This is a genomic window from Methylocystis sp. Sn-Cys, from assembly GCF_016745395.1.
GTDB classification, from domain to species: domain Bacteria; phylum Pseudomonadota; class Alphaproteobacteria; order Rhizobiales; family Beijerinckiaceae; genus Methylocystis; species Methylocystis iwaonis.
Map to the genome: position 1 here is coordinate 1 of NZ_JAERVJ010000010.1, position 55,172 is coordinate 55,172.

The following is a 55,172-nucleotide window of genomic DNA, read 5'->3' on the forward strand; positions in this document are numbered from 1 at the left end:
CCCATCAGGATAGCATTCAACTGTCTATCGAATAGTCCAAACAACCCCAGTGGATAGGGAAAGCACTACCCTACTGTCCGGATTCGGGCGCATGGCGGATTTTTCTGAGACGGTGCAATATCCACATAAAACCAGAGCATTATGAGACATCATCGTCGCTTTTCGGGCGTCTTTCGGGGTCAGGATGCTGCGATGCGGCAATACCGACCATCGAGGGTAGGCCGTTCAGCCTTCGCTCCAGGGCCTGACTCCGTCGCAATTGACCCTTTGCAACGCTTCCGCGATCGGCGCTCCATCGAGCACGAGATCGGGCGCGATCTCGACAAGGGGCGTCAAAACGAAGCCGCGGCCGAATAACTCCTTGTGCGGCAACGTCAGTTCTGGATCGTCGAGCGTGTGGTCGCCCAAAAACAGGATGTCGACGTCGATCAGCCGCGGCCCCCAACGTCGGCTCGGCTCGCGCCCCATGTCGGCCTCGATCGTCTTCACGGCGGCGAGAAGCTCGTAAGGCGACAAATCTGTCTCGCCAATCGCGCAGGCGTTGGCGAAATCCCCCTGGTCGGTGACGCCCCATGGCGGCGTGCGGTAGATCCGCGATGCCGCCGTCAATCGCGCAATCCCGCGCGTTTCCAGAAGATCCAACGCTTTGCGAATATTGGCCGGCTTGTCGCCGATATTGCTGCCGAGCCCAAACCCCACCCTCATGCGTCACCCCTTCGCCGCAGCGCCGCGCAATGTCGAAAAAACCTCGAAGGCCGCGCGGTGCTCGGCGACGTCGTGGACTCTGAAAATCTGCGCGCCGCCGACCGCCGCCATCAGATTGGCGGCAATCGTGCCGACGAGGCGCCCCTCGACCCCGCCGTCCGGCAAGTCCTTGAAGATCGATTTGCGCGAGACGCCGATCAGCAAGGGAAATCCGAGCGCCAGAAGCTCGGGCACAGCCCGCAGGGCTTCAAAGTTCTGCTGCCGGCTCTTGCCGAAGCCGATGCCGGGATCGAGCGCAATATGCCGCTCGGAGACGCCCGCGCGCCGCGCGATCTCGAGCGAACGCTCGAAGAAGCGCAGCATATCCGAAACGATGTCGATCTCGGGCTCGGTCGCGTCGCGGTTGTGCATGACCACCGCCCCAGCCCCAGCCTCGGCGATCGCCGGCGCCATGTCGGGATCGCGCTGCAATCCCCAAATGTCATTGACGATGGCGACGCCGACCGACAGCGCCCGGCGGGCGGTCGCGGCCTTATAGGTGTCGATCGAGACCGGCGCCCCCGCTTCCCGCACCAAGGCGGCGAGCAGCGGCTCCAGCCGGGCCCATTCATCTTCGGCGGCCACAGGCGTGTGGCCCGGACGCGTCGATTCGGCGCCGACGTCGACGATGTCCGCGCCCTCGGCCGCGAGCCTTCTCGCCTGGGCGAGGGCTGCGTCCCGCGAGGCGAATAGCCCGCCGTCGGAAAAGGAATCGGGCGTCACATTGACGATCCCCATGATGACCGGGCGCCGGCCAATGGGCGCGAAAAAGCGGTCCCGGGCGGCGGCGATCGCCTCCCGGTCGAAAGAAAGGGCCTCAGTCATATTTGATATAGGCGAAGCGCTGGTCCGTCTCGGGCGTCCCTTCGAGGGGCCCGCCCTCCTGACCGGGGCGCCAGCCGACGACCTCCTCGATCTTTTTTGCCAGCGCAAAATCCTTGTCGGTCACGCCCTTCGCTGTATGGGTCATGAGCTTGACCTCGACCCAGGCGTAGGAGGCGGCGATGTCGGGGTGGTGCCAGGCGGCCTCGGCGAGATGGCCGATCGTATTGATCACCATCAGCGTGCCCTTCCAGCTATGAGTCTTGTATTTGCGGCGAATCCAGCCGTTTTCGTAGCGCCAGTGCGGCAGTTCCTTGCCAAGACGCTCGACGATCTCGTTCTCGGGCAGCGCCCGTTCTTCCTCGCTCATGCCGCCTCCCCTTGCCGCCGATCGCTTTTGCGGCGGCGCAACTTCTTTCGCCTGAGCCAGATATAGCCTAAACGAGCGTGAAGTCTTGCTCGATCGACACAAGGAACGACATGGCGGCCACAGTGAGCGTCGCGGCCACCGCCCGGCTACATCTCGGTTTTCTCGACATGAACGGCGGGCTCGGGCGCAAATTCGGGGGGCTCGGCCTCTCCCTCGACGCGCCCGCCACGCGGCTGACCCTCGCCCGCGCCGAAGAGAATAGCGTCGAAGGGCCGGAGAGCGCGCGCGGCGCGCAGTTGCTGGCGCGGGCGCAGGCGGCGCTTGCGCCGGGCGCCGCCCATGCGCTGACGATCCACGAGGCCATTCCCGCCCATTCCGGCTTCGGCTCGGGCACCCAGCTCGCGCTGGCGATCGCGGCCGCCTTGCGCCGTCTGGAGGATTTGCCGCATGATTCGGCGGCCGACGCCGCGCTCATGTCGCGCGGCGCGCGCTCGGGGCTGGGCGCGGGCCTTTTCGTCACCGGCGGCGTCGTGGTCGACGGCGGGCGTGGGCCGGGGACGCTGACGCCGCCGGTCATCGCCAGGAGCGCGTTTCCCGAAGCGTGGCGCGTGCTGCTCATTTGCGACCCGACTTGCGTGGGCCTGCATGGCGCGGACGAACGCGAGGCCTTTGTGGCGCTGCCGCCATCCAGCGCGGCGGAAAGCGGCGAGCTGTGCCGCCTCGTGCTGATGCAGGCGCTGCCGGCGCTCGCCGAGCGGGACTTGGCGGCCTTCGGGGCCGCTGTGGCGCGGATACAGGAGATCGTCGGCGATTACTTCGCCCCCAAACAGGGCGGCCGGCGCTTCACCAGCGCCAAGGTCGAAGCGGCGGTCGGGCGGTTGTCGCGTGAAGGCGCGACCGGCGGCGGCCAGACCTCATGGGGCCCGACGGGCTTCGCCTTCGTCGAGAGCGAGGCGGCGGCGCGGGAGATGGTCGCGCGGATCGAGGCGGAAGCGCGCGCCGAAGGGCTCGCGATCTCGATCCATAAGGGGCTCAACAGCGGGGCGAGGATCGACGCGGTTTATGCGCAGGTGGCGTCGCGATAGCAGCATAATCCAACGAAACCCTTGCCCGGATCGTTGACGCGCCGCGATCGAGGGAATTAATTGGATTCATGGCTCTGCTCTCGCCACCGCGGCATCTTTCTCTCAGTGCAATTTGCGCCGTCGTGATCGCATGCCTGCTCGCGATCCAGAATCTGAGCTATGCGGCGCCCGCCGATTTCGGCGGGGACGCGATAAGCCATTTCGACAGGTGCTCGCAGACCCCGCTAGGCGACGACGGCCAGGCGCCATCGCGCCACCACCAGACGCATTGTTGGGCGCAATGTTGCCAGGGCGGCGGGCGCAATGGCGTTCTCGCCTTTATCGCCCGTTTGAGCGTCGCGGCGATTCTTGTCGCAGCTCCGGTCGAAAGCGCGCGCAGCGAAACGCCGCCCTTTCGCAACGATCCGCCGCGTCGACAAAGCGGCTGGGCGAGTTCCTGGTCGTCCCGCGCGCCCCCGGATTTTCTCTAACAGGCGCATATCGTTTTCATCATCCGCGCGGACCTCGCCGGACCTTTCATTATTCTGCTCGATGGCTTCGAACGTCGCCGTTTGCGAGGGCATAGCGACCCAGTCATCGGTCTCTGAACCGTGGACATATCCAATGTCCTTTTCTGATTCCCTTCGCGAACAGATCGCGCGCCAATCTCGGGACGTACTTCGATTCCTCACGCGCAGGGTGGGAGCGGAGGACGCCGCCGATCTCGCGCAGGAGGCGGTGCTCCGCGTTTTGCGCCATGCCGAAAGCGGAGCGGTCGCAAATCCGGCTTCGCTGCTGCACATCACGGCCGCCAATTTGGCGAAAGACCTCGCCCGGCGACGACGAACCGAAAGCAAATATGTCGTGGCTGGCCTGACCGTCGATGATCTCGTGGGGCCGACCGCCTCCCCGATCGCCCGACTCGAAGCCGAACAATCGACCTCGCGATTTTTCGAGGCTTTAGACGCCTTGCCGCCGCGGCGCCGCGAGGTTTTCATCATGCGCAGGTTCGAGAATTTGCATCAGGAGGAAATTGCGCGGCGGCTTGGCATATCGCGCAATATGGTCGAGAAGCACTTGCGCGCGGCCTTCAAGGAGTTGAAGGAGGCGTTGAAATAGAAATGCTAGAAACAGTTTATGGCTGAGCGCAAGTCCGACGATCCCCAGGCCTCGGAACGCCTCGACGCGGCGATCGGCTGGTGGGTTCGCGTCGACGGGGGAGATTTGTCTGCCTCCGAGCTTACGGCATTCCGCGCATGGCTCGCCAGCGATCCGAGGAACGAAGCCGCCTTCGAGGAGGCCTGCGATTTCTGGGGCTCATGGCAGGCGTTGCCCCGGCACGCGGTAAGAAACTACCTTTCAACTCAGCCACCGCGCCGCCGGCGCAAGCGGCTTTGGCTGGCCGGCGCGATCGCGACGGCGGCGATCAGCCTCTTTTTCTCGTTCGACGAGCTTTGGATCTGGCGTCAGGCGGATTTCCGCACGGGCGTCGGAGAGCTACGGGCCATCACTCTGCCGGACGGATCGCGCGCGCATTTGAACGCCGCCTCGGCCTTGGCGTTGAATTATGCCGGCGACCAGCGACGCGTGATATTGATGCGGGGCGAAGCCTGGTTTGAAGTCGAGAAAGACCCAAGCCGCCCCTTTACCGTCGAGGCCGCCGGCGGGGCGATCACGGCGCGGGGGACAGCCTTCGACGTCGCGATCAATAAGACGCGCATAGAAGTCACGGCCACGGAAAATAGCGTCGAGGTGACGGCAGAAGGCGCCTCGGTCCTCGTCAACCCTGGCCGACAGACCGCTTATGGCCCGAGCCTTCCGGCCATTCCGCCTTATGAGGTGGATTCGGAGAGCGTCACATCCTGGCGGCGTGGCAAGCTCATTTTCAAGGACAAGCCGCTGGGCGAGGTTATCGCCGCGCTGAGCCGCTTCCATCACGGCCTTATCGTCGTCGCCAATTCGGAAATCAGAGATCGACGCGTGACGGGCGTGTTCCGCTCAAATCAACCGCTCGACGCCGTGCGCGCCATCGAAACCTATCTCGGCATCAAATCCATCCATGTTTCGGATTATTTGATCCTTCTGCATTCGTGATAAAAATATCACACCGAGCTTATTCTCTGCTTCTCGCTATCCTGTTTTTCGAACCTCCGCGTCTTGGGGACGGGCGAAACGCCCACACCGCTGAAACGAGGAGGCCAAAATGGCGGGAAGAAAAAAATTCAGCATCTGGAGAGGAAACCCGACAAGGGCCGCGACGGCGATCGGCCTGTTCATCACCGCCTCTTCCGCCTTCGGCATCGACAGTACGCCGGCGCGCGCGCATGTCTCGCCGCAAGCCTATGAAATTCCTGCCGGCTCCGTCGCCGATGCGCTCAATGTGCTGGCGGACGAGAGCGGCGCGCAGCTCCTTTATGACGCCGCCCTCACGCGTCACTTGAAGACCGCCGGCGTCTCCGGCCAGCACACGCTCGACGGCGCCTTGCGCAAGCTGCTGATCGGCACAGGGCTGACGTTCGAAATCGATCAGGGCGGCCGATCGGTTTCCATCGTGCTCGCCGAAGCAGACACAGGAAGGCGCAGCGACGCGAGCGGCGTGCACGCACACCCGCTGCCGCCGATCGAGATCGGCGCCGCGCGCCGCGCGCGCACCACAGCCGCCCGTCCGACGACGGCGGTTGCGACGCCTCACCCGCCCGCGCCTGCAGGGCGCAACATCAGCCAGCCTGCCGGCGTCTCGACGGTCATCGACGATGTCGTAGCACAAAGCGCGACGACGAATGATACCGCGAGTCTTCTTCGTGATGTGCCGGGCGCTTTTGTCTACAACGCGGGCGGCGTCTCCAGCCTGCCGGTCCTCGACGGGCTCGCCGACGACCGCTTGCATGTCACCGTCGCCGGCATGCCCATTCTGGCGGCTTGCGCCAATCACATGAACCCGCCGCTTTCCTACATCGACCCGTCCAATGTCGGGAAAATCCAGGTCTATCCCGGCGTCGTCCCCGTCAGCGTCGGCGGTGACAGCATCGGCGGAACCATCCGCGTCGATCCACGGGCGCCGATATACGCGGCCCCCGGCCAGCAGGTGCTCGTCACGGGCGAGGCCGGCGCTTTCTATCGCAGCAACGGGAACGCCCTCGGCGGTCATCTCTCCGCGACTGTGGCGACCGATAATTTCAGCGTGACCTACAACGGCTCCTACGCACAATCGCAGAATTATAAGGCCGCCGCGGATTTCCATCCCGCATGGTCGGCTTTTCTCACGCCTCCCTCGACCTTCCCGATCACCCGGCTCGGCGCCTACACGCCCTGGCTGACCGGCAATGAGGTTGGCGGAAGCGCTTACCAAACCCAGAATCACGACATCGGCTTTGCATGGCGGCACGAAAACCATCAGCTACGACTCAATCTCGGTTTCCAGCATATTCCATATCAATGGTACCCCAACCAGCGCATGGATATGACGGAAAACCGCAGCATCCAGGGCAATCTTCGCTACGACGGCCAATATGAGTGGGGCCTACTCGACGCGCAGGTTTATCATCAGACCGTCCGCCACATCATGGACTTCGGCGAGGATAAGCAGTTCTTCTACGGCACCGTGAACACCATCGTCGCGCCAGGCATGCCGATGGACACCAAGGCGCAAAACACCGGCGCGAAAATCAACGCCAGCATCAATGTGACGGAGCGGGATATTTTGCGCGTTGGCGCAGAATATCAGCAGTACCGCTACAATGAATGGTGGCCGCCGTCCCCCGCCGTTCTCCCCCGGGGATTCACAATGGGCGGCATGGCCCCTGATACTTTCATAAACATCAATAACGGGCAGAGAGACCGTTTTGACGTGTATGCAGAGCTAGAGTCGCATTGGAATCGGGAGTGGACGACCCAATTCGGCTTTCGCAGCGACACCGTCCTGATGAACGCAGGGCCGGTGCACGGCTACAATACCGCCTACGACTCCAAGCCGATATTCCCCGCCACCCGTTTCAATCTTGCCGACCGCTCGCGCACCGATCAGAACTGGAACGCAACGGCGCAGGCCACCTACACGCCGAGCGCAACGCAGAGCTATTCGCTCGGTTACTCATTGAAGAGCCGCTCGCCCAATCTCTTCGAACGCTACACTTGGTCCAACGGCCTGATGGCGATGGAAATGATCGGGTGGTTCGGCGACGGAAACTTCTATATCGGCAATCTGAACCTGAAGCCGGAAGTCGCCAACACGATCAGCGCGACGGCGGACTGGCATGACGCCAATGGGAGCATGAACCTGACGTTCACGCCCTATTTCACCTACATCTCGAATTACATCGACGTTCAAAGGTGCCCGTTCTCAGTGTGCGGAACGTCGCCAATGAACAATCCGTACAACACCTATGGGTTTACGTCGCTGCAATTCGTGAATCAAAACGCCCGCATCTTCGGCGCTGATCTTTCCGGCCGCGCGGTGTTGGCGAAAGACACGCCCCTCGGCGACTTCACGGCGAAAGGCATCCTTGCTTACGTCAATGGCCAGAACATAACGACCGGCGGCAATCTCTATCAAATGATGCCAGTCAATGCGAAACTGTCACTCGAACAAAAAATGGGCGGCTGGACGAATGCGATCGAGGGGCAGTTCGTCGGCGCTAAGAAAAACATCGAGCAGGTCCGGAACGAATTGAAGACCGGGGCCTATGCCTTGTTCAATCTGCGCTCGAGCTATGAATGGGGCAAGCTCCGCGTCGATGTCGGCATCGATAACCTCTTCAACACGTTCTATTATTTGCCGCTCGGCGGCGCCTATATCGGCGCCGGCGCGACAATGTCGGGGCCTTTGCCGATCGCGCCGCCCTGGGGCATCGCCGTCCCGGGGATGGGGCGGTCGTTTTATGTGGCGACGAATTTGAAGTTCTGAGTTCGCTGTGAATGTCGCATGAGAAAGAGCCCGGCGCCCAAGCGCCGGGCTCTCTTCATTTCCTCGGGTGACCACTAAGGAAGTGGCGTCGGTCGCGTGAAGACCCAGTCCTGATCTTTCACGGTTGAGTGGCAGGCCACGCATTCTTGGGCGAAACCGGCCTTGTCATAAGGCTTTTGCTGCAAACCAACCCATTCGCCCCAGCCCCAGCCGGCGGTGGCTGCGTATCTGGAGTCGTCCTTGATCATAAAGGCGGCGCTGCTGAAGGCGTCGGGGACTGTCGCCGCGGGAAATTGCCCGCTTTGCTTCTGTTTCCAGACGAGCTTGGCGAGAATGGCGCCGTTTGGCCAGGGGTTTATCTTTCCGGCGCGCGCCGCTTCGACAGCGATGTCATTGCCCAAAATGGCGCGCAGGCTTTGGTCATCCGAGCGCTGGGAAACGCCAATCATCCGGAAATTTTTATAAGCTGGGGGCAGCGCGATGCGCCCGCCGCCTGGCGCATTCGTCTCCTCGCCGTGCGATGAGGAAGCGAGCGCAAAAACCGGGACAAGCGGCAAAAGCCATTTTCTCATAGGGTTGGCTCCTCGATCGGAATCCGGGCAGAAAATATGAAGCGAGGCCCTTTCGGCCTCGGCTTCGTGATTATCTATCTCAACGACACAATCTAACGCTAACGTAAGAAAGTTGGCAATATGGCTATACGCCTCCCCCCTCGCGACCGGAGGGATGTCATGAAAATCGGCGAGCTGGCCGAACGGCTCGACACGACGCCCAGAACGATCCGGCTTTACGAGGAGCTAGGGGTGATTGCGCCGGAGCGCACGCCCGGCGGCACCCGATTGTACCGCGAGAAGGATGCGAAGCGCCTCGAGGTCGCGTTGCGCCTGGCGCGGCTGGGAACAGAGCTCTGCGACATAGAGCGGCTTGCCCGAGTTCGCGAGGGCTGCGCGAGCGGCGCGGAGGCCGCAGTGAGCGTTTCCACGCTGCTCGGCGAGCTAAAGGAGTGGATAGATGAGACGTTGAACGATTTGAACGCTTTGAAGCTCGATCTTGAAACGGCGAACGCTCTCATCCGGCAATGTTCCAAGTGCCGGAACAAACCTAACAGAAGCGCCTGTCCCGAGTGCCCCATGGATCGCAATGTCGAGTCGACCGATCTCGGCCGACTTATCTGGGACCCGGACTGCCCATAAAGGCCTAAACGCCCGACCTTTGCCCTCGCCTGCGCGAAATCTCGCGCAACAGCCCCGGAACCGGCTGGAAGGTAAAGCGCACCTCGTGCCGCCCTTCCGGAATCGGCACCGCGCGGAATAGCACATTGGCGCGCAGAATCTCCGCCGCCTCGCCGTCGAGCGTCGCGAACCACCAGGGATGCCAGACGTCGTTGAGAATGAGCCAGCCGCCGCCGGGCGGGGCGTTGGTCTCGACCACGATCTCCGTATTGCCGTAAGAAACGAGCCGCGCCCGCGCGGCGTCGGGCGGCAGACCCTTACGCGTATGGCAGAGCGGCGGCTCTTCGAGCAGCACCGTTTCGCGATAGTCGGCTTCCGGCCATTCGCCCGTCGCGACCATGCGCGCGAAATCGACATGCATGGCGCAGGTCGCGACCATCACGCGCGGATAGGCGCTTTTGTTCTCGTAGAGATGGACCTTGCCGATCTGCGTCAGCTCTTGCAGGTCGCCCGGCTTGTAATGCTTGTCGATCGCCTCGATCGGCACGCCCGTCGCGACATAACGCAGGCCCAACATGTCGGAGAGCGGCGAGCGATAGGCGGGAGAGAGCTTGGAGAACTCGCGCTGCTCCGGCAGCGCCACATGGTCGCCGGCGCCGGTCGCGTCCTCGAAGATCTTTAGACGGATCGGATTGTAGCCGAGATCGTGGTCGAGCCCATGGACGAGCGAGGCGTTGGGCCAGTGGAAGTCGATCGCCGCAAGCTCGACGCGGTCACGGCGATCCGGCGCTGCGTTCTCTTTCAGCTTCTCCTCGAGGAAAGCGATCACCGGGTCTTTCGAATCTGTGCGAAGGACGTCGAATTGCTCCGGAGGCAAAGCGGTCGACTCATTGGGGCCGTTGCTGACCGCGAGATCGGCCGTCGCGAGCGCTGCGACGGCGGCCAGCAGCGCGAAGCCCCGCAGCCGCCCGGCGCCCACCGCGATGACCAACGCCGTCGCGCCCGCCACGAAAGCGGCGCTGATGGCGAGCGGCGCAAGGGCTTGCGCGAGATGCTCCCTTTTGGCGGCATAAGCGATGGCGAGCGCGAAAAGCCCCGCCAGGGCGCCGATGAGCAGAGGCGGACGCGGCGCCGCCACACGACGCTCGATGAGCGTGAAGGCATAGCCGGCGAGGAGCGCGAAGGCGAAGCCGAAGAGGAAAGTGGCGTCGGCCGGCCGGCGCCAGAGATCGACGCCGGGGATATGGTAGAAAAAGGCGAAAGCGGGCGTGTAGCGGCCGAGCGCATAGAGCGAGAAGAAGAGAAGAGCGCCGGCGAAGAAGCGCGCTTCCCTTTCCGCAAAGAAGCCGCGCCCCAGCGCAGCGAGCGCGGCGACGAGGGGAATCGCCCCCGCATAGACGTTGGTCATATTGCGGGCGAGGAAAAGGTCCGGCTCGCCGACTGGCGGTCCCCAAAAGGCGGCAAGCGGCCCATCCGTCCCGAACATATTGGCCGAAAGAAGCGTGAAAAAGGACGCGGGCGGCAGCGAGCCTTTATAGGCGCCGTCGAGATCGATTTCGGGCCGATTGGAGTTAGCGGCGAGCTCCAGCGTGAAGGCGAGCGGCACAAAAATGATCGCCGCGCCGACGACGGCGCCGGCGAGAAGCGGCGCAATGGCGGAAGCGACGGGGGCGTCGTCGGTTGCGATCCGGTAAAGCGCATAAGCCGCTAGCATCAGCACGCTCAAATACGCCACCTGATCGCGCCCGAGCACCATGAAGGCCGCGACCGCGCCGGCCGCCGCGCCATAGGCCGCCGAGCGGCGATCGAGCGCGCGCGCGAACAGCCATAATGTCACCGGCAGCCATGAGAAGCTCATGATCTGGCCCGTGTGCTGGATGCGCCAGGCCGCCGAGCCGCCGAAAGCGAAAGCGAGCGCCGCGATCAAAGCGCCCGCCGCACTCCAGCCGCGATCGCGGAAATAGGCCACCAGCGCGAGGCCGCCCATCGCCAGCATGCCGAAGACGATGGCGTCTTCCAGCACAAAGGACGGCTCTGGGACGAGCGCGGCGGCGAGAAGGAAAAACGGCGCGAAGATCAGCGACTGAGGATCGGCGATCTGCGGCATGCCGGCAAAGACATTGGGCGTCCAGAACGGCGACTGGCCCGAATGCAGCGCATGCGCCAGGAAGACGAATTGCGGCTGGAAATGCGCCTTCGCGTCCCATGGGATGGTGACGCGGCCGGAGAGCCAGGGGCAGGCGAGCGCCAACGCAGTGGCGAGAAAGAGAAGCGCGGCGAGGCCATAAGGCTCGCGGGTCTCGGCCTGTTCGATTTTCTTGTGCGGCGCAATCGTGCTCATGCTCGGCTTCTTAACGCTTAAGCGCCACGACGCAAAATACCACAGCCTCTCTCCGCCCCCTCTTGCTGGCGCCATGTTTGCGACGGCGCGATGGGGGAAATTTACGGATGGATGGCCGCCGATATGGATATTTTTCGCGAGGTGGAGGGCGTCGATTTCGGGACCCTGCCGGGGCCGGTAGACACATTGCTGCAGCAGGGCGTCGTCGCTTATCGCAGCGACAAAGCGCGCGCGGATCGCTTGTTTCGACAAGCGCTGGATCTCGCGCCAGAAGCGCTCGCCGCCTATTTCTGCCTGTATAAAATCCACACATACATGGGCAATCTCGAAACCGCCAAAGCCGCCGCGCTGGACGGCATGCGGGAGGCGGCGCGCCAGGCCGGCTGGCCGGACGATCCCAAGCTCTGGCCGGCGGGCCAATCCCATACGGACGGTCCGGCGCGATTTGCGCTCTTCACGCTGAAGGCCTTGACCTTCATCGAGCTGAAACGCGGCGATCGGAGCACGGCGGACGCGCAGCTCAGGATTCTCTCGATCGTCGATCCAGCGGGAAGCGTCGGCTGGCCGGTCATCGCAGCGCTCGCGGAAGGAGCTGCCAGCGCGAGCGGGATGCATTCTCCCCGATTGTCGTAAATGCGACGGGCGCAGCGAGACGCTTTCGCCTATATGATGGTTGGGCTCCCGCAACCATCATATAGAGGCCTTTCGCTTGCACGCTCCGTCGACCCGCGCTGAAACGGCCTCGCTGGACACGCTTTCAGCTCCGCTGCTGCGCGTCGTCAATCTGCGCAAATCCTACGCGACGCCGCAAGGCGCGCTGCCCGTGCTGCGCGGCGTCGGCCTCTCGCTCGCAGCGGGCGAGACGCTCGCGCTGATGGGAGAGTCGGGTAGCGGAAAAAGCACGCTGCTGCATCTGATCGGCGCGCTCGATGACGCCGATGGCGGTGAAATCATCCTTGATGGCGTCAACATCACGGGGCTGCCGGAACAGGCGCGCGCCGCGCTGCGCCGCGAGACGATCGGCGTCGTCTTTCAGCAGTTCAATCTTATTGCGAGCCTCACGGTCGCCGAGAACCTCGCCTTTCAAGCCCGGCTTGCTGGGCGCCTCGATCCACACTGGCAGGCGCGGCTCACGCATCGCCTCGGCCTCGACGCTCTCGTCTCGCGCTATCCCGAGCAGCTTTCGGGCGGACAGCAGCAGCGCGTCGCCGTCGGACGGGCGCTGGCGGCGCGGCCGCAGCTTCTGCTGGCCGACGAGCCGACCGGCAATCTCGACGAAGCGGCCGGCGACGCCGTTCTGGCGTTGACGCTGGAGCTCGTCGCCGAGACGGGCTGCGCTTTTCTCATGGTCACCCATAGCGCTCGTCTCGCCGCGCTTTTGTCGCGCCGGGAGCGGCTCGTCGCCGGAGCGCTCGCGACATCATGAGGCAGACGTTCTTCGCGCTGGCGGCTTTGCTCAGCCATTGGCGTCGCCACCCCACCAATCTCGCCATGCTCGTGCTCGGTCTCGCCATCGCCACCGCGCTGTGGAGCGGCGTGCAGGCGCTCAACGCCCAGGCGCGCAGGAGCTATGACAACGCGGCGGCCGTGTTCACCGGCGGCGGCGCGCAGAATATCGTCTCGACGAGAGGCGGGCTTTTTCCGCAGTCGCTCTTCGTGACGTTGCGGCGCGCCGGGGTGAAGGTTTCGCCCGCGCTGGAAGGAACGGCTCGGGTCGGCGCGCGGAATATTCGACTGATCGGCATAGAGCCCGTCACGCTTCCCGCCGCGACGACGCTCGCGCCATTGCGCGAGAGCAAGGAGGCGACGAATATTCTCACCGGCGAGGGCCGGAGTTTCGCCGCCCCGCAAACCTTGCGCGATCTGCACATCTCGGAGGGCGCGCGGATCGTGACGGAGCGCGGCTTTACGCTGCCGCCCGTCTACGCCATCGGCGCCGCCCCGCCCGGCGCCGTCATCGTGGACATCGGCGTCGCGCAAAAGGCGCTCGACAAGCCGTCCCGCCTCTCGCGATTGATCCTGCCGCCTCAAACCCGGCTCGACGCCACGCGGCTGACGGCGGTTGCGGGCGATGAGCTGCGGCTCGTCGAGCCGGACGAGGAGAGCGATCTCTCGCGCCTCACCGATAGTTTCCATCTCAATCTCACCGCCTTTGGCCTGCTGGCTTTTCTCGTCGGCTTCTTCATCGTCAACGCCTCCTTCGGGCTGGCATTCGAGCAGCGCCTGCCGATGGTGCGCACCTTGCGCGCGCTCGGCGTCTCGATTCGCGCGCTCGTCGCCGCATTGTTTTGCGAGCTTGCGGCCTTCACGCTTCTGGCGGGCGGGCTCGGCGTCGTCGGCGGCTATTTCATCGCGGCCGCGCTGCTGCCGGATGTCGCCGCGAGCCTCGAAGGGCTTTATGGCGCGCAGCTTCCGGGACAGTTGGCGCTCGACGCGCGCTGGTGGCTTTCGGGTCTCGGCATGGCCGGCGCCGGCGCGCTGCTCGCGGCGGGAAGCGGCTTATCGAAGACTCTTCGGCTGCCCGTGCTTTCAGTGGCGCGGCCGATGGCTTGGCGCGATGCGCACCACCGCTATCTGCGCCGACAGGCTGCGCTTGCGGCGCTCGCGCTCGTCGGCGCGACGCTCGCCTATTCTTTCGCCGAAGGGCTGGCGATGGGCTTCGCCGTCATCGCGCTCGCGCTGCTCGCCGCAGCCCTCTTCCTGCCCGTGGCGCTCGCGGCGATCTTATGGGTCGGGGAAAGCCTTGCGCAGCGCCCGCTGGCGCGCTGGTTCTTTGCGGATGGCCGGCAGGAGATCCCCGGTCTCTCGCTCGCTTTGACGGCGCTGCTTCTTGCGCTCGCGACCAATATCGGCGTCGGCGGCATGGTCGAAGGCTTCCGCCAGACCTTCACGGGCTGGCTGGATCAACGTCTGGTCGCCGAGGTCTATTTCGAAGCCGCAACGCCCTCTGACGCGCGCGAGATCGAAGCCTGGGCGAAGGAGCAGCCGGAGATCGCCGCCATTCTACCTGTCTGGCGCACGAAGACGCGCATTTCCGACTGGCCCGTCGAAATCATCGGCTTGGCGCCGCATCAGACCTATTCCGCGCATTTCACCCTGCTCGAAGGCGGCGAGGACGCCTGGCGCGCGCTGCACGACGAAGACGCCGCGCTCATCAGCGAACAGCTCGCGCGGCGCCTGAAAATCGGCCTCGGCGCCATGCTCGACATTCCAACGCCGCAAAACTTATGGCGCGCGAAGGTCGTCGGCATTTTCCCCGACTACGGCAATCCGAAAGGGCAATTGCGGATCGACCATGCGAGGCTCGCCGAGCATTTCTCGGACGCTTCCGGCGTGCATTATTCACTGCGCGTGGCGCCGGCGAATGTCGCGCCCTTGATGGAGAAGATGCAAAGCCGCTTCGGACCAAAGCTCGCGCGCCTCATCGACAATGCCGGGATCAAGAAAATCTCGACCAATATTTTCGAGCGGACCTTCACCGTCACCACGGCGCTCGACACGCTCACCCTTATCGTCGCGGCCATCGCGCTCTTTGCCAGCCTGCTGACGCTCAGCAATCTGCGACTCGCGCATATTGCGCCGGTGTGGGCGATTGGCGTCACGCGCCGTCGGCTCGCCGGGCTCGAGCTGTTGCGCATGCTGCTGTTTGCGTCGGGCGCGGCGCTGATCGCAATTCCCCTTGGCCTCTTCATGACCTGGAGCCTCGTCGCCATCGTCAATGTCGCCGCCTTCGGCTGGCGCCTGCCGATGCATGTCTTTCCGTTGCAATGGGGCGCGGTCTTTGTCGTCGCGCTCCTCACTGCGCTTTTTGCAGCGACGATCCCCGCCCTGCGTCTGGCGCGCTGCGCGCCGGTCGATCTGTTGAAGGTGTTCGCCAATGAACGGTAGGACTTCACCGACCAACAATGGCGACGGTTGGTTGCAAGCCACGGTGTCATTCCCGACGCTCGCGCAAGCGAGCGATCGGGAATCCAGAGCAAAGCCGCCAATGTGGCTCTGGATTCCCGATCGGGCCTCCGGCCCGTCGGGAATGACGCCCCCCGGTTTAGGCCGCTCGACCGCGACGCGTAAGATCCTGGCCCTCCTCTTCGCTTTCTTGCCCGCCTCCGCGATGGCGCAAAGCTATAGCGGGCTCGGCGACGCGGCGCCGGGCTTCGATATGCCCAAGCGCGGAACGCCGATTGTTTTCCCCAAAGACCATGGCGCGCATCCGCGCTTTCGCACCGAATGGTGGTATCTCACGGCCAATCTGCATGGCGCCGACGGGGCCGCCTATGGCATGCAGTGGACGCTCTTTCGCTTCGGACTCGAGCCGCCGCGCCAACAGAACGAAGGTTGGGACGACCGCAATGTCTGGATGGCCCATGCCGCCGTCACCAGCGCGAACGAGCACCTTTTCGCCGAGACCAGATCCCGCGGCGGCGTTGGAACGGCGGGCGTCGAGGCCGACCCGTTCAAGGCCTATATCGACGACTGGTCTTTCGAGGCCGAGGGCGTCGACTTCGGCAAGGCGCGCGCCTTTGCGCGGGGGCCCGAGTTTTCCTATTCGCTCGATCTCACACGCGGCGGGCCTTTCGTATTGCAAGGCGACGCCGGTTTCAGCCAAAAGGCTGAAACCGGCCAAGCCTCGCATTATTACAGCCAGCCCTTCTTCTCGGTCGGCGGAACGCTGAAACTACACGGACGCGACATCGCAGTCACCGGGCGCGCCTGGATGGACCGCGAGTGGAGCAGCCAGACGCTCGCGCCGGATCAAAAAGGCTGGGACTGGTTCTCCTTGCATCTCACCAATGGCGACGCGCTCATGCTCTTCCGCTTCCGTGGCCCGCGCGACTATGTCTCTGGCAATTGGATCTCGGCAGACGGCGCCACGAAGCAGCTTGCAGCCGACGATATTTCGCTCACGCCGCTGGCGCAGACGGCGATCGGCGCCCACAGCCTGCCGACGCGCTGGCGCGTGCAAGTAAAGAGCCGCGGCCTCGACATAGAAACAACGCCGCTCAACCCCAAAAGCTGGATGGGAGGGAATTGGGCTTACTGGGAAGGGCCCATCTCATTCCAGGGCTCACAAGCCGGCGAGGGCTATCTGGAGATGACGGGGTACTGAGCCTTGCTGTCCCTCAATTCGCTCTCGGCGAAATCGTCGCGACAAATCGCTCGATCGTCTCGAAAAAAGTCGACGGATCGTTTTTGATCGTGGAAGCTCCCATCCGCGCCAGAGTCGCTGCGCGGCGAGGAGAATCCGGGCCCCTATAATCGCGCACCGCTTGAAGCCACCCAAGGCCGTCGAGCGGATCAAGAAAATCGGGCGCATCGCCCCCCAGCTCTCGAAAGACGTCGAGATCGGAAGCGATGACCGGAACGCCCGCGGTCAGCGCTTCGGCCACCGGAAGGCCGAAGCCTTCGCCAAAGGAGGGCATGAGCAGCGCGCGGGCGCCCGCCATCAAACGACGCAGCCCCGGCGTCGAGAGGCCCCCTGCTTCGATGACATTCGCGCGCAACGATGGGCAGCGGGTCATCATGTCGACGACATTCTCATTGAGCCAGCCCCGCTTGCCGACAATGATGAGCTTGGGCGCCGCGCCGCTCTTGGCGAGCTCGCGCCAGACATTGAGCAGCAAGAGGTGATTCTTGCGCGGCTCGATGGTGCCGCAGACGATGAAATAATCCCGCCCGCCCAGCGCCTCGGGCGGCGCCGAGGGCGTCTCGAAAACGGGTGAGACCGGCAAGGGCGCCACGCAGGCCGGAATATCGGCACGGCCATTCTCGGCTGCAAAAGCCGCGAATCTTTCGGCTACGGCGCAGGAGGCCGAAACCACGCCGGCCGCCAATCGCGCGATGTTGCGGTTGCGGCGCGGATGCAGCGTAGCCTCGACAGGACGAAAAAACTCCGGGTGATGGACAGGAAGCAAATCATGGATAAAGGCCACCGGCTTCACATCCGGGCGCGCCTGCAGCCATCGCACATACCACTGGCGGTCGAGCAAAAACTGCGTGGCGTTGAAATAGACGGCGCCGTCGGGCGCCTCGCTGATCGGCCGGCCGAGATGAAACGCCCAGTCGCGCAAGGCGCGCCAGTTGCGCGACACCCGCTCGACGCCCGGCTTGCGGTCGTGGCGAATCGCGCCCGGCCCAGCACCCTCTCCCGCCAAAGCCGCAACGACGGAATGGTAAACAGCGTCCTCGTCCGCGTCGGCCGCCTCGCGCCAATAGGCTTCAATCGCCTCAATGGTTGCGAGCGCTTTTTGCGTGCCGGAAAGGCGCGGCCCCAAGGCGGTGCAAACCAGCGGCGTCGCGCCCTTTGCGAGAAAATGGCGGGCAAGCGCGAAATCGACGCGATCAATTCCATTGGGCGAGGGATTGAGCGCACGCGTCACGAGCCGGGTCACGTCATAGATGACTGGGGCCGCCGCCGCGTCTGTCAGCGGCACGTCAGAGCGCCCGTGCGGCATTTCCAAGCTTCCAGCACGTCGTTGGCTTCGCGAACCGCTCGCTGCGTCTCTTTGTCCAGACATTCGCGATAGCGGAAGACCGTCTTGATGAAGGCCTGCACCTGCGCGTCGCAGGCGTCCTCGGCGACAGGCGCGTCGATGCAGAGGGGCCGCGAAGGCGGCGCGCAAAAATCGAAGCCGCTCGGCTTCTCCCCTGCGACGCAAGCGCCCGTAAGGACAAGAAAAATGAGGAAAATCTGCGCGGCGGTCGCGAGCGACCGCCTCATGCGCTCTTGCGACCGGAACGGCGCGGGGCGGCGCGAAACCAGGCGACGGCGTCCTCCACGGCGCATTGCACCGGCCGGGTCGTATAACCGAGCTCACGGCGGGCTTTTCGATCGTCGAAAAACATGCGCGTTCGGGACATCTTCAGGCTATCGCAATGGAGAAAAGGCTCGTACCCCAAGAGGCGCGCGCCCCATTCATTGGCATAGGCCAGCGGCATCAGAGGGGTCGCCGGCAGTTTGAACTGTGGGCCACGCCGGCCCGTGACACGGGAAATTTCAGTCAACAAGTCGCACAAAGTCAAGTTTTCACCGCCCAGGATATAACGCTCGCCGATTTCGCCTCGCTCCATGGCGGCGAGGTGGCCCGCCGCGACGTCATCCACATGCGCGATATTGAGCCCGGTCTCGACATAGGCGGGCATCGCCCCGCGCATGGCCTCGGACACAATTCGGCCGGTCGGCGTGGGCTTGACGTCGCCCGGCCCCAGAGGCGCCGAGGGGCAGACGATAACGGCCGGCAGCCCCTCTTTCTCGACCATCCGTTCGACGAGATGTTCCGAGAGAATTTTACTTTGTTTATAAGCGCCGATCGCCTTTTCCGGGGAGAGCCGGTCGTTCTCGGTGCAGACGCAGCCATTGGCGGCGGCGAGCGTTGCGACGCTGCTCGTGTGGACGACGCGCTCGACGCCTGCGCGCATCGCTTCGCGCATCACGATCTCGGCGCCCTGGACATTGACCCGGAACACCGATGTCGGATCCGGGGCCCAAATGCGATAATCGGCCGCCAGGTGAAAAACGCGGCCGACGCCGCGCATCGCCGCGCGGACGCTCTCCTCGTCGGTGACGTCGCCCTCGAAAACCTCACATGCGTCGGGGATGTTTTCGCGAATGCTCGAGGTCCGAGCCAGGGCTCTCACCGGAAGGCCCTTTGAAATCAAGAGCCGGACGACCGCGCCCCCAATGAAGCCGCTCGCGCCCGTGACCAGCACAAGACTATTATTAGACATGTTTCCCCAGCGCCAAAGCATTATCGCAGCCCAATGGCGCTATTAAAACACCACCAAAGTCTCTGCGCTTCGGCATTCTATAAATAGGGCGTGTGGTTTTCGAGCGTTGCAGTGAAAAAAAGAGGATTTGCTAAAAAGCAGAGCATTGATCGAAAGGTCAATGACCGCCGCTGCTCGATCTCGAATTCCCAATTATTCGAGGCCCGACCGGTTCGGCGTCGTTCCCCATGCTCGCGCATCGAGCGGTCGGGCAAAACCAGCGCATTTGTGGCTCTGGATTTTCTTTGCCCGAGGGAATGACAGGGCCCCAATGCGCTTCTCGAACGGAATTGGCGTTACTGGGCTGTCTGTTCCGCCAAATCGACTTCGGGAATATCGAACAAGGGCTCCTGCAGAACAGCGGCGGGGGATGACGCTTTCTGAGCAGCGCGCTCCTCCTTCTGCAGGCGATTCAAGTCGCTGCGCACGATCCAGACGAAACCGCAGAAAGTGCAGGCCGAGAGAAAGCCGATGACGACGTCTAGGCCGACGAAGGAATAGATCCGGCCGGTGGAAACAACAGGTCCGACCCAGGCGGCGATGAGCGCCCATGCGGCGACAAGAATACGGAATTCCGTCGCGCCCATCCCGCCATAGGACAAGCGGTGGACGCTCTCGGTAACCACGCGCAGATAGGTGTAGGAGCTCATCAGAAGATAGAGCGACAGGACCAGAAGCGCGGATGGAATCGTGAAGAAGGGAGAGAAGCCGAGGCCGATGACAATCAGCGTCTGCGCGATGAGATCTGCGGAATGATCGATAAAATACCCGTAATGATGGCGCTCGATCTGCCGATAGCGGGCAAGCGTCCCATCGAGCGAATCACCGAACCAGTTGAGCGCCAGCCCCGCAACCACGGCGACGAGAAACCATTTCGTCCACCAGCAAGCGATAAAGCCCGCCGAGGTCAAAACCGCCCCGACCAATCCCAGCGCCGTCAAATGGTCCGGCGTCGTCCAGCCGGGCAAGCGACGAACCAGCGCCGCAAGCGCCGCGCGTTCGGCCCGAGCTAGCAAACTATCATTTATCCTAACGTTGGCCACGGCTCCCTCCTGGAACAACGTGTCGCAATGAGCCGCCGTTACGTCCATGTCGCTCATTGAAAAGTTGTACGATCCGAAATGTGAGACGCCGCCAAGGAGCGTCATATAAGGCGTCGCCCATGATATTGGCCCTCACAACTGTTCAAGGTCAAGAATAGATTCGCCTCATCTCGACCCTTATCCTACAAAACCTCTAGCTTATCAATGGCCGATACGGCTGACCGCCATCCCCTGGACTGCCGGTTGCGCGACCATCTGGACGAGCTGCACCACCTTGCCGATCTCGGCCAAAGGCGCGTTGGAGATGTAGATGATGTCCTTGTCGCGGACTGCGAATCGGCGCGCCGCGAAGAGCGCGGTCGGGTCCTTCATGTTCAAATGATAGGCGACCGGGATTTGCGGCTGCTGCAAAAGCTGCGGAGAAACATTCGGGAACTCGCGGACGAGCGTCGTCGGCTCGTAGCGCAGAACAAACAGGCCGTCTGGATCCGCGCGGTTGTCGTTCAGGCCGCCCGACTTGCCGATCGCCTCCTCCAGCGTAATGCCGCGCGCGTCGAAGGGGATTACGGCGTTCGCGCCAGCGGCGCCCGCGACAGTAAATGTCTGCGGCCGGCTTTCAACTGTCAGTATATCTCCCGGACGCACATAGATATTCTCGCTCGGGTTCGCCAAAAGCGCCTGGAGCGGCGCGCGCGCGGTCCGGCTGCCGCGCGTGACGCTGATGAAGGTTTCGTGGACAGGCGACCGGTAACCGCCGGCCTGGGCGACAACGTCGAGAATTCGATCGCCGCGCAGATTGAGCGGGACGCGGGCGCCATTCGCCACTTCTCCCGTCACAGTCACCGTGTTGGTGACGTTCCGCGTAACATTCACGAGCGCCTGCGGCTCGATCGCCTTTCCGCGCAGACGCTCGACAATGGCGGTCTCGACCTGCTGCTGCGTGCGCCCGGCGACCTGGATGCGTCCCGCATAAGGCACTGTCACGGAGCCGTCGTGCCCAACGATTTGCTCGGGAATGAGGGAGGAGCGGGAGCCCGGGCTGACGCCGCCGGCCGACTCGCCGGCTGAGAACAGCCCGCCGGAAGCCGCCTCCCATACGGTGATCTGCAGAGCGTCGCCCATGCCGATGACCTGCGACGCGGAGGGGCGATAATCGCCGAAGAAGCCGCGCAGAGTGGGCGGCGCCCGACGCGCGAGAATATCCAGTGTGTGCCGGTCGACTTCCACCCAGGCAAAAGGCGCTTCGCCATCCTGCGCCATCGCCGAAACGCCCTTCACCATCTCGTCGCGCGACGGCCCGCTCGCCGGCGTGATTCCGCATGCGGCGAGCGCGCCGCACATGGCGAGAAGAGAAATGTGCTTGAGTAGATCGAGACGAAAAGTTGTCAAAGCCACTCCAACCGCGTCGAGGCTCTCCAAAGGAGGGGAGCCCAAAACTAACAGAAAGCGTACCACCGAACCAAGAACCGGACAGGTTTATTAAACTCCGCCCATCGCGATTCCCTTGTGATGTGGCGCTTATGTCACAGCTAATTATTAAGGTTTACTGACACCACGCCAAGGATCGTCTGGTAAGGTTGCGGCAACCTTAATACTGTCCAGCCGCGCCTATTCTTTGGCCGAACATGCGAGGACTTTGTGGCGAAACATTAGTCGTCGCGCCCGGATGCCGCCGTGATTTTCCGGCCATCGAAGAAAAGCTTCGCGAGCAAGCCGATAATTGCAAATCCGGCAAGCGACAAGACCGCGACGTCGATGGCGGGCTGCTTATCCCCAAGGCTCTGCGGCACGCCCAGGAGGACGGCGGCGAAGGGCCAAAAAGCCAGTAAAATCCGAAATTCCGTCACGCCGATCCCGATATAGGCCATTTGCTCGACATGGCGGGTCGCCGCGCGAATATAGGCGTAGGCCGCGAAGAGCAGGTAGCAGATCACCACGACGGTCGCCGCGCGCACAGTGAAAAAAGGCGAAAAGCCATAAGCGATCAAAACCGAGAGATGGGAAAATATCTCGCCGAGATGATGCGCCATGCCCTCCGCGGCAGCTTCCTGCTGGCGTTTGCGCGCGAGCGGCAGATCGACAGAGAGGCCGAACCAATTAATCGCCATAGCAATGGGGACGATCCATATGGCGTGCGGGAAATGATTGCACGCAATCAGGGCGATCGACGCGACCAGGGCGCCGCACGCGCCCACGCCCGAAAGCTGAATCGCTTCGACACGCGCCGGCAATGATTCGACGATATTGTCGATCAGGCGGAGCTCCGCGCCTCGAAGGAAGCTTTGCGTGCGCTGCGCGGGATTTCCAAAAATCGATGTGAAGAAGTCGCCCATTCCCCACCGCCTGGGCCGCACCTTTGCGCCATTATCCCCCATAAATTATACTTTTCGAATTGGCAACGAGCCACAATCTTGGCGGGAGGCGGTTCGCGGCGTTCGACGTCTCGGCGAGGCCGTCGCGGCGGATCACCGGCGCGAGCGACGAGGGGCTGCGCTCGATGGACGAATTCTGACAAGCCCCTCTGAAATTGGACAAAACGGGTTCCGAAATGTCCGAGAAGGTTTTGATTTCGCGCAGCGAGGGCGCCCTTTGGCTCGCCTTCAACAGGCCGGAAAAAAAGAATGCGCTCGACCGCGAAAGCTACCTGGCGCTCATCGGAGCGCTCGACGAGGCGCGCTGCGACGCGGCCGTCCGCGCGGTCGTTTTCTCAGGGATAGGGGCGGACTTCACTGCCGGGAACGATCTCGGGGACTTCCGCGACTTTATGGAAAAACCGGAAGATTTCCCGGCGCTTGCATTCGTGCGAACGCTCGCGGTCTTTGAAAAGCCCATGGTCGCGGCCGTTGCGGGCGACGCCGTCGGCGTCGGCGCGACCATGCTTTTCCATTGCGACCTGGTCTATGCGACCCCGCAGGCGCGGCTTCGCATGCCTTTCATCGATCTTGGCCTCGTGCCGGAGGCCGGGGCGAGCCTCCTGGTTCCCCGGCGATTCGGCATGGCGCGGGCGTCTCAATATCTCTTGGCTGGAGAGGCATTCTCAGGCGAGGACGCCTTCCGGCTCGGCTTGGTCAACGCCTTGGCCGAACCGGAGGCGGTGCTCGAAACGGCGATGGCCGCGGCGAAGAAGCTTGCGCAAAAGCCGCCCGCAGCCCTCCTCGCGGCGCGGCGGCTGATGCGCGGCGATCCGGCGGAAATTTTGGCCCGAATCGACGAAGAAGCCGCCCTTTTCGCGCAGGCGCTCGCCTCCCCCACGACGCGCGAGAGACTCTCGGCCTTCTTTGCGCGCGGCAGATAGCGTCCTTCAGCTTTCGATATTGGCGTAATTGACCAGGCGGGAGGCGCGCAGAAGGATGACACGCATCTTTTCGCCGCCGCGCGCGCAGGTCGTCTGGAGGCGCTCCATATCTTGCGGCCCTCCGTCGCGGAGCTGCCGCCGGACAGCGGCGACGCTCGCCAGCGCGATGACGTCGAGCTCAGCCACAAAGGTCTCGAAACGACGCCGAAAATTCGGGCTCAGCTCCTCATAGGCCGCCAGCGCCGAATGCCGGCCGGGAAGCGGCGAGCGGCGGAAATATTCCTGATAGCTGACCGGACGCCAGGCGCAGAGATCCTCGAATAGTTCCGGCATGATCGGAATCTGCTCGAGAATCATGACGAGTTCGTTGAACAGGTTGAGGTAGTCGTTGGCGAGCCCGGAGATGGGGTTGACCAGCGTCTTCGACTGCAACTGCTCGACCGCCCTCGGGCGCGCTTCGCTCGGCTCGATAAGTTGCACGTCCAAGTTCATCTGGTTCTCGCCAATGCACTCGCTATGAGCTTGAACTGAATATGATAAAAATTCCTTGCCCAGTCCTGCCCATTTGTGGCCAAGGCCTCTCGGCGCCCCCGTGGCGGCTTGGGCCGCGAAGATGTGAGTAGAAGGAAGATGTGCGGACGCTATGCGCTCACCTCCGCGCCCGAGGCGATCAGGAAGCTGTTCGGCTATCCCGAAACGCCCAATTTCCCGCCACGTTACAACATCGCGCCGACCCAGCCGATCGCGATCGTCGCGAGCGCGCGCCAGGATGGGCGTCCGGCGCCGCGCTTCATGCTGGCGCGCTGGGGCTTCCTGCCGGGATTTGTCAAAGACCCCCGTGATTTTCCGTTAATTTTCAACGCGAGATCCGAGACGGTTCTTGAAAAAGCGAGTTTTCGCGCCGCCATGAAGCGGCGGCGCTGCCTTGTCCCCGCCGACGCTTATTATGAATGGCTGAAGCTCGGCGCGGGGCGAAAAATTGTGCGCAAGCCCTATCTCTTCCGTCGCGCCGACGGGGCTCCAATGGGCATGGCCGGCTTGTGGGAGACCTACGCCGGCGCGGATGGCTCCGAGATCGACACGGCCTGTATTCTCACCACAGCGGCCAATGCGGCGACAATCGCCGTGCATGAGCGGATGCCCGCGGTTCTCGAGCCGAAGGACTTCGCCGCCTGGCTGGATTGCGACGACGTCAGCGACGAAAGGGCCGCTGCGCTGCTGAGGCCGGCGGCGGATAGCGCGCTCGAATTTTTCGAGATCGCCCCCGCGATCAATAAGGCGACGGAAGACGGGCCACATTTGCAGGAGCCGCTCAGCCGCACGCTTTTTGGCTGATCATACGCGATCTGCTCGATTGGTTCGTTGTCATTCCCGACGCTCGCAACGCGAGCGATCGGGAATCCAGAGCAAAACCAGCGCTTTTGTGGCTCTGGATTCCCGGTCGGGCTTTCAGCCCGCCGGGAATGACACGTCCCCATGCGCGCTATCCAAACGGAAAAGGTATCAGATCAGCTTGCCGGGATTGAGCACGCCCCTTGGATCAAGCGTCTTCTTCAAGGCGCGCATCAGGTCGAGCGCGACGGGGTCTTTCACGCGCGCGAGAAGATTGCGCTTCAATCGCCCGATTCCGTGCTCGGCCGATATGGACCCGCCATAGTCATGCACGAGCCCATGGACGATCTCGTTCATTTCGTCCCAGCGCGCGAGAAAAGCCGCCTTGTCGGCTCCGACCGGCTGCGAGACATTATAGTGAAGATTGCCGTCGCCCATATGGCCGAAGGGAACCGGTCGCGCCTGCGGGAAAGCGGCGGCGATTCGCGCGCCGGCTTCGGCGACGAAGGTGGGGATGCGCTCGATGGGCACGGAAATGTCGTGCTTGATCGAGCCGCCCTCGCGCTTTTGCGCTTCGGAGAGACTCTCCCGCAGCCGCCAGAGGCTTTCAGCCTGGTCGAGCGACTGCGCGATGGTGGCGTCGTGGGCGAGGCCCGCCTCCAGCGCCTGCGCAAGCGACAGCGCCGCTGTCCGTTCGGCCTCTCCCTCGGCAAAGCCGGCGATTTCCAGAAGCGCATACCAGGGATGGGGCGATAGAAGCGGATCGCGCGTGCCGGGGATATGCCGCAAGACAAGCTCGAGCCCCACGCGGGGAATCAGCTCGAAGGCATGCAGGCCTGGCCCGGCGTGGCCCTTCAAGAAGTTGAGCAGCGCCAGCGCCTTGGCCGGGTCGTCGAGGCCGAGAAAAGCGACGGCGCGCGAGCGCGGGCGCGGGAAGAGCTTCAGCGTCGCGGCGGTGATGACGCCGAGCGTGCCTTCGGACCCCACGAAAAGCTGGGTGAGATTATAGCCGGTGTTATCCTTGCGCAGCTTGCCGAGCGTCGAGAGAATCCGCCCGTCGGCGAGCGCGACCTCCAGCCCGAACACAAGGTCCCGCGCCGCGCCATAGGCGAGCACATGCACGCCGCCGGCGTTTGTCGAAAGATTGCCGCCGATCGTGCAGCTTCCCTCGGACGCCAGCGACAAGGGAAAATAACGGTCGACGGACTGAGCGATTTCCTGCGCCCGCGCGAGCGTCACGCCGGCTTCGAGCGTCATGGCGTCGGAGGATGGATCGACCTCGCGCACGCGATCCAGTCTTTGCAAGGAAAGGACGATCTGCCGGCCGCTCAAGTCCGGCGTCTGCCCGCCGACAAGGCCCGTATTGCCGCCTTGGGGAACAATCCCCAAGCCAAGCTCATTGCAGAGCGCCAGGACACGGGCGACTTCGCCAGCATCTTTCGGTCTGATGACGCAAAGAGCATCGCCGTGATAAAGGTCACGAGGTTCGGACAGATAGGCGTCCATATCCGCCGCATCCGTCATCACGGCGGAAGCTCCGACGATCGCCTTCAGGCGATCGCAGAGATCGGGCGCGTCGAACGAATCACTCTGAGACAGAGAAGCGCCCTCGGGTTGAGCCGGGCCTTAGTAGTAATTGCGGCGCCGGCGGGCCATGGCGTCTTTCTTGCGGGCGTAGACGTAAGCGCGCGCCGCAGCGGGCGCACTCGCGAGGACGACACTGCATAATGCTGCGGCGATCAGCGCATTCATCATGATTATCTCCTTCCAGTTCCCGGAAATCACTCGATTTCCGCCTACACCCAGGAACACCAGCAAATCCTATGCCTGATTCTTTTCCTCGGCAACCGGCTCCGCTTCTGATCCTATCCGATGAGTCGTTTTTCCCGTCCCCTCGAGACATTCTCGTCACAGGAATGTTACGTAAAAATTAAGGCTTTCACCCTAGAAGAGCCCGTTTTGCCCGCTTTTGCCCGTCCCGCCGCGAGAAAACCGCGACAATTTCGACATGGGGGGCGTGGCGGAACTGATCAATGGGCGTGACGGGGGACAGTGAGTACCCGCCGTTGAGCAAAATTGCGGCGTCCCGCGCGAAACTTTGGGCGCCGCAGGAGACGGCGACCACCGTTTTCACCGCCGATTTGGCAATTTCGCGCGCCTGCGCCTGTGCGCCCGCGCGGGGCGGATCGAAAACCACGACATCGAAGGGCGTAAGCTCCTGCACGGAAAGCGGGCGCTCGAAGAGATCCCGCGCCGCGCCGTCGAGCGGCTTGAGCCCCTCCGAGTTGCGGGCGCTCGCAAACATGGCCTCGACGGCGTCAGCGGCGGAATCAAAGGCAGAGACCCGCGCGCTTTGCGCCAGACGCAACGCAAAGGCGCCGACGCCGCAGAAGAGATCGGCGACGCGCTTGGCGCCCTTGGCCGCTGCTAACACGCGCGTGGCGATTGCTTCTTCGCCCGCTGCCGTCGCCTGAAGAAAGCATCCCGGCGGAATGGGAACGCGCGCGGGGCCGATTTGCACGACGGGCGAACGACGTAAAGCCACCAGCCTGCCGTGGTTGGAAAGCCGCGCGAGATCATGCGCCTCGGCCGCCTTGATGAGCGCGCTCGTCTCATGTTCCTCCAGCGGGCCGGCGCCACGCAAATCGACATCCATGCCGTCGAGCGTCGCAGTGAAGGAAAGATCGAGCGGCTTGCCGCGCGCGGCGAGGATTTGCGCGATCGCCCGCGCCGCCGGCAGCGCGCCCGCAAGCTCGGGAACGAGCAGCGGGCAGCCTTCGATCTCGACGGTCTCGTGAGAACGCGCCGCCATGAAGCCGACGCGCGCATGGCCTTTCTCCATGCGCGCATGGAAAGTGACGCGCCGGCGTCCGGCGCCATGCGCATCGACCAGCGGCGCAACCTCGCAAGAAAGACCGGCGTTGCGCAGCGCCGTCACAACAAGGCCGCGCTTCCATTCGGCGTAGGCGGCGGGCGCCAAGGCCTGCACCGCGCAACCGCCACAATGGGCGTAATGCGGACAGAAGGGCGCGATGCGATCGGGCGAAGGATCGATGACTTCGATGAGCCGCGCGTGATCGCCCTCGACCTCGGCGACCACTGTTTCGCCGGGCAGCGCATAGGGCACGAAAACGCGCGCGTCGCCATCGCGGGCGACGCCCTCGCCGCGAAGGCCGAGACGTTCGATGTAAAGGTTTTTCATGGTGTGGCCGCGTGGATGAGGAATTCGCGATTGCCGTCGGCGCCTTCGATGGGCGAAGCGACGATGCCGAGGACGCGCCATCCGAGCGACTCGATCTCGCGCCTCGCCTTGTCGCAGACATCGGCGTGAATCTTCTCGTCGCGCACGACGCCCTTCTTCACCGCTGCGCGTCCCGCCTCGAACTGCGGCTTGATGAGCGCGACAAGATCGCATTGGCTTGCGGCGAGAGTAAGCACATTGGGCAGCAGCGCCGAAAGCGAAATGAAGCTGGCGTCCATGACGATCATGGACGGCGCTTCGTGAAGCTGCGACAACGTCAATGTGCGCGCGTCCTGCCCTTCCATCGAGGTGACGCGTGCGTCGCTGCGCAGCTTCTCATGCAGTTGGTCATGCCCGACATCGACCGCCGCGACATGCCGCGCGCCGCGTGACAGCAGGACATCCGTAAAGCCGCCGGTCGAGGCGCCGACATCGAGGCAGTAGCGGCCTTGTGGATCGACGCCGAAAGCGTCGAGCGCATGGGCGAGCTTCACGCCGCCGCGCGACACCCAAGGGTAAGGCGCAGCGGCGCTGATCTTCGCGCCCTCCGCAATCGGCGCCGAGGGCTTGGCGACGACGCGCCCATCGACGGTTACGAGCCCGGCTTCGATCGCCTCGCGCGCTTTGGCGCGGCTTTCGAAGTAGCCCCATTCGTGAAGCGCCGCATCGGCGCGTTTCGTCGCCATCACAAAAATCCGTTAGTTGCTTCGTCATTGCGAGCGGAGCGAAGCAATCCAGAGTCGCTGTAGCTGCCCTGGATTGCTTCGTCGCTGCGCTCCTAGCAATGACTGCAAGTGGCTCACTCCCCGGTCTGCAACAGCGTGCCGGCGCGGCGCGCGCTTTTCAGCAAGCGGCCGAAGGCGACGGCGGCGAGTGAGAACATCACGACGTCGATCGCAAAGCCCTGCGCCAGCAAATCCCAGCGAATGACATGCTCGATCAGCACGGCGCGCAGCCCCTCGAAGACATAAGTCGGCGGCAGCATCCATGAGACCGGCTGCAGCCAGAAGGGCAAGGTCGAGACCGGGTAATAGACCGCCCCGAGCGGCTGCACGAAAAACATCAGCGACCATACGAGATTTTCCGCGCCCAATCCGTAGCGCAGCAAAATCCCCGACACCAAAAGTCCGATGCTCCAGGCGAAGAACATCAGCACCACGAAGAATGCGCCGAAAGCGACGCCGAGCGCCCAAAGATTGAAGCCAAAGAACAGGATCGCCATCAGCGTCACCGGCACAACGCCGACGAAGAGACGCAGGATGCTCATGATGATGAGCGAGACGATGAACTCCGGCGGCCGCAGCGGGCTCATGAGAATATTGGGGAGATTGCGCGACCACATCTCCTCGATGAAGGAGAAGGAAAAGCCCTGCTGGCCGCGCAGCAGAATGTCCCACAGCAGGATCGCGCCGATGAGCGTGCCCGCAGCCTGCGCCGCCCCGCCCGGCGCCTGAAGCGCGCCCGCCTTCACGAGATAGGTTTGCAGAAAGCCCCAGGTGAGCATCTGCACCAGTGGCCAATAGATGATGTCGAGAATGCGCGTATAGGAGGCGCGCAGCAGATAGCTGTAGCGCAGGAGCATGGCGCCGACGCGCTTGATCGAGAAAGCGTCGCGCATCACGCCGCCCCCGCGCGCCCACGCGCGACGTCGAGAAACACCTCTTCGAGATTGTCGCGTCCATAGCGCGCCAAAAGATCTGCGGGAGAGCCGTCATCGAAAATGACGCCCTCCTTCAGCATCAGCACGCGATCGCAGAGTCGCTCCACCTCGCTCATATTGTGCGAGGCGAGCAGGATCGCGCAATTATGCGTGGCGCGATGCGCCTCGAGCCGCGCGCGCACCCAATCGGCCGTATCGGGATCGAGCGAAGCGGTGGGCTCGTCGAGCAGCAGCAATTGCGGATCGTTGATCAGCGCCTTGGCGATGGCGACGCGGGTCTTTTGGCCGGCCGAGAGGCGCCCGGTCTGGCGGTCGAGGAATTCGCCCAGCGCCAGGGCCTCGGCAAGCTCCTCGATCTTCGCGTCGACATCGGCCACGTCATAAAGCAGGCCGAAGACGCGCAAATTCTGCCGCACGGTGAGACGATGCGGCAGATCGACGTAGGGGCTCTCGAAATTCATGCGGCCGAGCACTTGGTAGCGCTCGCGCAGCAGATCATGGCCGAAGATGCGGATCGCGCCGGCGGTGGGCTCGATCAGCCCCATGACCATGCCGATCGTCGTCGTCTTGCCGGCGCCATTGCCGCCAAGCAGCGCCGTGACCGAGCCCGGCGGCAGCGAAAATTCGAGCGGCCCGACGACGCTACGCTTGCCATAGGTCTTGCAGAGGCCGTGAACCGAAAGCGCCGGCTCGAGCGATGAGGGGGACATGGGAGAGGTTATGGCCCGCCAGCGCGGCCCGGGCAAGGCCGCCGGGGTGCCGCTTGGAGGCCGGCGTCATTGCGAGGAGCGTAGCGCCATTGCGGCTCTGGATTGCTTCGCTTCGCTCGCAATGACGGCGCGTCACTTCTGGCAGACAGGGCAGTAGAAGCTCGACCGGCCCGACTGCACGACCCGCTCGATCGTCCCCTTACAACCCTGCGTCGGGCAGGCGGCGCCTTCGCGGTCGTAGACCCGGAAGGAATGCTGGAAATAGCCAAGCGACCCATCCGCCTGCCGATGGTCGCGCAATGACGAGCCGCCCGCGGCCAGCGCCGCTTCGAGCACGCTTTTGATGGTCCGCGGCAGGCGCGCGAGCGCGGCCGTGGGCTTGCCGGCGGCCGTCACCAGCTTGCCCCCCTCGCGCAAGGGCGAAATCCCTGCCCCATGCAACGCTTCGCAAACGTAAATATTGCCGAGCCCGGCGATGAGCCGCTGATCCAGCAACAAGGCCTTGGCCGGCGCCGCGCGGCCGCGGAAGACGCGCGCCAGAAAGGCCGCGTCGAGCGCTTCCCCCAGCGGCTCGACGCCCAGGTCCTTGAAGAGCTTATGAGCGCCAAGCTCACCAGTCGGAACGAGCAGCATGAAGCCGAAACGGCGCGGATCGTTGTAGGTCACGCGCGCGCCGGTCTCCATGTGGAAGACGACGTGGTCATGCACGGCGCTCTTGTCGCGCGGATGGTGGAAGAACCCTGGAATATCCCCATCGACGCGGAAGGAGCCGCTCATGCCCAGATGCATGACGAGCGTCTCGGCCCCTTCGAGATCGGCGAGAAGATATTTGGCGCGGCGCCGAAGATCGAGAATGCGCCTGCCCGTGAGGCGCGCGGCGAAATCGGGCGGAAAAGGAAAGCGCAAATCCTTGCGCCGCTGCTCGACGCGCGAGATGCGCGCGCCGGCGAGCGCGGGCGAAAGTCCGCGCCGGACAGTTTCGACTTCGGGCAGTTCGGGCATTCTATCTACGATCGCGCTTCGGGGCGGCGCCCTTGGAAACGCAATAGCAAATCGCCCGCCACGCGCGCCAGCCTAAGTCGGCAGCACCGTCACCGGCGTTCCGATCGCCGCGCGCGTATAAAGATGCACGATGTCCTGGTTGATCATACGGACGCAGCCGGACGAGACATTCGAGCCGACCGTCTCCGGCTCCAGCGTGCCATGGATGCGATAACCGAGATCCCGCCCCTCGCCGAAGAGATACATGGCGCGCGCCCCCAAGGGGCTCAGCGGCCCGCCGCGCACGCCGAGGCCGCGCGACGTGGGCTCCAGACGCGCCCTGATCTCGGGGTCGCGGGCGATCATCTCGCGCGGCGGCACCCAGTCGGGCCAGTCTCTTTTCATATTGATCCGCGCAGGACCGGCCCATCCGAACCCTTCGCGGCCGACGCCGACGCCGTAGCGGGTGGCGCGGCCGGGCGCCTCGACGAAATAGAGGTGATAGGCGCCCGGATCGACGACGACCGAGCCGACCGGCTCCTCCCAGGGATAGTCCACCGTCTGGCGCAGGAACCGCGGGTCAATGTTCTGGTAGTTCACGGCCGGCACGGCGAAGCGCTCGCCGGGGTAAGGCCCATAGGTTGCGGCGTAATTGGGCCGCGAGAGGGTGCGGGTCAGCTCCCGGCCGGGGGCGGAGGCGCCGCCCTCGGCAAAGGGGCGCGGCGCAAAGCAGCCGGCGAGGCCGGAGGCGCCGAGCGATAGAATCGAGAAAGAAAAAATACGCCGGGAGAACATGGGACGCATTACGACAGCCTCGACGCGCGGGCGCTTGGTTACCGAGGGCCCGATCGCGATTCACCATAAACGAAGCTGGTAAATAAAATGGGTTGCAGCGGGAGAGGGACCGCGAGCCTTCAGGCTCGCTTCAGGAAGATGCGCGCCGGAAGGCGCGCGGTCCGGCTCCGCCGCCGCCCATAGCCATCCCGCCCGCAAGCGGCTATACCCACCCCCGATCTTCCAATGTCAGGCGAGCGTTAAATGACCGATTCCCATTCCGACCGAGACGGTTCGACCCATTTCGGCTATTCCGAGGTGCCGCTGTCCGAGAAGCAGGGCCTCGTGGACGACGTCTTTCATAAGGTCGCCCGCCGCTACGACGTGATGAACGATCTGATGTCCGGCGGCCTGCACCGGCTCTGGAAGGATACCTTCGCCGGCAAGATCAACGCGCGCAACCGCAAGGGCTTCAAGCATCTGGACGTCGCCGGCGGCACCGGCGACATCGCCTTCCGCATCGCCCGCCAGGCGGCCCCCGACGCCGAGATCACCGTGCTCGACATCAATGGCGACATGCTCGAAGTCGGCCGCGACCGCGCCCGCGAGAAGGGCATCGACGCAAACCTGGAATTCGTCCAGGCCAACGCCGAATCCCTCCCCTTCCCGGACGCGCATTTCGACGCCTATACGATCGCCTTCGGCATCCGCAACGTGCCGCGCATCCAGGTCGCGCTGGAAGAGGCCTATCGCGTGCTCAAGCCCGGCGGCCGCTTCCTGTGCCTGGAATTCTCGCAGGTGAATGTGCCGGGGCTCGACAAAATCTACGAGGCCTATTCGTTCAACGTCATCCCTATGGTGGGCAAGCTCGTCGCCGGCGAGAGCGAACCCTATCGCTACCTCGTCGAGTCGATCCGTCAGTTCCCCGCCGCCGACGAATTCGAGCGCATGATCCGCAAGGCGGGTTTCCGGCGCACGGGCTATGAGCGACTGACCGGCGGCGTGGTCGCGATCCATTCCGGCTGGAAGTATTAAGGCGGCGGATGCTCCTTCAAACAGGCAATTTTCTGCGACTGGCGCGCGCCGGCTATATTCTGGCGCGCGAAGGGGTCTTCACGTCGCTCGACCTCAATCTTCTGCCGCCCGCCGCCGCGCCGCTCGTGCGCATCGCCAATCTCTTCGCCGTGGGCAAGGGCGAGAACGCCGGGGCCGCGCTGGTGCGCGCGCTCTCCCAGATCGGCCCATCCTATGTGAAGCTCGGCCAATTCCTCGCGACCCGCCCGGATGTCGTCGGCGGGGAGATCGCCGACGCGCTCACGGCGCTGCAGGATCGCATGGCGCCCTTCGGCCGCGCGAAGGCGATCGACATCGTCGAAAGATCGCTCGGCAGGAAGGTCGACGAAATTTTTCTAAGCTTCGGCGAGCCGGTCGCCGCGGCTTCCGTGGCGCAGGTGCATATGGCCACCGCGCTCTACGACGGAAAGCCGCGCAAGGTCGCCGTCAAAGTGCTGCGTCCGGGCGTCGAGGGCCAGTTCGCCCGCGACCTGCGCGACATGTATATGGTCGCGCGCGTCGCCGAACGCTGGTCGTCGGAAGGCCGCCGGCTGCGCATGATCGAAGTCGTCGATACGCTCGCGCGCACGGTGAAGCTGGAAACGGACTTCCGGCTGGAGGCCGCCGCCGCTTCCGAATTCGCTGAAAATGTCGCGAATGATCCCGACATCAAAGTGCCGCATGTCGATTGGGATCGCACGGCGCGCGAAGTGCTGACGCTCGAATGGATCGACGGCGCGCCGCTCTCCGATCTCGAGCGCGTCGCCGCCGAAGGCCACGACCTCAAGGCGCTCGGCGCCCATGTGCTGCAGTCCTTCCTGCGCCACGCCATGCGCGACGGCTTCTTCCACGCCGACATGCATCAGGGCAATCTCTTCGTCGACAAGCAGGGCCGCCTCGTCGCCATCGATTTCGGCATCATGGGCCGGCTCGGCGAGAAGGAGCGGCGCTTCCTCGCGGAAATTCTCTACGGCTTCATCACGCGCGACTATCGGCGCGTCGCCGAGGTGCATTTCGAGGCTGGCTATGTGCCGGCGAAACATTCGATCGAGGAGTTCTCGCAGGCGCTGCGCGCCATCGGCGAGCCGCTGCATACGGTCAACGCCTCGGATATTTCCATGGCGCGGCTCTTGACCCTGCTCTTCGAGGTCACGGCGCTCTTCGACATGCGCACGCGCACGGAGCTGGTGCTCTTGCAGAAGACCATGGTCGTCGCGGAAGGCGTCGCGCGCACGCTCGATCCCAAGCTCGATATTTGGAAGACCTGCGACCCCGTCGTGCGCGGCTGGATCGAGGAAAATCTCGGGCCGAAGGCGAAGATCGAAGACGCCGGCAAAAGCATCGCGGAACTGGCGCGTCTCGCGACGCATCTGCCGAAGACCCTCGCCGACGCCGAAATGGCGATCGAGCGCATCTCACGCATGGCCGACCAGGGCGTCGACCTCTCGGCGCATTCCATAGAAGCGATGGCCGAGACCCGGCGGCATGCGAGCAACAGGCTGCTCCTCGGCCTCACGGCGCTGACGCTGCTGGCCGCCTGGCTGTTCGGCTAGATGGACGGCGAGCCCCTTCAGGCTCGCATTTTTTAAGCGAGCCTGAAAGGCTCGCGGTCCATTGTTTTCAATGCCGCCGCCCGTTGGTCCAGGCGTCGACGAGCCGCGACGCCACCATCAGCCCGAGACCGGCGCCGACAAGCAGCGGCAGGTTTCGCGGCGCCGCGCGCAAAGCCGAGACGGCCGCCGTCTTGGCCGCAGTCGGCGCCACGTTTCGCGCCATATCATAGAGCGCCTGCGAGACATTGGATGACTGCAGCGCGCGCTGGATTGCGGTGATCGGCGAGGCTTCGGTGAGCGCCGCGAGCTCCGCGCTCGCGCGCGCCTGCTGAACCGCCTCCCGCCGCCGCGCGTAACCGTAGACGACGAGGGCGATCACCAAAAACGCCCCTGCAATTGCAAGATTGCCGAAAAGCGGCCCAAGCGCCTCATTCGCCCAATAGGCGACGGCCGCCAGGGCGAAGCCGAAAGCGATGAGCAGCGGAACCGCCGCCATCGCATTTCCGGAGAGGCGCGTGATCGTGGCGCCGACGGCGTTCTCGGCCCGTTTTATCATCGGCTCGAACATGACACGTCACCGCGATTGGATGAAAGATTACGCGCCGGGCCGGCTTATTTGCCCAATCTCCAGAAGGCGCCGAAGATGAAGCCGGCGAAGGCGGCGAGCATCACGGTCGTCGTCGGCTGCGAACGCGCAGACGTCTCGATCGCGGAGCGGAAATTGCCGAGCACCTCGCCCGTGCGCTGCGCCGCCTGTCCGCTGCGCTCGGTGACGGCGTTGAGCGCCGCATTGGCTCGGCCCATGCCCTGCTGAACGGCGCGCCCCATCTGCTCGGCGGCGGTCGACGCCTGTTCGGCGATTGCGCCTGTCATTTCGCCGTGCCCATTGTGTTGGCGCTGTTGCACATTGCGTTCCTCGGCCATTGCCGCCTCCGACAGTTCGAGCAAGTGGCGAGATAACGCGAGCCCGCGAGAGATGTTCCGGACAGCGGCAGGCGCGGGAGCGCCTTTGACCGCAGCGGCTTCAGGCGCCCCGAACCAGCGCCAAAAACTCCTCACGCGTGCGCGGATCGTCGCGAATGACGCCGAGCAGCTTGCTCGTCGTGAGCTGAGAGCCCGGCGTGTTCACGCCGCGCAGCGTCATGCAATTATGTTCGGCCTCGATCACGACGCCGACGCCCGCAGGTTTGAGAATGTCCTGGATGGCGGATGCGATCTCGGCCGTGAGCTTTTCCTGAATCTGCAGGCGGCGCGCGAAGCCGTGCACAACGCGCGCGAGCTTCGAAATGCCGACCACGCGGTTCGTCGGCAGATAGCCGACATGCGCGCGGCCCAGAACCGGCAGCATATGATGCTCGCAGAAGCTCACGACGCGTATATTTTTGAGAACCACGAGCTCGTCGTAGCCGCCGACCTCCTCGAAGGTGCGCTGCAGATAGTCGCGCGGGTCGATGTCATAGCCGGAGAACAGCTCCTTATAGGAGCGCGCAACCCGCGCCGGCGTCTCGATCAGCCCCTCGCGATCGGGATCGTCGCCCGCCCATTCGATGAGAACGCGCACGGCCGCTTCTGCATCCGCCTGGGTCGGCTTGGCCATTGGTTCAACTCTCCGGACCGCTTGCCGGGGGCGCGCTTTCCCAAAGAAAAACCGCCCCGTCGCCTTCACCTTGCGACGGAGCGGCTGATTTAGCAACCGGATACGGGGTTACTTATGGAATCACGCTGCGCGTGACGCCGCTGATCGTGGAGCCCACGGAGTTGAGCGTGCGCTTCATAAAGCCGAGGGGGCCGCCCTCGCTCTGAGGCGGCGCCGGCGGCGGCGGAGCGGGTTCCGGCGCAGCGGCGGCGACCGGCGCGGCCGACGCCACGGGCGCGCGCTCGGCCGGCGCCGGGCGCGGCTTTGCGTGCTTGGCTGCGGCGGCGGCCGAAGCAGGCTTTGGCTTTGCGATCTTGGCGGGCGCGGGCGGCTTGGGCGCCGGTTGAGCCGCTGGCGCCGCCGGCTCCGGCGGGGTGAACCGATTTGCGGGCGGCAGCGCGGCTGTTCTGGGCGCGGAAGGCGGCGTCAATCTCGCGGCGCCGGCGCCAGTCGACGAAAGCGCAGCCCCTGCCGCAGCGGCGGCGACGGGCGCGACAGCCTCGGGCGCCGCCGAAACCGCCTCTACCCGCCTCGGGGCGGGCGCTGGCGGCGGAGCCGCGGGCTCAGGAAGCGCCGCAGCGGCCGCTTCGGGCGCAGGGGCCGTTGCAGGCTGGAGCTGTCCGTGAGCCGGCGCCTCCACCGCCTGCGGCGGCGTCAATTCCGCCTTGTCGGTCGTTGGCGTTTCGATGACGGGAGTGAGGTCCTTCGCCGGTTCGGCGGCAGGCGGCTCGAGCGCCGCCTCACTGGCGCCGGGCGCCAGGGCCTCGGGTTCAGCCGGCAAGCTCAGATCGGCGACCGGGTCTTCCGCCGGGCGCCACTTGGTCAGCGTCCAGCCGAGGCTCGCCACGCCGATCGCGATAACCGCCAAGGAAACATAGACAAGCTTTCGGCGGCCGCCGCTCCCCGCATTTTCTGCGACCGTCGCCTCGCCTTCTCCAGAGGACGCAACGGACCAGCCCTCTGGCCCGCTGAGCGCAGGCGCGATCGGCGGCGGCGCAAAATGATTGGCGAGCGGGCGCGCGATCGGGGCGTCGGCGGCAAAAAGGCGCGGCGCCTCCAATGCGGCGCCCTCCGGCGTCGCGGCGTTTGCTTCGGGCGCAAGGCTGACGGCAGGCGCCGCGGAAGCGCCGACCGGCTCGCTCTCGCGCTGCAAGAGTTGCTTGAACTCGGCGAAAGCCGCCATGAGTTCCTTGTCGTCGGCCTGTTGGGTCATGGCTACTCACTTAGCTGACGTCGAGCGCCGCCCCGTTCGCGGCGCGATTCCAAAAGCCGATCTCGGCGCTGACCAAATCCTGGCGCGGGCCAATCCGGCTCATTCGTTTTCCGAATCGAAACCATAAATTGTGGCGGTTATTCGCCTGTTAAGCCGAGCTGCCGCCGGAACGTCGCCGCGGCGCATGCGTTTTGGGCGCATCGGCGGCGTCCCAAGAGCCCGCCAAGCGATCAGGAGACCCGACATGGATTGGAACCGCATTGAAGGCAACTGGAAGCAATTCAAGGGCAAGATCAAGGAACAATGGGGGCAGCTCACCGACGACGAAATCGATAAGATGGAAGGCAGCCGCGAAGTGTTCGAAGGCAAGATCCAGGAAAAATATGGCATTGGCAAGGATCAGGCGAAGCGCAACGTCGACGATTGGCTGAAGACCTTGCACTGAAGCAAAAGGCGGCCGAACAACCGGCCGCCTTTCTTTTTTCTTATTTCGTTCCGTATTTCTTCCAGTAATCATGCGCCGTCTCGGCCGCGCAAACCGCTTCCAACGAGCGATACATCGTGCCGGACTGGTTGCGATATTTTTTTGCGCAGGCGTCTTTTTTCCGGCTGTAGCTTTTCTGCTGGGCGGGTTTCAGGCTCGATAGAAAAGGCTTTTTCGCACGTCTGCGTCACCATTGCGCTCCGCTGAATGTCAGCGGTCGACCCCCAAAGACAGGCCTCAAAAAGCTTGTGAGCCTCACCGCAATTCTTCGCTGCGGCGACCTTGGCCTCCTGCGCCTCGAGATCGGAACAGTCATCCGCGACGGCAGGGAGGGCCCAGAACACCGCCAGGAGACAAATCGACATGAGGTTCGTTTTGCGCATTCAAGTCTTCCTAATTGGCTGTTCGCGTCTGACCCAGGGCGCGAGGCGCGACGACAAAGCGCAGTCCTATCTGGAACGAATGTAAGCTATCCAAATTGACGCGCCCGACGCGCTCTTCCTACTATCGAGCTAGGCAGTTTACGACGCGAGCGGCGATGCTTCCCCATTATTCCAAAGGCCGGACCCTGATTTTTGCGCTTGCCGCGCTCGCTTGGCTCGCCCCTAGCGGCGCCATGGCGCTCGATTCCGACGAGGCGGGCCTGACGCCTGTCGAGCGCTTGGGAAAACGCGTTTTCGAGGATAAGACCCTCTCCCGCCCCGCGGGCGTCTCCTGCGCCTCCTGCCATGATGCGGCGACGGCCTTCCAGGGCTCGAACGGCTCGCCGGTCCCAGCTGTCGCGCGCGGCTCGCAGCCCAATTCGCTGGGCAAACGCAACACCCCGACGATCCTCTACGCCTCTCTCACGCCGCCCTTCGGCTTCATCGATGACAAGGACGACGAGACCGGCAAAATCGAGAAAGTCCCTGCGGGGGGCCAATTCCTCGACGGGCGCGCCAACGACCTGCTGGCGCAGTTCGAAGGCCCCCTGCTCGATCCGCTGGAGATGAACGCGCCCTCCAAGCGTTTCGCCGTGGAGACGATCCGTGACGGAGCTTACGCATCCCTCGTCAGGGAAGTCTACGGCGAGAAGATCTTCGACAATCCCGACGCGGCGTTCGAGAAGCTGGCGCAGGCCGTCGTCGCCTATGAGTCGAGCGCGCGTTTCCATCCCTTCGCCTCGAAGTTCGATGACTATCTGCGCGGCAAGGCCGAACTGACGCCGATCGAGAAGAAAGGCTTCGCGCTTTTCAAAGACCCCAAGAAAGGCAATTGCCTCGCCTGTCACGTGGGCAAGGAAGACTCGCGCGACCCGAAAGATTGGCTTTTCACCGACTTCACTTACGACGCGCTGGGCGCGCCGAAGAACCCGGCGATCGCGGCCACGGCGAATGCGCCCGATCTCGGCCTGTGCAAGCGCCCGGGCCTCGAGAAGCTGGCGCCTGCGGGCTTCGATGTCGACAGCGTCTGCGGGGCCTTCAAAGTGCCGACCCTGCGAAACGTCGCCGTGACCGGGCCCTATTTGCACAATGGCGCATTCACGAAGCTGCGCGACGTCGTCGCCTTCTATGCGACGCGCGACACCGATCCGGCGCGCTGGTACGCCAAGGCGGAGAAGTTCAACGATCTGCCGGCCGACTATCGCGCCAATGTGAATACGAAGGAAGCGCCTTACGACCGTAAGGAAGGGCAGAAGCCGCGTCTCTCCGAGAAAGATATCGACGCGATCGTCGCTTTCCTTGAAACGCTGACCGACAAGCCTCAGGCGGCGACCAAGCCATAGCGCGCAAGCGCGGCGCGCAATTGCGCGTCGGGCTTCGCCCCGCTGGTGAAAACCGCGCTTGCTTGCCCGGTCGCGGCGAAGGTCTCCTCATAGCCCTCGGCGCGCAGCAATTGATCCACGCGCCGCGCAATGGCCGGCGCAGGGTCGATCCAGTCGACGGGCCAGGGCGCGAGGCGGCGAAAATCTTCGATCAGTAGCGGATAATGGGTGCAGGCGAGCACGACGGCGTCGGTGCGCGCGCCGCCCTCCTCCTTGAAGCAGGGGGCAATTTCAGCGCCGATATCCTCGTCGCAGACGCCCTGCCCTTGCATCCTTGCTTCGGCAAGCCGCGCCAGCATGGCCGAGCCGACGAGCGTCACGCGGCAATGCCCGGCAAATTGCGCGATGAGATTTTGCGTGTAATCCCGCGCCACCGTGCCGGGCGTGCCGAGCACTGAAATCAGATGCGAGCGCGAGCGCTCCGCCGCCGGCTTGATGGCCGGGACCGTGCCGACGAAGGCGATGTCCGGCCAGTGGTCCCGCAGAGCCGGCAGCACGATGGTCGAGGCCGTATTGCAGGCGATGACGACCATATCCGGCGCGTGTTTGGAGATCAGCTCCTGCATCACCTGCGCGACGCGTTTTACGAGGTCGGGCTCTTTCCAACCGCCATAGGGGAAACCCGCATCGTCAGCACAATAGACGTAATCCGCGCCGGGCCGCAGCTTGATGATCTCGGAGAAGACGGTGAGGCCGCCGAGGCCGGAGTCGAAGACGAGGATTTTTGGACGTCGGGTCATGAGCGGGCTTCGAGCGGATAAGGAAAGGCGCGATCTGATCCTTAGTTTACCAATGCATTCGCGGCTATTGCGCCCTTCTGCGAAAAGATCGATATTTTGACCAACCAGATTGACCGGTTGAAAGCCTGCGAGATGCGTGAAATCCAAGCCTCCGAGGCCAAAGCGCGGCTAGGGGAACTTCTTACAGCCGTCGAGCGCGGCGAAACAATCCTGATCACGCGGCATGGACGAAGCATCGCGCGGCTTGTGCCGGAGGCGGACGTTCGCAGCGGCGAAATCGAGCGCGCGGTGGACGACCTCTTGAACTTCCACGCCCGCCTCTCAAAGAAAGCGCCCCTTACGGAATTGCTCGGAGCACGACACGCGGGTCATAAATATTGACCCGTTTCGTTATCGACGCATCAATCCTTGCGGCCGCGGGCCTCGCGGATGAACGGCATCCGCGCGCCGACCATGCAATTGAGCGACTGCGCAAGTCGGCCGCGCTGGCGCCGAGCCTACTCTTCTTTGAAATCCGCAACGTCCTGCTCGTCAACGAGCGTCGCAAAAGGCTAAGCGAAGAAGATAGCGCCGCTTTTCTACAGGTCATTCGGCGCCTCCCGATCGACGTAGACGGGGCTTGCGACGAGACGCGGCTCCTGTTGCTCGCCCGCAAGCACAGGCTCACGGCCTATGACGCCGCCTATCTCGAACTTGCGATAAGGGAGGGCTTGCCGCTCGCCACACTCGACGCCGACCTCGAACGCGCTGCGCGCGCCGAGGGCGTCCAAATCGTGGGGCCGGAGGCCTGAATTCAAAACGGCAGGTTGAACACGCGCGCGGGCTCCAACGCGCCCTCGATAACCTCGCCGAAAGCCACCGGCACGCCGCCGCAGGCCGCATAGACGACGCCTTCCGCCGGCGCGTCGCGGCCGCGCAGGATCACCGAGCCGCCGCGCCGCAGCCGCGCCGCCGTGTCGCGATCGACGACAACGCAGGGAAGCTCCGAAAGGCCGGCCTCGACGGAGAGCATCGCATCCGCGGCCATGCCTTGCGCTTCGATCTCGTCCAGCGTGTAGGAATCCTCTTCGATGAAGGGCCCGACGCGCGTGCGACGCAGCGCCGTGACATGGCCGTAGCAGCCCATCAGCCGCCCGAGGTCGCGGGCGATGGCGCGCACATAGGCGCCCTTGCCGCATTCCATGAAGAAGACGGTCTCCTCCGGGGAGAAGGCCTCGATCGTCAGCGAATGGATGGTGACGGCGCGGGCCTTGAGGTCCACCTGCGCGCCCTCGCGCGCGAGATCGTATGCGCGCGCGCCGGCGATCTTGATGGCCGAAAACTGCGGCGGCGTCTGGAGAATGTCGCCCAGAAACTGCGGCATGAGCCCCTCGATCTCGGCGCGCTCAGGCCGCTTCTCGCTGGTGCGCGTCACCTCGCCGTCGGAATCGTCGGTGTTGCTCTCGGCGCCCCAGCGCACGGTAAAGCGATAGGCTTTCTCGCCGTCCTGCACGAAAGGGACGGTCTTGGTAGCCTCGCCGAAGGCGACGGGGAGGATGCCCGACGCCAGCGGATCGAGCGTGCCGGCGTGGCCGGCTTTCTGGGCGTTGTAAATCCGCTTCAGGCGCGAGACCGCCTGCGTGGAAGTGAGGCCCACGGGTTTGTCGAGCACCACCCAGCCGTCGACGACGGCGCGATTGGATCTTTTCTGACTCATAATCTTCTTCAGGCGTTGTCCTGAGCGTCGTCGTCAGACGCTTCGAGGTCGCGCTTGACGCGCTCGGAATTGAGGATCGCGTCGATGCGCGACACAGTGTCGAAGCTGTCGTCGATGCGGAAACGGATGTCCGGCGCAAATTTCAGGTTGAGCTCATGCGCGATCTCGCCGCGCAGGAATTTCTTGTGGCGGTCGAGCGCGGCGATGACCTCCGGCTCGTCCTTGCCGCCGAGCGGCATGACGAAGATCGTCGCGAGCTTGAGGTCGGGGCTCATCTTCACGCGCGCGACCGTGACCACATGCTTTTCGAGCACAGGATCGTTGATATCGCCGCGCGCGAGCATCCGCGCCATGGAATGGCGCACGAGCTCTCCCACGCGCAGCATGCGCTGCGACGGCGCGGAGCCGGCTGAATGATGGGATCGGGACATGGCTATGTTTCTGATCTCAATGTCGCTTGGCGAACGCCGTTACGAGCGAAGCGAAGCAATCCAGAATGCGCCATTGGCTCTGGATTGCTTCGTCGCTTTGCTCCCCGCAATGACGCGAAGGCGCGGGCGTTCTCGGAGCGGCCCTGTTACAGCGTCCGCTTGATTTCCTCGACGCGGTAGCACTCGATGACGTCGCCGGCGCGCATGTCCTGGTAGTTCTCGAAGGCCATGCCGCATTCCTGGCCGGCGTCGACCTCCTTGACCTCATCCTTGAAGCGCTTGAGCGTCGACAGCTTGCCCTCGTGCACCACGACATTGTCGCGGATGAGGCGCACGCTGGCGCCGCGCTCGACCCTGCCGTCGGTGACGCGGCAGCCAGCGACCTTGCCGACCTTGGAAATGTCGAACACTTCGAGGATCTGCGCATTGCCCAGCATCGTCTCGCGCAACGTCGGCGAGAGCAGGCCCGACATCGCCGCCTTCACGTCATCCACGAGGTTGTAGATGATGTTGTAGTAGCGGATCTCGATGCCGGCGCGTTCAGCCGCTTCGCGCGCTTCCTTGTGGGCGCGCACGTTGAAGCCGATGACCGCAGCGTTCGACGCCTCGGCGAGCGCAATATCCGATTCGGAGATGCCGCCGACGCCCACATGCACAAGGCGCGCGCCGACCTCGTCCGTGCCGAGCTTCTCCAGCGCGGCGGCGATGGCTTCGACCGAGCCCTGAACGTCGCCCTTGATGACGAGCGGGAATTCCTTGCGGCCCGCCGTCTTGAGCTGGTTCATCATGTCGGAGAGCGAGCCGCGCGCCGTGCCGCCGCGGGCGGCGAGCTTGTCGCGCTTCATGCGCTCGCGATACTCGGTGATCTCGCGGGCGCGCGCTTCCGACTCGACAACCGCGACGCGGTCGCCGGCCTCGGGCGTGCCGTTGAAGCCGAGAATCTCCACCGGGAAGGACGGGCCAGCTTCCTGGCGCGTGGCTCCCTTGTCGTCGAGCAGGGCGCGGACGCGGCCCCATTGCGTGCCGGCGACGATGATGTCGCCGACATGCAGCGTGCCGCGCTGGACCAGCATGGTCGCGACCGGGCCGCGGCCCTTGTCGAGACGCGCCTCGATCACAGTGCCCTCGGCCGCGCGCTCGGCGTTGGCCTTGAGGTCGAGCACCTCGGCCTGTAGCGCAATGGCCTCGAGCAGCTTGTCGAGATTGGTCTTCTGCTTGGCGGAGACTTCGATTTCGAGCGTCTCGCCGCCCATGCTTTCGACCTGCACCTCATACTGCAGAAGCTCGGTGCGCACGCGTTCAGGCTTGGCGTCCGGCTTGTCGACCTTGTTGATCGCGACGATGAGCGGAACGCCCGCCGCGCGGGCGTGATTGATGGCTTCGATCGTCTGCGGCATGACGCCGTCATCGGCGGCGACGACCAGCACGACGATGTCCGTCACCTTGGCGCCGCGGGCGCGCATGGCGGTGAAGGCGGCGTGGCCGGGCGTGTCGATGAAGGTGATCGGCTGGCCGCCGGGCGAGGTCACCTGATAGGCGCCGATATGCTGCGTGATGCCGCCGGCTTCGCCCGCAACCACATTCGCCTGACGGATCGCGTCGAGCAGCGAGGTCTTGCCGTGGTCGACGTGGCCCATGATGGTGACGACCGGCGGGCGCGACTCGAGGTCGGCCTCGGCGTCGGGCGTGTCGAACAGGCCCTCCTCGACGTCCGACTCGGCGACGCGCTTGACGGTGTGACCCATCTCCTCGGCGACGAGCTGCGCGGTGTCGGCGTCGATCACATCGGTGATCTTGTGCATCTCGCCCTGCTTCATCAGCAGGCGGATGACGTCGACGGCGCGCTCCGACATACGGTTGGCGAGTTCCTGAATGGTGATCGTCTCGGGGAGGATCACCTCGCGCAGCACCTTTTCCTTCTGCTCGACCTGGCCGCGGAACAGACGCTGCTGACGCCGTTTGAAGGAGGCGACGGAACGTGTGCGCTCCTCATCCGTTCCCGCGGTGGCGGTCGAGACGGTCAGACGGCCGCGATCCTTCATCGCGCCGCCGCGCGAGGGCGCGGGACGCGGCGGCGTCGGCGGCGTGAAACCGCCAACGGTGCGGGCGGGCGGACGACGGATGGTCGTCGTTTCTACCTGGCCCGGCTGGCCCGGTCGGGCGGCAGGCGCTGCAGGCCTTCCGGCCGGCGCGGCGGCCCTCGGCGCGGGCGCGGCCGGCCGCGACGGCGCGGCGGGAGCCGCGGCGTGCTGCTGGTCCTGCGGCAGGCGACGGCGGGCCTCGTCCTCGGCCTTACGCTTGGCTTCCGCCTCACGGGCGAGACGCTCTTCCTCTTCACGCTTGCGCGCTTCGGCGGCGGCGCGTTCGGCGCGCTCGCGCTCCTCGCGCTCGGCGCGCGCCTTGGCTTCGATCTCAGCGCGGCGGCGCTCATCCTCTTCGCGCGAGCGGGCGTCGACCAGCGCGCGGGCGCGCGCCTCGCGCTCCTCATCGGTCAGCGCACGCAGCACCATGCCGGCGGCGCCGCCACGCGGCGGCGACGGACGCTCCTGCCGCGGCGGCGGAGCGGAGGGTTTCGGGGCGGCAGGCGGGGGCGGCGCGGCAGGCGCAGCCGCCGCCGGCTTTTGCGGCTCGGGATGGCCCGGCGCGCGGCGCTTCACCTTCTCGACCACGACCACCTTCGAGCGGCCATGGGAGAAGCTCTGGCGCACCATGCCCTGGTCCCCGGCCGGCCGCTGCTTCAGGTGCAACGTCTTCGACGGCGCGACAGTCAGGGTCTTGTCGCTATTCTCGCTCTCACTCATCCAGCTTCCGATCCTCGGCCGCTTCCGACCCGCTTTTTTCCACAGTCTCGTCCGGCCGCTCGCCAGCGTCCGGTTGTTCATCCCGCATCATCTGCGCCGCGAGGGGCGCGCCGTCCAGCGTCATGCCCCTATAAGCCGCCAGCCGACGGCACCGCGAAAGAAAACTCGTGCCCGGTCCGCCAGAGGCGACCGCTGCATGTATCACATTTGTGCGACCTAAAGCCAAATCCAATTGGCTCGACGTAAATAAGCCTATGATCGGTGGAACGCCATCGTTTTCCCGATTCGTCGCGACCTCGCCCCGGCGCGCGCTTTGACGCAGCTTGCGCTTGCCGTCGGCGCCGCCGTCGCGCGCCTCGAGGAGCGCGCCGACCGCGCCCTTCTCGAGCAAATCCGCGACCTTGTTGAAACCCGCCGTCACCGCGCCCGCCTTGTTGGCGAGCGCCAGCATCTGCAGGCAATCAGCTTCGAGCAGGCGATCGACGTCCTCCGCGAGTTGCGGCGGGGTTTCCACCTGCTCCTTGAGGCTGCGCGCGAACATGCGCTTCTTCGCCGCCTCGGCGACCAGCGCGGCGCACGCGCCGACCCACACCCCCCGGCCTGGCAGGCGCGCGCGAATGTCCGGCGCAATGACCCCATCGGGCCCGCGCACGAAGCGGATCATCGCCTCCGGCGGCTCGCGCCGCCGCGTGACGATGCAGGTCCGCTCGGACTCGCGCTCTTCTTTCGCCAAGGCCGTCACCGTGCTTATTCGCCCTCCGCCTCAGCCGCCTCGGTCGCCTCGACGGCGTCGACGGCTTCCTGTGGCTGCTCGATCCAGCCGGCGCGCACGCGCGCGGTCATGATCATCGCCTCCGCCTCTTCGCGCGACAGATCGATGCCCGTGAAGAAGCCGTCGTGCTTCTTGGTCTCGCCGTCCTTCTTCTCGGTCCAGCCGACAAGATCGTCGGGCACGCAACCCGCGAAATCTTCCATCGTCTTCACGTCGTTCTCGCCGAGCCTGACCAGCATCGCGGTGGTCATGCCGTCGATCTCGCGCAATTCGTCGGAGACGCCCATTTCCTTGCGGCGGTTCTCGTTCTCCTGCTCGACGCGCTCGAGATAATTGCGCGCGCGCATCTGAATCTCACCCGCCGTCTCCTCGTCGAAACCCTCGATCGAGGCGAGTTCAGGAAGCTCGACGAAAGCCAGCTCCTCGACCGAGCGGAAGCCTTCCGACGCCAGCAGCCGGCCGACAACCTCGTCGACGTCGATCGCCGACATGAAGACCCGCGTGCGCTCCTCGAATTCTCTCTGGCGGCGCTCCGACTCTTCGGCCTCGGTCATGATGTCGATGTCCCAGCCCGTGAGCTGCGAGGCGAGACGCACATTCTGGCCGCGGCGGCCAATGGCCAGAGACAATTGGTCATCCGGCACGACGACTTCAATGCGCGACGAATCTTCGTCGAGAACCACCTTCACCACTTCCGCCGGCTGCAGCGCATTGACGATGAAAGTGGCGGCGTCCGCCGACCAAGGGATAATGTCGATGCGCTCGCCCTGCAGCTCCTGCACCACCGCCTGCACGCGCGAGCCGCGCATGCCGACGCAGGCGCCGACCGGATCGATCGACGAATCGCGCGACACCACGGCGATCTTGGCGCGCGAGCCCGGATCGCGGGCGACCGACTTCACCTCGATCACGCCGTCGTAGATTTCCGGCACTTCCTGCTTGAAGAGCTTCGCCATGAATTGCGGATGGGTGCGCGACAGGAAAATCTGCGGGCCGCGCTGCTCGCGCCGCACGTCATAGACATAGGCGCGCACGCGGTCGCCGGGGCGGAACATTTCGCGCGGGATCATCTCATCACGGCGGATAATGCCCTCGCCGCGGCCGAGATCGATAATCACATTGCCATATTCGACGCGCTTGACGACGCCGCTCACGATCTCGCCGATACGGTCCTTATATTCCTCGTATTGGCGATCGCGCTCGGCCTCGCGCACCTTCTGCACGATGATCTGCTTGGCCGACTGCGCCGCGATGCGGCCGAAGTCGAAGGGGGGCAGCGTTTCGGAAATCCAGTCGCCGGTCTGCGCCGCCGGATTGCGCTTGCGGGCGTCCTCGATCGAAATCTGCGTGGCGTCGTTCTCGACCTTGTCGACGACGAGCAGCAGGCGCGAGAAGCGCACTTCGCCAGTGCGCGGATTGATCTCCGCGCGCACCTCGGTCTCCTGGCCATAGCGCGAACGCGCCGCCTTTTGCAGCGCATCCTCCATCGAGGCGATGACGATCGTGCGATCGATCGACTTCTCGCGCGCGACGGCGTCGGCAATCTGCAAAATCTCGAGTCGGTTGGCGCTGACGGCCATTATCAATCTCCCTCGGAGCGGGCGGCGCGAGGCTTTGCAGGCCCCGGACCTTTCTTGAATTGCGTTTGCACGCCGGCCGGAACCAGCGGCTTGGGCTTGTTCTTCTGCGGGCTGCGGAAACGGCCCGGCCCGCGGCGCGGGCGCTCGTCCTCTGGCTCTTGCGGCGCGCCGTCTTCTTCCTCGCCCGTCTGCTGGAGCTTGCCGGCGCGCAGCGATTCGCGGATCAGCGCCTCGGTGAGCATCAGCTTGCCCTCGTCGAGATCGGCGAGCGGCACGGTGACGAGCTTCTCCTCGTCGGAACGCGCGTCGGTGCGCTCGATCGCCAGTTTGGCGCCGCGACCCTCGCCCTCAACACCCTTGATGATCCCGCGAAAGCGCTTGCGCCCGGATTCCACCGGATGCGTCAGTTCGACGCGCGCCTCGTGGCCGATGGCGCGGAGAAAATCGGAGATGCGCACCAGCGGCCGGTCGACGCCGGGCGAGGAAACTTCGAGCCGATACTCATTGGCGATGACGTCGGCGACGTCGAGCTCGGGCGAAAGCGCCTGGCTTGCCGCCTCGCAATCGTCGATGGTCATGATCCCATCGGGCCGTTCGGCCATGATCTGAAGCGTCTGGCCGTTCTGCTGCATCAGCTTGACGCGCACGAGCCGGAAGCCGAGCTGCGCCAGCACCGGCTCGGCGACATGCGCCACGCGCGCGGCGACGCCGGTCTCAAAGACGAGACGGGGCTCGTCGAGCGGAGCGTCGATGGGAGCGGCGTTTTGCGTCAAGCGTGTCTGGTCCTGTCTGTTGAGTCCGCCAATGCGAAAAGAGCGGGTCCCGGCGGAGGGCCCACTCTCAACGGCGACCATTCGAGGATGATCGTTATGAGAAGGAAGTGGGGAGCTTATATACCGAACGGGTGGGGGGAGGCAAGGAAAAGAGCGGATGGATAATGTCTTTCGTTGACTTGCGGCTTGGCCGAAGGGGCGCGGTTTAGACAACTGCGGCGCTTGAAAGAGACTGGACGCCATCCACATACCATCCAACAGGATGGCGGAGGGTGGATATGGCGGAAATTCACAGACTGCGCGACAGAGCCGGCGACAGTGAAAAAATCACCGTCAACGTCGGATATGTCGATCTCGGCCATATCGACCTTCTGGTGCGCGAAGGTTTCTATTCGAACCGCACCGACTTCATCCGCACGGCAATCCGCAATCAGCTCGCCACCCATTCGGACGCGATAAAGCAGTCGATCGTCCGCAACATGCTGGAGCTCGGCCTGCGGCATTTCAGTCGCACGGAGCTGGAGGCCGTGAAGGCCGCCGGCCGCATGCTTCGCATACAAGTCCTCGGACTCGCCACGATCGCCGAGGACGTCACGCCCGAATTGGCGCGCGACACGATCGAATCGATCACCGTTCTCGGAGCGCTTCAAGCAAGCCCACCGGTAAAAGCGGCGCTTTCAGACCGGATCGGCTGAACGCTACCCCTTCCCTGCAGGAGACACTCAATGGGATCGTTCCTCGGCGACACGATGAAAAAGGCTATGCGGTTGGTCCGTGACCAGTCGCCCGCGGAAGCGACTCGCATGCTGTTGCACGGTCTCACGGGGGAGCCCCCGCTCCCCGCCACTCAGCCTGCGCCGCAAGAGCCGGCCGCTCGAACCGCGCCGAGGATCGACCCGCCGGTCGACGCCGCGCCAGGCGGCGCGACTTTCGCGCGGGGCTTGCGAATGCCGCTCGGGGAGACTTTGGAGCGCCTGAGCAGCGGCGACCTTCCAAACCTCGGCCTCGGGGCGGAGGCCCTCGCGAAGCTCGGCAAACGGCCGCGTGTGCATGTGCCGGACGGCGCATCCTATCTGTCGCGCACATTCGCCTGTCAGGCGGGGACCCGACCTTACAAGGTCTACGTTCCGAGCAAGATGCGCGGCGGAGCGCCATTGGTCGTGATGCTGCACGGGTGCACGCAGAACTCGGACGATTTCGCGGCCGGAACGCGGATGAACAGTCTCGCCGAAGAGCACGGTTTTATCGTCGCCTATCCCGAGCAGCCCATGACCGCCAATCAGCTCGGCTGCTGGAACTGGTTCAACCAGCAACATCAGATCCGTGGTTCGGGGGAGCCGAGCATTATCGCCGGACTCACCCGCGCCTTGATCTTAGAAATGGGCGTCGACCAGGAACGCGTCTTCGTTGCGGGCCTCTCCGCCGGCGGCGCGATGGCCGAGGTCATGAGCGTGACCTATCCCGACCTCTATGCCGGGGCAGGCATCCACTCCGGGCTGGCCTATGGCGTTGCGACCGATCAAGCCTCCGCCTTCGTCGCGATGAGCGGCAAATTTGCCCAGCACGGCGGGCGGCAAGCAAGGGACCGCGCGCGCACCATCATTTTCCATGGCGCTTCTGACCGTAAGGTGCATCCGACGAATGCAGAACGCATTCTCGCGGAAGCGCAAGCCGGCGTTTCACATGGCCATCAGGAAACACTGCGGCGGGGAGTGGCGAACGGACTTGAATTTAATCACACGGTTGTCGCGGACGTGAACGGCCTTCCGCAGCTTGAGTATTGGGCCATCGAGGGGTTGGGCCATGCGTGGTCAGGGGGCGCGCCCGAAGGCTCGCATACTGAGCAACGCGGGCCTAATGCGTCGCGCGAGATGGTTCGGTTCTTTCTGGAGCGGTGAGCAGCGCTCTCGAAACCGATGAGGCGCTCGACAGGTTATCCACTCGATTGGTCCGCGTCACTCCCGACGCTTGCACCCGTCATTGCGAGGAGGCGGAGCCGACGAAGCAATCCAGGGCCGCATCGCTGCCCTGGATTGCTTCGCTTTGCTCGCAATGACGGGCTCTGAACAAAACCAGCGCTATTGCGGCTCTGGATTCCCGGTCGGGCCTTCGGCCCGCCGGGAATGACAGCGCCCCTCACTTCGCCAAAAACTTGAACGCCTCCGCCTCCGCAAACTTCCCCGAGACCTCCCCCGATAAAATCGGCTTGCCGCTCAAGTCGAGCTTCATGTGCTTTGCGCCCGGCTCCAATTTCAGCCTGTCGAGGTCCACCCAGAAGATCGAGGGGCTGTAGGCGCTTTCGAAATAATAGCGCTTGGCCGCCGTGTCGGAGACCGTGCGCCAGATGGTCGAGGCGATGTTCGGATGCTCCTTATCCGAAATGCCCAGCGGCACCGAGATCGCGCGGATCAGCGAGAAGGTTGTGGCGGTGGCGAGCCGCGGGTCCTTCTCCTTGGCGGCGGCGTTCAGATTCCAGCTCATACGCGCGAAACGATCGGCGGAGCGGGCCGTGCCGGGCAGGAATTTCTCGCCGTCGACGTCCTTCCAATAAGACTCGATCGCGAGCTGCTGGTCGAAACTCGGCGAATTGGTCATCACGCGATATTGCGCGCCATGGTGGATGACGAGCTTGCCGCCGAGATATTCGAAGATCGCGCTGTCGCCCGAGGCGTCGGCGAGGGAGAGATGGGCGCCCGCCTTATTGCCGTCCGGCAGGTCCGGCGCGACGAGGACGAAGGGCTCCTTTTGCAGCGCCGCCACGGCCTCCGCGACCGAGCCGAAATTGTCGAGCGCATATTGCCCCCAGGCGCCGATGGAGAGCTTCGGCTTCTTCGACTTGGCGGCGTCGCCATAATCGGCCTCGACGAGATAGAGCACATTGGCGACGAGGCCCGCGTCGTTCATGCCGTCGACTGTCGCAAGATTATAGAAGGAGCTGATGACCGAGCCGTGCTTGGCGATCCATTTGATCGACCCCTGCCCCACCCCGCCGTCGCGCGCCATGCCCTTGGGGAAGGACCAGAGATCGGTTCCGGGGTCGACCATCCAATCCATGGAGCGGCCGATTTGGTAGGACTTGGTCCCCGTCTCATAGAGGATGCGCGTGCAGGCGTTGGCGGGAAGTCCAGAAAAAGTGAACACGGCGCCAAGGCACAGGCTGAAAAGGGCTTTCTTCATCGCGTGATCCTCCATGAGGCAGGCACGCGCGCGAGCCTATGGCGAGAAGGTTAAGCCAACATCCACCAAGCTGAAATCGGCGTTGATGGCGCCTTGCGCCGCTAACGCGAAATGAAACGAGCCAAGCCGCCAATGATCGGCGCTCCATACTTCGTCGCGCATTGTCACGCGCGGCGGAACGGGCGAGACGGCAAAACTGTCGAGCGCGCGGGAGAGCCCCTGGCCCGTGGCTTTCACCACCGCCTCTTTCAACGTCCATATGGCGAAAAACATTTCGCGCCGCGCGTCGCCTTCGACAGCGCGCAGCAGCGCGACTTCCTGCGGCGCGAAGAAACGCTCCGCGAGCTTCATGCTTTCCGCGCGCCGGTCCTCAGATTCGACGTCGACCCCGATCTCGAGGCCTTCCGTGACGGCGACCGCCACCATGCCGCGCGTGTGGGTGAGGCTGAAACGCAAGTCGCGGGGCGAATCGAGAAGGAAAGGCTTGCCGAGCGCCGTCGCCGCAAAGCGCCACTCCTGCGGCGCAGGGCCGGCGCGCCGGGAAAGCTCCGCCCGCAACAGCGCATGGGCAGCGATGTAAGAATGGCGGTCTTCTTCGAAAGCAAAGCGCGCGGCGCGCGCGCGCTCCGCCTCATCGAGCAGTGCGGCGAGCGCTGGCCATTGCCCGGGCGCAACGCCCGAAATGTCCAGCGCCCGGACCGCGACGTCCACTTAAGAGACGCCGAGCTTCTTCTGCAGATTGGTCGACGACGTCGTGTATTGAAACAGCAGCTTCTTCTCGGGATAGATGTAGCGATGCGCCTTCTGCGCCGCGAGCGCGCCCTCGTGGAAGCCCGAGAGAATGAGCTTCAACTTGCCCGGATAGTAGTTGATGTCGCCGACGGCGAAGATGCCCGGATGGCTCGTCTCGAATTTCTCGGTGTCGACCGGAATGAGATTCTCGTTTAGCTGCAGGCCCCATTCGGCGACCGGGCCGAGCTTCATCGTCAGGCCGAAGAACGGCATGAGACGCTGGCAGGGGAGCTTCAATTCGCTTCCGTCATTGCCCTTCAGAAGCGCGGTGGACAGCTCGCCGTCAGCGCCCTCGACCGTCGTGATCTGCCCGAGCTTGAAGGAAATCTTGCCGGCCGCGACGAGCTCCTGCATGGCCGAGACCGAATGCGGCGCGGCGCGGAAGGCGTCGCGGCGATGCACCAGCGTCAGGCTCTTGGCGATCGGCTGCAGGTTCAGCGTCCAGTCGAGCGCCGAATCGCCGCCGCCGACGATGACCACGTCCTTGTCGCGGAAGTCCTCCATGCGGCGGACGGCATAGAAGACCGACTTGCCCTCATATTGCTCGATCGTGGGGATCGGCGGCTTCTTGGGCTGGAACGAGCCGCCGCCGGCCGCAACGATGACGACCTTGGCGAGGAAAACCTTGCCGGCGTCGGTGGTGAGGCGGAAGGCCGGCTTCTCAGGCGTGCCGAGCGAGGTGAGCGTCTCGACCATCTCGTTGAAATGGAAGGTCGGATGGAAGGGCTCGATCTGCTTGAGCAGATTATCCGTCAGGCCCTGGCCGGTGATCTCCGGCAGGCCCGGAATGTCATAGATCGGCTTCTCGGGATAAAGCTCCGAGCACTGGCCGCCGGCGCGCGGCAGAATGTCGATGACATGGCATTTGATGTCCAGGAGGCCCAGTTCGAACACCGCGAAAAGCCCGGCCGGGCCGGCGCCGACGATAACGACATCGGTTTCGATCGCGGCTTCGTTGACCTGGTTCATGTGTCAAATCCTCACATCAATGGCGGCGCGCATCGCCGCAGGCATTGGACGGCGAATGGGCGAATGCCCGCTCTCGGGTCGGAAACGGCCTGACGAAGAAATCGGGGAGGATTTTCGAACGCGGCCAGCCGACCGGCGGATGAGCCATCCGCCGCCGCTCGCGTTCGTCTATAGCATTCGCCGCAAGATGCAACGCTAAACCGCGGCGCGGGGGGGCACCGCAATGGACCGCGCGCCCTCAGGCGCGCATTTTTAAGCGAGCCTGAAGGCTCGCGGTCCATTCCGGCGGTCCTTTTTTATCAGCCCTGCTGGGCGGGGGTCGTCACCACCAGCCCGTCGAGCTCAGGGCGAACGGTGATCTGGCAGCACAGGCGGGAATTCGGCTTCACGTCGAAGGCGAAGTCGAGCATGTCCTCTTCCATCTGCGAGGGCTTGCCGGCCTTTTCGACCCATTTCTCGTCGACATAGACATGGCAGGTGGCGCAGGCGCAGGCGCCGCCGCATTCTGCTGCGATCTCCGGGATGTCGTTGCGGCGGGCCGTCTCCATCACGGTGGAGCCGACCTCGCCCTCGACCGTGCGGGGCTGGCCGTTGGAGTCGACGAAGGTGATCTTGACCTTGGTCGGCGCGCCGCCGCCCGGTTCGGCGCCGTAGCGTGTCGCTGTGTCGTCGAAGCTCATCTTCACCATGACGCCCGTCTTCCCTGTGCGCAGTCAACGCCGAGGTTTCGCCAAACACCGCGCCCCCGAACGCATTCCGCCGTTCGGCCGCGCCGAACGCTCGATTTTTGCTGCGTTCGATTAGCATCGGCCCGTTTGTCGCGCTAGCCCCCAACAAGACTTCCGCGCATTTCCCAGGCGCCCCGCCGCGCGCCTTTTGGCCGATAGAGTCCAACTCCCGTCGCGGCCTCTCCCGAGAGCGCATTCCGCAAAGCGCGCTAGCGCCCGCGCGCCCAATCGGCCGTCTGGGCGAAGACCTGCGCCGCCGCCTGGGCAAGCGCGCGAACGGCGTCCGGCCCGATCGTTTCCGAGGTCGGCGCCTCGGCGGCGAAGCTGCGCCCCGCGCGCGTCGCGCCGCTGCTTTCGTCGACGATATAGGCGGCGATCTCCACGACAGCGACGTTGCGCGCCGCGTCGATCTCGAATCGCCGAATATCGGTCGCGAGCGTCCGGTTGCTTCCGTAGCCGATCCACGAAGCGGCGACGCCGCGGCGCTGCAGGGCCTCGATCATGCGCGCGCGCAGGAGACGCGGCAGAGGCTCCGACCATTGCGCGTCGGGCAGGAGAGCGACGCTGCCATCGGGAGCGCGCACGACCACGCGCGGGGAGCTCGTCGGCGGCGTCGCGGTCGGCTCTCGGACCGCGAGAACAGGGCCGGCGGTCGCCACCGACACGGGGGGCGGCGCCACGGCGAGATCGAATGTTTCGCGCGGGGCCTGGACGCAGCCGGCGACAAGAAAGGCAAGGCCGGCGATAAACCCGC

General features: G+C 64.5%; 57 protein-coding genes (1 of these 57 running past the window's edge). 20 read left to right on the forward strand and 37 right to left on the reverse strand.

Annotation, left to right across the window (positions count from 1 at the left end):
* Positions 1-225 precede the first annotated feature (225 nt).
* The 3 genes from folK to JJT62_RS16810 are packed head-to-tail and all read right to left on the reverse strand — an operon-like array spanning position 226 to position 1,936.
* On the reverse strand, positions 226-705 hold the full coding sequence (folK, locus tag JJT62_RS16800; RefSeq protein WP_202073941.1) for a 2-amino-4-hydroxy-6-hydroxymethyldihydropteridine diphosphokinase: 480 nt from the start codon (positions 703-705) through the stop codon (positions 226-228).
* Positions 706-708: 3 nt separating this feature from the next.
* Entirely contained in the window at positions 709-1,569 is an 861-nt protein-coding gene (gene folP, locus JJT62_RS16805; RefSeq protein WP_202073942.1) for a dihydropteroate synthase, read from the reverse strand.
* A complete protein-coding gene (locus JJT62_RS16810) occupies positions 1,562-1,936 on the reverse strand; it encodes a 4a-hydroxytetrahydrobiopterin dehydratase (RefSeq protein ID WP_202073943.1) in 375 nt (124 codons plus the stop codon). The genes folP and JJT62_RS16810 overlap by 8 nt, the downstream gene beginning before the upstream one ends.
* 110 nt (positions 1,937-2,046) lie before the next feature.
* Here JJT62_RS16810 and JJT62_RS16815 point away from each other — a divergent pair, with 110 nt between their 5' ends.
* The 5 genes from JJT62_RS16815 (at position 2,047) to JJT62_RS16835 (ending at position 7,903) form a co-directional block, all read left to right on the forward strand.
* A complete protein-coding gene (locus JJT62_RS16815; protein ID WP_202073944.1) occupies positions 2,047-3,021 on the forward strand; it encodes a beta-ribofuranosylaminobenzene 5'-phosphate synthase family protein in 975 nt (324 codons plus the stop codon).
* A gap of 122 nt (positions 3,022-3,143) precedes the next feature.
* Positions 3,144-3,491 carry a hypothetical protein gene (locus tag JJT62_RS16820; protein WP_202073945.1) on the forward strand — a complete coding sequence of 116 codons (348 nt, stop codon included), beginning with the start codon at positions 3,144-3,146 and terminating at the stop codon, positions 3,489-3,491.
* A gap of 133 nt (positions 3,492-3,624) precedes the next feature.
* Complete coding sequence (locus JJT62_RS16825) at positions 3,625-4,119, forward strand: RNA polymerase sigma factor (RefSeq protein ID WP_202073946.1); 495 nt, start codon at positions 3,625-3,627, stop codon at positions 4,117-4,119.
* An 18-nt stretch (positions 4,120-4,137) separates the two neighbouring features.
* Entirely contained in the window at positions 4,138-5,094 is a 957-nt protein-coding gene (locus tag JJT62_RS16830) for a FecR family protein (RefSeq protein WP_202073947.1), read from the forward strand.
* 109 nt (positions 5,095-5,203) lie between these two features.
* On the forward strand, positions 5,204-7,903 hold the full coding sequence (locus JJT62_RS16835) for a TonB-dependent receptor (protein ID WP_202073948.1): 2,700 nt from the start codon (positions 5,204-5,206) through the stop codon (positions 7,901-7,903).
* Between the two features lie 74 nt (positions 7,904-7,977).
* Here the strand turns inward: JJT62_RS16835 and JJT62_RS16840 are convergent, their stop codons facing one another.
* Positions 7,978-8,475, reverse strand: coding sequence for a cytochrome P460 family protein (locus tag JJT62_RS16840; protein ID WP_202073949.1), 498 nt, complete (start codon positions 8,473-8,475; stop codon positions 7,978-7,980).
* A 159-nt stretch (positions 8,476-8,634) separates the two neighbouring features.
* Here JJT62_RS16840 and JJT62_RS16845 point away from each other — a divergent pair, with 159 nt between their 5' ends.
* Entirely contained in the window at positions 8,635-9,096 is a 462-nt protein-coding gene (locus JJT62_RS16845) for a MerR family transcriptional regulator (RefSeq protein ID WP_202073950.1), read from the forward strand.
* A gap of 4 nt (positions 9,097-9,100) precedes the next feature.
* Here JJT62_RS16845 and JJT62_RS16850 read toward each other — a convergent pair whose 3' ends face one another.
* Positions 9,101-11,416: a hypothetical protein gene (locus tag JJT62_RS16850; protein ID WP_202073951.1), complete on the reverse strand. Its 2,316-nt coding sequence runs from the start codon at positions 11,414-11,416 to the stop codon at positions 9,101-9,103.
* Positions 11,417-11,539: 123 nt separating this feature from the next.
* Between JJT62_RS16850 and JJT62_RS16855 the strand changes: the two genes are divergently transcribed.
* The 4 genes from JJT62_RS16855 (at position 11,540) to JJT62_RS16870 (ending at position 16,523) form a co-directional block, all read left to right on the forward strand.
* Positions 11,540-12,049 (forward strand): M48 family metallopeptidase, encoded by a 510-nt coding sequence (locus JJT62_RS16855; protein WP_202073952.1) that lies wholly within the window; start codon positions 11,540-11,542, stop codon positions 12,047-12,049.
* 76 nt (positions 12,050-12,125) lie between these two features.
* Entirely contained in the window at positions 12,126-12,842 is a 717-nt protein-coding gene (locus JJT62_RS16860; RefSeq protein ID WP_246744965.1) for an ABC transporter ATP-binding protein, read from the forward strand.
* The gene (locus tag JJT62_RS16865; protein ID WP_202073953.1) at positions 12,839-15,304 is read left to right on the forward strand and encodes an ABC transporter permease; all 2,466 of its coding nucleotides are present in this window, start codon (positions 12,839-12,841) and stop codon (positions 15,302-15,304) included. Before JJT62_RS16860 ends, JJT62_RS16865 begins: the two co-directional genes overlap by 4 nt.
* A gap of 142 nt (positions 15,305-15,446) precedes the next feature.
* On the forward strand, positions 15,447-16,523 hold the full coding sequence (locus JJT62_RS16870; RefSeq protein ID WP_370568581.1) for a lipocalin-like domain-containing protein: 1,077 nt from the start codon (positions 15,447-15,449) through the stop codon (positions 16,521-16,523).
* A 13-nt stretch (positions 16,524-16,536) separates the two neighbouring features.
* Here JJT62_RS16870 and JJT62_RS16875 read toward each other — a convergent pair whose 3' ends face one another.
* From JJT62_RS16875 to JJT62_RS16900, 6 genes are all read right to left on the reverse strand, one after another.
* On the reverse strand, positions 16,537-17,847 hold the full coding sequence (locus JJT62_RS16875) for a glycosyltransferase family 4 protein (RefSeq protein WP_370568577.1): 1,311 nt from the start codon (positions 17,845-17,847) through the stop codon (positions 16,537-16,539).
* A complete protein-coding gene (locus JJT62_RS16880) occupies positions 17,838-18,134 on the reverse strand; it encodes a hypothetical protein (RefSeq protein ID WP_210340710.1) in 297 nt (98 codons plus the stop codon). The genes JJT62_RS16875 and JJT62_RS16880 overlap by 10 nt, the downstream gene beginning before the upstream one ends.
* Positions 18,131-19,141, reverse strand: coding sequence for a hopanoid-associated sugar epimerase (gene hpnA / locus JJT62_RS16885; protein ID WP_202073955.1), 1,011 nt, complete (start codon positions 19,139-19,141; stop codon positions 18,131-18,133). Before hpnA ends, JJT62_RS16880 begins: the two co-directional genes overlap by 4 nt.
* Before the next feature lie 335 nt (positions 19,142-19,476).
* The gene (locus tag JJT62_RS16890; RefSeq protein ID WP_370568578.1) at positions 19,477-20,223 is read right to left on the reverse strand and encodes a CDP-alcohol phosphatidyltransferase family protein; all 747 of its coding nucleotides are present in this window, start codon (positions 20,221-20,223) and stop codon (positions 19,477-19,479) included.
* 201 nt (positions 20,224-20,424) lie between these two features.
* Complete coding sequence (locus tag JJT62_RS16895) at positions 20,425-21,618, reverse strand: polysaccharide biosynthesis/export family protein (RefSeq protein ID WP_370568579.1); 1,194 nt, start codon at positions 21,616-21,618, stop codon at positions 20,425-20,427.
* Between the two features lie 254 nt (positions 21,619-21,872).
* Positions 21,873-22,556 carry a hypothetical protein gene (locus tag JJT62_RS16900; protein ID WP_202073956.1) on the reverse strand — a complete coding sequence of 228 codons (684 nt, stop codon included), beginning with the start codon at positions 22,554-22,556 and terminating at the stop codon, positions 21,873-21,875.
* Between the two features lie 215 nt (positions 22,557-22,771).
* On the opposite strand from JJT62_RS16900, the gene JJT62_RS16905 reads away from it, so the two are divergent.
* Complete coding sequence (locus JJT62_RS16905; protein ID WP_202073957.1) at positions 22,772-23,518, forward strand: enoyl-CoA hydratase-related protein; 747 nt, start codon at positions 22,772-22,774, stop codon at positions 23,516-23,518.
* Positions 23,519-23,524: 6 nt separating this feature from the next.
* Here the strand turns inward: JJT62_RS16905 and JJT62_RS16910 are convergent, their stop codons facing one another.
* Positions 23,525-24,010, reverse strand: a complete 486-nt coding sequence (locus tag JJT62_RS16910) for a hypothetical protein (protein WP_202073958.1) — start codon at positions 24,008-24,010, stop codon at positions 23,525-23,527.
* Positions 24,011-24,148: 138 nt separating this feature from the next.
* On the opposite strand from JJT62_RS16910, the gene JJT62_RS16915 reads away from it, so the two are divergent.
* Positions 24,149-24,853 carry an SOS response-associated peptidase gene (locus JJT62_RS16915; RefSeq protein ID WP_202073959.1) on the forward strand — a complete coding sequence of 235 codons (705 nt, stop codon included), beginning with the start codon at positions 24,149-24,151 and terminating at the stop codon, positions 24,851-24,853.
* Positions 24,854-25,021: 168 nt separating this feature from the next.
* On the opposite strand, the gene JJT62_RS16920 is transcribed toward JJT62_RS16915, so the two are convergent.
* From JJT62_RS16920 to JJT62_RS16950, 8 genes are all read right to left on the reverse strand, one after another.
* Positions 25,022-26,374: an FAD-binding oxidoreductase gene (locus tag JJT62_RS16920; protein ID WP_202074127.1), complete on the reverse strand. Its 1,353-nt coding sequence runs from the start codon at positions 26,372-26,374 to the stop codon at positions 25,022-25,024.
* A gap of 102 nt (positions 26,375-26,476) precedes the next feature.
* Positions 26,477-26,605, reverse strand: a complete 129-nt coding sequence (locus JJT62_RS19390) for a hypothetical protein (RefSeq protein ID WP_255537318.1) — start codon at positions 26,603-26,605, stop codon at positions 26,477-26,479.
* A gap of 184 nt (positions 26,606-26,789) precedes the next feature.
* A complete protein-coding gene (locus tag JJT62_RS16925; protein WP_202073960.1) occupies positions 26,790-28,052 on the reverse strand; it encodes a class I SAM-dependent RNA methyltransferase in 1,263 nt (420 codons plus the stop codon).
* Complete coding sequence (locus tag JJT62_RS16930; RefSeq protein ID WP_202073961.1) at positions 28,049-28,777, reverse strand: TlyA family RNA methyltransferase; 729 nt, start codon at positions 28,775-28,777, stop codon at positions 28,049-28,051. The genes JJT62_RS16925 and JJT62_RS16930 overlap by 4 nt, the downstream gene beginning before the upstream one ends.
* 113 nt (positions 28,778-28,890) lie before the next feature.
* Complete coding sequence (locus tag JJT62_RS16935) at positions 28,891-29,709, reverse strand: ABC transporter permease (protein ID WP_202073962.1); 819 nt, start codon at positions 29,707-29,709, stop codon at positions 28,891-28,893.
* Positions 29,709-30,461, reverse strand: a complete 753-nt coding sequence (locus JJT62_RS16940; protein WP_202073963.1) for an ABC transporter ATP-binding protein — start codon at positions 30,459-30,461, stop codon at positions 29,709-29,711. Before JJT62_RS16940 ends, JJT62_RS16935 begins: the two co-directional genes overlap by 1 nt.
* Before the next feature lie 132 nt (positions 30,462-30,593).
* Positions 30,594-31,463, reverse strand: a complete 870-nt coding sequence (gene mutM, locus JJT62_RS16945) for a bifunctional DNA-formamidopyrimidine glycosylase/DNA-(apurinic or apyrimidinic site) lyase (RefSeq protein ID WP_202073964.1) — start codon at positions 31,461-31,463, stop codon at positions 30,594-30,596.
* Between the two features lie 72 nt (positions 31,464-31,535).
* A complete protein-coding gene (locus tag JJT62_RS16950; RefSeq protein ID WP_246744968.1) occupies positions 31,536-32,246 on the reverse strand; it encodes a L,D-transpeptidase in 711 nt (236 codons plus the stop codon).
* A gap of 234 nt (positions 32,247-32,480) precedes the next feature.
* On the opposite strand from JJT62_RS16950, the gene ubiE reads away from it, so the two are divergent.
* Entirely contained in the window at positions 32,481-33,251 is a 771-nt protein-coding gene (gene ubiE / locus JJT62_RS16955; protein WP_202073965.1) for a bifunctional demethylmenaquinone methyltransferase/2-methoxy-6-polyprenyl-1,4-benzoquinol methylase UbiE, read from the forward strand.
* An 8-nt stretch (positions 33,252-33,259) separates the two neighbouring features.
* Positions 33,260-34,822 (forward strand): 2-polyprenylphenol 6-hydroxylase, encoded by a 1,563-nt coding sequence (gene ubiB / locus JJT62_RS16960; RefSeq protein WP_202073966.1) that lies wholly within the window; start codon positions 33,260-33,262, stop codon positions 34,820-34,822.
* A gap of 67 nt (positions 34,823-34,889) precedes the next feature.
* Here ubiB and JJT62_RS16965 read toward each other — a convergent pair whose 3' ends face one another.
* From JJT62_RS16965 to JJT62_RS16980, 4 genes are all read right to left on the reverse strand, one after another.
* Positions 34,890-35,390, reverse strand: coding sequence for a hypothetical protein (locus JJT62_RS16965; protein WP_202073967.1), 501 nt, complete (start codon positions 35,388-35,390; stop codon positions 34,890-34,892).
* Between the two features lie 44 nt (positions 35,391-35,434).
* Positions 35,435-35,746 (reverse strand): hypothetical protein, encoded by a 312-nt coding sequence (locus JJT62_RS16970; RefSeq protein WP_202073968.1) that lies wholly within the window; start codon positions 35,744-35,746, stop codon positions 35,435-35,437.
* A gap of 100 nt (positions 35,747-35,846) precedes the next feature.
* On the reverse strand, positions 35,847-36,419 hold the full coding sequence (folE, locus tag JJT62_RS16975; RefSeq protein ID WP_202073969.1) for a GTP cyclohydrolase I FolE: 573 nt from the start codon (positions 36,417-36,419) through the stop codon (positions 35,847-35,849).
* Between the two features lie 112 nt (positions 36,420-36,531).
* A complete protein-coding gene (locus JJT62_RS16980) occupies positions 36,532-37,671 on the reverse strand; it encodes a hypothetical protein (protein WP_202073970.1) in 1,140 nt (379 codons plus the stop codon).
* A 244-nt stretch (positions 37,672-37,915) separates the two neighbouring features.
* On the opposite strand from JJT62_RS16980, the gene JJT62_RS16985 reads away from it, so the two are divergent.
* Positions 37,916-38,116, forward strand: a complete 201-nt coding sequence (locus JJT62_RS16985) for a CsbD family protein (protein WP_202074129.1) — start codon at positions 37,916-37,918, stop codon at positions 38,114-38,116.
* Positions 38,117-38,184: 68 nt separating this feature from the next.
* Here the strand turns inward: JJT62_RS16985 and JJT62_RS16990 are convergent, their stop codons facing one another.
* Positions 38,185-38,538 carry a hypothetical protein gene (locus tag JJT62_RS16990; RefSeq protein WP_202073971.1) on the reverse strand — a complete coding sequence of 118 codons (354 nt, stop codon included), beginning with the start codon at positions 38,536-38,538 and terminating at the stop codon, positions 38,185-38,187.
* A 155-nt stretch (positions 38,539-38,693) separates the two neighbouring features.
* Between JJT62_RS16990 and JJT62_RS16995 the strand changes: the two genes are divergently transcribed.
* On the forward strand, positions 38,694-39,920 hold the full coding sequence (locus JJT62_RS16995) for a cytochrome-c peroxidase (RefSeq protein WP_202073972.1): 1,227 nt from the start codon (positions 38,694-38,696) through the stop codon (positions 39,918-39,920).
* Here the strand turns inward: JJT62_RS16995 and murI are convergent.
* A complete protein-coding gene (gene murI, locus JJT62_RS17000; protein ID WP_202073973.1) occupies positions 39,899-40,699 on the reverse strand; it encodes a glutamate racemase in 801 nt (266 codons plus the stop codon). The genes JJT62_RS16995 and murI overlap by 22 nt on opposite strands.
* 96 nt (positions 40,700-40,795) lie before the next feature.
* On the opposite strand from murI, the gene JJT62_RS17005 reads away from it, so the two are divergent.
* Together JJT62_RS17005 and JJT62_RS17010 are read left to right on the forward strand one after the other, a co-directional pair.
* Positions 40,796-41,080, forward strand: coding sequence for a type II toxin-antitoxin system Phd/YefM family antitoxin (locus tag JJT62_RS17005; protein WP_246744969.1), 285 nt, complete (start codon positions 40,796-40,798; stop codon positions 41,078-41,080).
* Entirely contained in the window at positions 41,077-41,490 is a 414-nt protein-coding gene (locus JJT62_RS17010; RefSeq protein ID WP_202073974.1) for a type II toxin-antitoxin system VapC family toxin, read from the forward strand. The genes JJT62_RS17005 and JJT62_RS17010 overlap by 4 nt, the downstream gene beginning before the upstream one ends.
* A gap of 2 nt (positions 41,491-41,492) precedes the next feature.
* Here JJT62_RS17010 and truB read toward each other — a convergent pair whose 3' ends face one another.
* From truB to rimP, 6 genes are all read right to left on the reverse strand, one after another.
* Positions 41,493-42,395, reverse strand: coding sequence for a tRNA pseudouridine(55) synthase TruB (gene truB / locus JJT62_RS17015; RefSeq protein WP_202073975.1), 903 nt, complete (start codon positions 42,393-42,395; stop codon positions 41,493-41,495).
* Between the two features lie 8 nt (positions 42,396-42,403).
* Entirely contained in the window at positions 42,404-42,826 is a 423-nt protein-coding gene (gene rbfA, locus JJT62_RS17020; protein WP_202073976.1) for a 30S ribosome-binding factor RbfA, read from the reverse strand.
* A 146-nt stretch (positions 42,827-42,972) separates the two neighbouring features.
* The gene (gene infB / locus JJT62_RS17025; RefSeq protein ID WP_202073977.1) at positions 42,973-45,627 is read right to left on the reverse strand and encodes a translation initiation factor IF-2; all 2,655 of its coding nucleotides are present in this window, start codon (positions 45,625-45,627) and stop codon (positions 42,973-42,975) included.
* Positions 45,620-46,369: an RNA-binding protein gene (locus JJT62_RS17030; protein WP_202073978.1), complete on the reverse strand. Its 750-nt coding sequence runs from the start codon at positions 46,367-46,369 to the stop codon at positions 45,620-45,622. The genes infB and JJT62_RS17030 overlap by 8 nt, the downstream gene beginning before the upstream one ends.
* Positions 46,370-46,374: 5 nt before the next feature.
* Entirely contained in the window at positions 46,375-47,979 is a 1,605-nt protein-coding gene (gene nusA, locus JJT62_RS17035; RefSeq protein ID WP_202073979.1) for a transcription termination factor NusA, read from the reverse strand.
* A gap of 2 nt (positions 47,980-47,981) precedes the next feature.
* Entirely contained in the window at positions 47,982-48,752 is a 771-nt protein-coding gene (rimP, locus tag JJT62_RS17040; protein ID WP_246744970.1) for a ribosome maturation factor RimP, read from the reverse strand.
* Positions 48,753-49,030: 278 nt separating this feature from the next.
* On the opposite strand from rimP, the gene JJT62_RS17045 reads away from it, so the two are divergent.
* Positions 49,031-49,447, forward strand: coding sequence for a CopG family transcriptional regulator (locus tag JJT62_RS17045; protein WP_202073981.1), 417 nt, complete (start codon positions 49,031-49,033; stop codon positions 49,445-49,447).
* Between the two features lie 30 nt (positions 49,448-49,477).
* The gene (locus JJT62_RS17050) at positions 49,478-50,650 is read left to right on the forward strand and encodes a PHB depolymerase family esterase (protein WP_202073982.1); all 1,173 of its coding nucleotides are present in this window, start codon (positions 49,478-49,480) and stop codon (positions 50,648-50,650) included.
* Positions 50,651-50,888: 238 nt separating this feature from the next.
* Here the strand turns inward: JJT62_RS17050 and JJT62_RS17055 are convergent, their stop codons facing one another.
* From JJT62_RS17055 to JJT62_RS17075, 5 genes are all read right to left on the reverse strand, one after another.
* Entirely contained in the window at positions 50,889-51,929 is a 1,041-nt protein-coding gene (locus JJT62_RS17055; protein ID WP_246744971.1) for a linear amide C-N hydrolase, read from the reverse strand.
* A 36-nt stretch (positions 51,930-51,965) separates the two neighbouring features.
* Positions 51,966-52,640: a 4'-phosphopantetheinyl transferase superfamily protein gene (locus JJT62_RS17060; protein ID WP_202073984.1), complete on the reverse strand. Its 675-nt coding sequence runs from the start codon at positions 52,638-52,640 to the stop codon at positions 51,966-51,968.
* Positions 52,641-53,690, reverse strand: a complete 1,050-nt coding sequence (locus JJT62_RS17065; RefSeq protein ID WP_202073985.1) for an NAD(P)/FAD-dependent oxidoreductase — start codon at positions 53,688-53,690, stop codon at positions 52,641-52,643. It abuts the gene before it with no gap.
* A gap of 299 nt (positions 53,691-53,989) precedes the next feature.
* On the reverse strand, positions 53,990-54,379 hold the full coding sequence (locus JJT62_RS17070; RefSeq protein ID WP_210340712.1) for a 2Fe-2S iron-sulfur cluster-binding protein: 390 nt from the start codon (positions 54,377-54,379) through the stop codon (positions 53,990-53,992).
* A gap of 248 nt (positions 54,380-54,627) precedes the next feature.
* Positions 54,628-55,172, reverse strand: partial view of an ABC-type transport auxiliary lipoprotein family protein gene (locus tag JJT62_RS17075; RefSeq protein WP_202073986.1) — the 3' portion only. 4 nt of this gene lie beyond the right edge of the window; 545 of the gene's 549 nt are visible here — the last part of the coding sequence; its start codon lies beyond the right edge, outside the window; the stop codon is at positions 54,628-54,630.

Coding starts and splice junctions, on each gene's coding strand:
- folK (WP_202073941.1), bottom strand. CDS start 705: ATGAGGGTGGGGTTTGGGCTCGGCAGCAATATCGGCGACAAGCCGGCC.
- folP (WP_202073942.1), bottom strand. CDS start 1,569: ATGACTGAGGCCCTTTCTTTCGACCGGGAGGCGATCGCCGCCGCCCGG.
- JJT62_RS16810 (WP_202073943.1), bottom strand. CDS start 1,936: ATGAGCGAGGAAGAACGGGCGCTGCCCGAGAACGAGATCGTCGAGCGT.
- JJT62_RS16815 (WP_202073944.1), top strand. CDS start 2,047: ATGGCGGCCACAGTGAGCGTCGCGGCCACCGCCCGGCTACATCTCGGT.
- JJT62_RS16825 (WP_202073946.1), top strand. CDS start 3,625: ATGTCCTTTTCTGATTCCCTTCGCGAACAGATCGCGCGCCAATCTCGG.
- JJT62_RS16830 (WP_202073947.1), top strand. CDS start 4,138: ATGGCTGAGCGCAAGTCCGACGATCCCCAGGCCTCGGAACGCCTCGAC.
- JJT62_RS16835 (WP_202073948.1), top strand. CDS start 5,204: ATGGCGGGAAGAAAAAAATTCAGCATCTGGAGAGGAAACCCGACAAGG.
- JJT62_RS16840 (WP_202073949.1), bottom strand. CDS start 8,475: ATGAGAAAATGGCTTTTGCCGCTTGTCCCGGTTTTTGCGCTCGCTTCC.
- JJT62_RS16845 (WP_202073950.1), top strand. CDS start 8,635: ATGAAAATCGGCGAGCTGGCCGAACGGCTCGACACGACGCCCAGAACG.
- JJT62_RS16850 (WP_202073951.1), bottom strand. CDS start 11,416: ATGAGCACGATTGCGCCGCACAAGAAAATCGAACAGGCCGAGACCCGC.
- JJT62_RS16855 (WP_202073952.1), top strand. CDS start 11,540: ATGGATATTTTTCGCGAGGTGGAGGGCGTCGATTTCGGGACCCTGCCG.
- JJT62_RS16865 (WP_202073953.1), top strand. CDS start 12,839: ATGAGGCAGACGTTCTTCGCGCTGGCGGCTTTGCTCAGCCATTGGCGT.
- JJT62_RS16870 (WP_370568581.1), top strand. CDS start 15,447: ATGACGCCCCCCGGTTTAGGCCGCTCGACCGCGACGCGTAAGATCCTG.
- JJT62_RS16880 (WP_210340710.1), bottom strand. CDS start 18,134: ATGAGGCGGTCGCTCGCGACCGCCGCGCAGATTTTCCTCATTTTTCTT.
- hpnA (WP_202073955.1), bottom strand. CDS start 19,141: ATGTCTAATAATAGTCTTGTGCTGGTCACGGGCGCGAGCGGCTTCATT.
- JJT62_RS16900 (WP_202073956.1), bottom strand. CDS start 22,556: ATGGGCGACTTCTTCACATCGATTTTTGGAAATCCCGCGCAGCGCACG.
- JJT62_RS16905 (WP_202073957.1), top strand. CDS start 22,772: ATGTCCGAGAAGGTTTTGATTTCGCGCAGCGAGGGCGCCCTTTGGCTC.
- JJT62_RS16910 (WP_202073958.1), bottom strand. CDS start 24,010: ATGAACTTGGACGTGCAACTTATCGAGCCGAGCGAAGCGCGCCCGAGG.
- JJT62_RS16915 (WP_202073959.1), top strand. CDS start 24,149: ATGTGCGGACGCTATGCGCTCACCTCCGCGCCCGAGGCGATCAGGAAG.
- JJT62_RS16920 (WP_202074127.1), bottom strand. CDS start 26,374: ATGACGGATGCGGCGGATATGGACGCCTATCTGTCCGAACCTCGTGAC.
- JJT62_RS19390 (WP_255537318.1), bottom strand. CDS start 26,605: ATGATGAATGCGCTGATCGCCGCAGCATTATGCAGTGTCGTCCTCGCG.
- JJT62_RS16925 (WP_202073960.1), bottom strand. CDS start 28,052: ATGAAAAACCTTTACATCGAACGTCTCGGCCTTCGCGGCGAGGGCGTC.
- JJT62_RS16930 (WP_202073961.1), bottom strand. CDS start 28,777: ATGGCGACGAAACGCGCCGATGCGGCGCTTCACGAATGGGGCTACTTC.
- JJT62_RS16935 (WP_202073962.1), bottom strand. CDS start 29,709: ATGCGCGACGCTTTCTCGATCAAGCGCGTCGGCGCCATGCTCCTGCGC.
- JJT62_RS16940 (WP_202073963.1), bottom strand. CDS start 30,461: ATGTCCCCCTCATCGCTCGAGCCGGCGCTTTCGGTTCACGGCCTCTGC.
- mutM (WP_202073964.1), bottom strand. CDS start 31,463: ATGCCCGAACTGCCCGAAGTCGAAACTGTCCGGCGCGGACTTTCGCCC.
- JJT62_RS16950 (WP_246744968.1), bottom strand. CDS start 32,246: ATGCGTCCCATGTTCTCCCGGCGTATTTTTTCTTTCTCGATTCTATCG.
- ubiE (WP_202073965.1), top strand. CDS start 32,481: ATGACCGATTCCCATTCCGACCGAGACGGTTCGACCCATTTCGGCTAT.
- ubiB (WP_202073966.1), top strand. CDS start 33,260: ATGCTCCTTCAAACAGGCAATTTTCTGCGACTGGCGCGCGCCGGCTAT.
- JJT62_RS16965 (WP_202073967.1), bottom strand. CDS start 35,390: ATGTTCGAGCCGATGATAAAACGGGCCGAGAACGCCGTCGGCGCCACG.
- JJT62_RS16970 (WP_202073968.1), bottom strand. CDS start 35,746: ATGGCCGAGGAACGCAATGTGCAACAGCGCCAACACAATGGGCACGGC.
- folE (WP_202073969.1), bottom strand. CDS start 36,419: ATGGCCAAGCCGACCCAGGCGGATGCAGAAGCGGCCGTGCGCGTTCTC.
- JJT62_RS16980 (WP_202073970.1), bottom strand. CDS start 37,671: ATGACCCAACAGGCCGACGACAAGGAACTCATGGCGGCTTTCGCCGAG.
- JJT62_RS16985 (WP_202074129.1), top strand. CDS start 37,916: ATGGATTGGAACCGCATTGAAGGCAACTGGAAGCAATTCAAGGGCAAG.
- JJT62_RS16990 (WP_202073971.1), bottom strand. CDS start 38,538: ATGCGCAAAACGAACCTCATGTCGATTTGTCTCCTGGCGGTGTTCTGG.
- JJT62_RS16995 (WP_202073972.1), top strand. CDS start 38,694: ATGCTTCCCCATTATTCCAAAGGCCGGACCCTGATTTTTGCGCTTGCC.
- murI (WP_202073973.1), bottom strand. CDS start 40,699: ATGACCCGACGTCCAAAAATCCTCGTCTTCGACTCCGGCCTCGGCGGC.
- truB (WP_202073975.1), bottom strand. CDS start 42,395: ATGAGTCAGAAAAGATCCAATCGCGCCGTCGTCGACGGCTGGGTGGTG.
- rbfA (WP_202073976.1), bottom strand. CDS start 42,826: ATGTCCCGATCCCATCATTCAGCCGGCTCCGCGCCGTCGCAGCGCATG.
- infB (WP_202073977.1), bottom strand. CDS start 45,627: ATGAGTGAGAGCGAGAATAGCGACAAGACCCTGACTGTCGCGCCGTCG.
- nusA (WP_202073979.1), bottom strand. CDS start 47,979: ATGGCCGTCAGCGCCAACCGACTCGAGATTTTGCAGATTGCCGACGCC.
- JJT62_RS17045 (WP_202073981.1), top strand. CDS start 49,031: ATGGCGGAAATTCACAGACTGCGCGACAGAGCCGGCGACAGTGAAAAA.
- JJT62_RS17050 (WP_202073982.1), top strand. CDS start 49,478: ATGGGATCGTTCCTCGGCGACACGATGAAAAAGGCTATGCGGTTGGTC.
- JJT62_RS17055 (WP_246744971.1), bottom strand. CDS start 51,929: ATGAAGAAAGCCCTTTTCAGCCTGTGCCTTGGCGCCGTGTTCACTTTT.
- JJT62_RS17065 (WP_202073985.1), bottom strand. CDS start 53,690: ATGAACCAGGTCAACGAAGCCGCGATCGAAACCGATGTCGTTATCGTC.
- JJT62_RS17070 (WP_210340712.1), bottom strand. CDS start 54,379: ATGGTGAAGATGAGCTTCGACGACACAGCGACACGCTACGGCGCCGAA.